This is a genomic window from Pseudomonas sp. AMR01 (assembly GCF_041946035.1).
In the GTDB taxonomy this organism is placed as follows: Bacteria; Pseudomonadota; Gammaproteobacteria; order Pseudomonadales; family Pseudomonadaceae; genus Aquipseudomonas; species Aquipseudomonas antarctica_B.
The window spans coordinates 1-57,671 of sequence record NZ_JAUTYR010000015.1 but is presented as its reverse complement, the minus strand read 5'-3'; the positions used below and the strand labels follow the sequence as shown (position 1 = coordinate 57,671).

37 protein-coding genes and 1 pseudogene (1 of these 38 running past the window's edge) are annotated in these 57,671 nt (G+C 61.6%); 19 read left to right on the top strand and 19 right to left on the bottom strand.

The genetic code is table 11. The features are described from left to right. Window positions 1-2,223, top strand: the 3' portion of a protein-coding gene (locus Q7C20_RS15430) for an amino acid adenylation domain-containing protein (RefSeq protein ID WP_375068447.1). It extends 942 nt beyond the left edge of the window; only the last 2,223 of its 3,165 coding nucleotides appear in the window; the start codon falls outside the window, past its left edge; the stop codon is at window positions 2,221-2,223. Window positions 2,224-2,297: 74 nt separating this feature from the next. Here Q7C20_RS15430 and Q7C20_RS15425 read toward each other — a convergent pair whose 3' ends face one another. The 4 genes from Q7C20_RS15425 to Q7C20_RS15410 all read right to left on the bottom strand — a co-directional run bounded on the left by Q7C20_RS15425 (window position 2,298) and on the right by Q7C20_RS15410 (window position 20,345). After that, window positions 2,298-3,251 carry an alpha/beta hydrolase gene (locus tag Q7C20_RS15425; protein ID WP_375068445.1) on the bottom strand — a complete coding sequence of 318 codons (954 nt, stop codon included), beginning with the start codon at window positions 3,249-3,251 and terminating at the stop codon, window positions 2,298-2,300. 61 nt (window positions 3,252-3,312) lie between these two features. Then, window positions 3,313-18,192, bottom strand: coding sequence for a non-ribosomal peptide synthase/polyketide synthase (locus Q7C20_RS15420; RefSeq protein ID WP_375068443.1), 14,880 nt, complete (start codon window positions 18,190-18,192; stop codon window positions 3,313-3,315). Window positions 18,193-18,324: 132 nt separating this feature from the next. Then, window positions 18,325-19,974 carry a cyclic peptide export ABC transporter gene (locus tag Q7C20_RS15415; protein WP_375068441.1) on the bottom strand — a complete coding sequence of 550 codons (1,650 nt, stop codon included), beginning with the start codon at window positions 19,972-19,974 and terminating at the stop codon, window positions 18,325-18,327. 188 nt (window positions 19,975-20,162) lie between these two features. Continuing rightward, the gene (locus Q7C20_RS15410) at window positions 20,163-20,345 is read right to left on the bottom strand and encodes a hypothetical protein (protein ID WP_348055225.1); all 183 of its coding nucleotides are present in this window, start codon (window positions 20,343-20,345) and stop codon (window positions 20,163-20,165) included. Window positions 20,346-20,433: 88 nt separating this feature from the next. Here Q7C20_RS15410 and Q7C20_RS15405 point away from each other — a divergent pair, with 88 nt between their 5' ends. Beyond that, a complete protein-coding gene (locus Q7C20_RS15405) occupies window positions 20,434-22,920 on the top strand; it encodes a TonB-dependent siderophore receptor (RefSeq protein WP_348055223.1) in 2,487 nt (828 codons plus the stop codon). 97 nt (window positions 22,921-23,017) lie between these two features. Here Q7C20_RS15405 and Q7C20_RS15400 read toward each other — a convergent pair whose 3' ends face one another. Genes Q7C20_RS15400 through pvdM form a run of 3 tightly spaced genes read right to left on the bottom strand, consistent with a single transcriptional unit; the run spans window position 23,018 to window position 26,562 of the window. Then, the gene (locus Q7C20_RS15400) at window positions 23,018-23,890 is read right to left on the bottom strand and encodes a formylglycine-generating enzyme family protein (protein ID WP_375068438.1); all 873 of its coding nucleotides are present in this window, start codon (window positions 23,888-23,890) and stop codon (window positions 23,018-23,020) included. 31 nt (window positions 23,891-23,921) lie between these two features. Then, entirely contained in the window at window positions 23,922-25,193 is a 1,272-nt protein-coding gene (locus tag Q7C20_RS15395; RefSeq protein WP_375068436.1) for an aminotransferase class V-fold PLP-dependent enzyme, read from the bottom strand. A gap of 19 nt (window positions 25,194-25,212) precedes the next feature. Continuing rightward, window positions 25,213-26,562, bottom strand: coding sequence for a pyoverdine-tailoring dipeptidase-like protein PvdM (pvdM, locus tag Q7C20_RS15390; protein ID WP_375068434.1), 1,350 nt, complete (start codon window positions 26,560-26,562; stop codon window positions 25,213-25,215). 142 nt (window positions 26,563-26,704) lie between these two features. Between pvdM and Q7C20_RS15385 the strand changes: the two genes are divergently transcribed. Together Q7C20_RS15385 and Q7C20_RS15380 are read left to right on the top strand one after the other, a co-directional pair. Further along, window positions 26,705-28,333 (top strand): PvdJ/PvdD/PvdP-like protein, encoded by a 1,629-nt coding sequence (locus tag Q7C20_RS15385; RefSeq protein WP_375068432.1) that lies wholly within the window; start codon window positions 26,705-26,707, stop codon window positions 28,331-28,333. Between the two features lie 217 nt (window positions 28,334-28,550). Next, window positions 28,551-28,868, top strand: a complete 318-nt coding sequence (locus Q7C20_RS15380) for a hypothetical protein (RefSeq protein WP_375068430.1) — start codon at window positions 28,551-28,553, stop codon at window positions 28,866-28,868. A gap of 123 nt (window positions 28,869-28,991) precedes the next feature. Here the strand turns inward: Q7C20_RS15380 and Q7C20_RS15375 are convergent, their stop codons facing one another. Next, complete coding sequence (locus Q7C20_RS15375; protein WP_348055211.1) at window positions 28,992-29,714, bottom strand: pirin family protein; 723 nt, start codon at window positions 29,712-29,714, stop codon at window positions 28,992-28,994. A 180-nt stretch (window positions 29,715-29,894) separates the two neighbouring features. Here Q7C20_RS15375 and Q7C20_RS15370 point away from each other — a divergent pair, with 180 nt between their 5' ends. Together Q7C20_RS15370 and Q7C20_RS15365 are read left to right on the top strand one after the other, a co-directional pair. Then, window positions 29,895-30,845 (top strand): GlxA family transcriptional regulator, encoded by a 951-nt coding sequence (locus Q7C20_RS15370; RefSeq protein WP_375068428.1) that lies wholly within the window; start codon window positions 29,895-29,897, stop codon window positions 30,843-30,845. Window positions 30,846-30,994: 149 nt separating this feature from the next. Beyond that, a complete protein-coding gene (locus Q7C20_RS15365) occupies window positions 30,995-32,440 on the top strand; it encodes a winged helix-turn-helix domain-containing protein (RefSeq protein WP_375068427.1) in 1,446 nt (481 codons plus the stop codon). On the opposite strand, the gene Q7C20_RS15360 is transcribed toward Q7C20_RS15365, so the two are convergent. Together Q7C20_RS15360 and Q7C20_RS15355 are read right to left on the bottom strand one after the other, a co-directional pair. Then, window positions 32,387-35,149, bottom strand: coding sequence for a winged helix-turn-helix domain-containing protein (locus Q7C20_RS15360; RefSeq protein ID WP_375068426.1), 2,763 nt, complete (start codon window positions 35,147-35,149; stop codon window positions 32,387-32,389). The two genes, Q7C20_RS15365 and Q7C20_RS15360, sit on opposite strands and share 54 nt — an antisense overlap. 58 nt (window positions 35,150-35,207) lie before the next feature. Next, window positions 35,208-35,603, bottom strand: a complete 396-nt coding sequence (locus Q7C20_RS15355) for an AraC family transcriptional regulator (protein WP_348055203.1) — start codon at window positions 35,601-35,603, stop codon at window positions 35,208-35,210. A gap of 205 nt (window positions 35,604-35,808) precedes the next feature. Between Q7C20_RS15355 and Q7C20_RS15350 the strand changes: the two genes are divergently transcribed. The 5 genes from Q7C20_RS15350 to Q7C20_RS15330 all read left to right on the top strand — a co-directional run bounded on the left by Q7C20_RS15350 (window position 35,809) and on the right by Q7C20_RS15330 (window position 41,284). Continuing rightward, window positions 35,809-36,708 (top strand): LysR substrate-binding domain-containing protein, encoded by a 900-nt coding sequence (locus Q7C20_RS15350; protein ID WP_348055201.1) that lies wholly within the window; start codon window positions 35,809-35,811, stop codon window positions 36,706-36,708. A 434-nt stretch (window positions 36,709-37,142) separates the two neighbouring features. Next, the gene (locus Q7C20_RS15345) at window positions 37,143-37,733 is read left to right on the top strand and encodes an antibiotic biosynthesis monooxygenase (protein WP_375068425.1); all 591 of its coding nucleotides are present in this window, start codon (window positions 37,143-37,145) and stop codon (window positions 37,731-37,733) included. Next, window positions 37,730-39,568, top strand: coding sequence for an amidohydrolase (locus tag Q7C20_RS15340; RefSeq protein WP_375068424.1), 1,839 nt, complete (start codon window positions 37,730-37,732; stop codon window positions 39,566-39,568). The genes Q7C20_RS15345 and Q7C20_RS15340 overlap by 4 nt, the downstream gene beginning before the upstream one ends. 27 nt (window positions 39,569-39,595) lie before the next feature. Next, window positions 39,596-40,213, top strand: a complete 618-nt coding sequence (ycaC, locus tag Q7C20_RS15335; protein WP_375068422.1) for an isochorismate family cysteine hydrolase YcaC — start codon at window positions 39,596-39,598, stop codon at window positions 40,211-40,213. A gap of 183 nt (window positions 40,214-40,396) precedes the next feature. Beyond that, window positions 40,397-41,284, top strand: coding sequence for a LysR family transcriptional regulator (locus Q7C20_RS15330; protein ID WP_375068420.1), 888 nt, complete (start codon window positions 40,397-40,399; stop codon window positions 41,282-41,284). Between the two features lie 35 nt (window positions 41,285-41,319). On the opposite strand, the gene Q7C20_RS15325 is transcribed toward Q7C20_RS15330, so the two are convergent. The 7 genes from Q7C20_RS15325 to gloB form a co-directional block, all read right to left on the bottom strand. Beyond that, window positions 41,320-42,933: an ABC transporter ATP-binding protein gene (locus Q7C20_RS15325; RefSeq protein WP_348055192.1), complete on the bottom strand. Its 1,614-nt coding sequence runs from the start codon at window positions 42,931-42,933 to the stop codon at window positions 41,320-41,322. A 1-nt stretch (window position 42,934) separates the two neighbouring features. After that, a complete protein-coding gene (locus Q7C20_RS15320; RefSeq protein ID WP_016972786.1) occupies window positions 42,935-43,954 on the bottom strand; it encodes an ABC transporter permease in 1,020 nt (339 codons plus the stop codon). 1 nt (window position 43,955) lies between these two features. After that, complete coding sequence (locus Q7C20_RS15315; protein WP_375068418.1) at window positions 43,956-45,029, bottom strand: microcin C ABC transporter permease YejB; 1,074 nt, start codon at window positions 45,027-45,029, stop codon at window positions 43,956-43,958. Further along, window positions 45,030-46,862 (bottom strand): extracellular solute-binding protein, encoded by a 1,833-nt coding sequence (locus Q7C20_RS15310; protein WP_348062344.1) that lies wholly within the window; start codon window positions 46,860-46,862, stop codon window positions 45,030-45,032. Then, a complete protein-coding gene (locus Q7C20_RS15305) occupies window positions 46,859-48,688 on the bottom strand; it encodes an extracellular solute-binding protein (protein ID WP_375068417.1) in 1,830 nt (609 codons plus the stop codon). Before Q7C20_RS15305 ends, Q7C20_RS15310 begins: the two co-directional genes overlap by 4 nt. 211 nt (window positions 48,689-48,899) lie before the next feature. After that, window positions 48,900-50,306: a transglycosylase SLT domain-containing protein gene (locus Q7C20_RS15300; RefSeq protein ID WP_348061824.1), complete on the bottom strand. Its 1,407-nt coding sequence runs from the start codon at window positions 50,304-50,306 to the stop codon at window positions 48,900-48,902. Between the two features lie 98 nt (window positions 50,307-50,404). Then, entirely contained in the window at window positions 50,405-51,172 is a 768-nt protein-coding gene (gene gloB, locus Q7C20_RS15295) for a hydroxyacylglutathione hydrolase (protein WP_375068415.1), read from the bottom strand. Between the two features lie 65 nt (window positions 51,173-51,237). Here gloB and Q7C20_RS15290 point away from each other — a divergent pair, with 65 nt between their 5' ends. The 5 genes and pseudogenes from Q7C20_RS15290 (at window position 51,238) to Q7C20_RS15270 (ending at window position 54,504) form a co-directional block, all read left to right on the top strand. Further along, window positions 51,238-51,996, top strand: coding sequence for a methyltransferase domain-containing protein (locus Q7C20_RS15290; RefSeq protein ID WP_348061826.1), 759 nt, complete (start codon window positions 51,238-51,240; stop codon window positions 51,994-51,996). Between the two features lie 83 nt (window positions 51,997-52,079). After that, complete coding sequence (gene rnhA, locus Q7C20_RS15285) at window positions 52,080-52,532, top strand: ribonuclease HI (RefSeq protein WP_016972779.1); 453 nt, start codon at window positions 52,080-52,082, stop codon at window positions 52,530-52,532. 72 nt (window positions 52,533-52,604) lie between these two features. Then, window positions 52,605-53,345, top strand: a complete 741-nt coding sequence (dnaQ, locus tag Q7C20_RS15280; protein WP_375068542.1) for a DNA polymerase III subunit epsilon — start codon at window positions 52,605-52,607, stop codon at window positions 53,343-53,345. 103 nt (window positions 53,346-53,448) lie between these two features. Next, window positions 53,449-53,914 (top strand): annotated as a pseudogene (locus Q7C20_RS15275) (hypothetical protein); the annotation flags it as partial. 20 nt (window positions 53,915-53,934) lie between these two features. After that, the gene (locus Q7C20_RS15270; protein ID WP_348061833.1) at window positions 53,935-54,504 is read left to right on the top strand and encodes a GNAT family N-acetyltransferase; all 570 of its coding nucleotides are present in this window, start codon (window positions 53,935-53,937) and stop codon (window positions 54,502-54,504) included. On the opposite strand, the gene Q7C20_RS15265 is transcribed toward Q7C20_RS15270, so the two are convergent. Further along, the gene (locus Q7C20_RS15265; RefSeq protein ID WP_375068413.1) at window positions 54,501-55,394 is read right to left on the bottom strand and encodes a LysR substrate-binding domain-containing protein; all 894 of its coding nucleotides are present in this window, start codon (window positions 55,392-55,394) and stop codon (window positions 54,501-54,503) included. The two genes, Q7C20_RS15270 and Q7C20_RS15265, sit on opposite strands and share 4 nt — an antisense overlap. Before the next feature lie 156 nt (window positions 55,395-55,550). On the opposite strand from Q7C20_RS15265, the gene gspG reads away from it, so the two are divergent. Next, window positions 55,551-56,000, top strand: coding sequence for a type II secretion system major pseudopilin GspG (gene gspG, locus Q7C20_RS15260; protein ID WP_375068411.1), 450 nt, complete (start codon window positions 55,551-55,553; stop codon window positions 55,998-56,000). Between the two features lie 103 nt (window positions 56,001-56,103). Next, on the top strand, window positions 56,104-56,448 hold the full coding sequence (locus Q7C20_RS15255) for a hypothetical protein (RefSeq protein WP_375068410.1): 345 nt from the start codon (window positions 56,104-56,106) through the stop codon (window positions 56,446-56,448). A gap of 60 nt (window positions 56,449-56,508) precedes the next feature. On the opposite strand, the gene Q7C20_RS15250 is transcribed toward Q7C20_RS15255, so the two are convergent. Beyond that, a complete protein-coding gene (locus Q7C20_RS15250) occupies window positions 56,509-56,745 on the bottom strand; it encodes a hypothetical protein (protein WP_375068409.1) in 237 nt (78 codons plus the stop codon). Between the two features lie 228 nt (window positions 56,746-56,973). Between Q7C20_RS15250 and Q7C20_RS15245 the strand changes: the two genes are divergently transcribed. Then, window positions 56,974-57,531 carry an NADPH-dependent FMN reductase gene (locus tag Q7C20_RS15245; RefSeq protein ID WP_375068407.1) on the top strand — a complete coding sequence of 186 codons (558 nt, stop codon included), beginning with the start codon at window positions 56,974-56,976 and terminating at the stop codon, window positions 57,529-57,531. Window positions 57,532-57,671: the final 140 nt, after the last annotated feature.

The following is a 57,671-nucleotide window of genomic DNA, read 5'->3' as shown; positions in this document are numbered from 1 at the left end:
CAGCACCGCACCTGGCAGGAATACTGGTCGCCGTTGGCATTCCCGCAACAGGCCGCGCCCGCAGTCGGCTTTAGTCGCCGACAGGTTTCAGCGCCGCATGCAGTGGCTGGCCTGGTCTGGGCGGGCAGCGACCTGCCGCCCAGTGCGCCGGCGTTCGAGTTGGCACTGCAACTGGACATGGCAGACACCGGCGAACCCCAAGCCGTGTTGCTGGACTTCAACCCCGCGTGCTACAGCGCGCACGCCGCCGAGACCTTGTTGGGCCAATACCGTCAGTTGCTGCGCAGCATTGCCGACACGCCCGACGAAAGCGTTGCACGTCTGAACCTGCTGGACGCCGACGAAAAAAGCCGGCTACTGGCACTGAACCCGCCGGCGCAGGCGATGGATGCGCTGTTATTGCCCCAACGTATCGCCGCGTGGGCGAGCCAGACGCCGGACGCCGTGGCACTAGTCGCGGCGGGCGAGACCCTGAGCTACGCCGCACTGGACGCGCGCACCGCACAATTGAGTGCCGAGTTGCTGCGCCAGGGCGTGAGCGCGGGGTCGATCGTTGGCCTGGCGTTGCCGCGCTCTGTGGAACTGGTTGTCGCCATTCTCGCTACTTGGCGTGCGGGTGCCGCTTACCTGCCGCTGGACCCGCAATGGCCAGCGGCGCGCCAGGCGGAAATAGCCGGGCATGCTGCTGCGCGCTTGATCCTGATGGCGCAAGCGCCGAGCCAGGGTGATCCGCTGGCTGCGTTCAAGGTGCTCAATGTCGCTGCGGCGAGCCTGGATGCTCGCGTGACACAGGCCGCCTCCGTGCAGTCGCGGGACGTCGCCTATGTGCTGTTCACGTCCGGTTCTACCGGGCAACCCAAAGGCGTGGTGATCGAACATGGCGCGTTGCTCAACTACACCGCGAGCAGCAGCCAGCAGTTGGGCCTCGCTGCGTGCCGTCATGTTGCGTTCAGCTCCACGGTGGCGGCGGACCTGGGCAACACCGCCTTGTTCGGCGCGCTGTACAACGGCGCGGCCCTGCATATTGCTGACGATGCCACGCTGCAAGATCCCGAGGGCTTCGCCGGGTTCCTGCGCGATAACCGAATCGATTGTTTGAAAATTGTGCCCTCGCACCTGTCGGCATTGCTTGAGGCTGACAGCGCCGTACTGCCTGACACGTTGGTGTTGGGCGGTGAAGCCATCGGCGCTGGCCTGGTGCAGCGCATTCGCCAGTTGCGGCCCGATTGCCGGGTGTTCAACCACTACGGCCCCACTGAAGCGACGGTGGGGGTGATGGTGCACCCGTTATTGCCCGGTGGCGACTTGAGCCACGGCGTTCCGCTGACCCACGTGCTGCCCGGCAACCAGGTATTTGTACTCGGCGCTGACGCTCAGTTGCTGGCAACCGGTGAACTGGGTGAGTTGTTTATCGGTGGCCAACAGCTGTGCCGTGGCTACTTGAATGGGCAAGCGGACGCGTTTATCCAGAGCCCGCTGGTGGGCGGCGAGCGGCTGTATCGCACGGGCGACCTGGCGCGTTATCGGGTTGAGGGCGGTGTGCAGCTGTATGGTCGCCACGATCATCAGGTCAAGGTGCGGGGTTTTCGCATTGAGTTGGCGGAGATAGAAGCGCAGCTGCTGCGCTTTCCCGAAGTCAGCGAGGCGGTGGTGGTGCTCGCCCACGAGGAGCCGCAAGCGTTCGTAGTACTGCGCGCAGCCGCGGATGAGGCGCTTTTGGCTCAACTGAAAACCCGGCTCGCTCAACACCTGCCGGCGGCCATGGTGCCACGTCAGGTCCTGAGCCTGGAGCGCATGCCGCGCCTGCCCAACGGCAAGGTTGACCGCAAGGCCTTGCAGCAGGCCCAACCGGTGGCCGCACGGGCAGTTTACGTAGCGCCACGTGATGCTCTGGAAGAACTGTTGTCCACGCGTATGGCCCAGTTGGTCGGGTTGGAGCGGCTAAGCATCGATGAGGACTTTTTCGCTGTTGGCGGGCATTCCTTGTTGGTGATCAAGCTGGTGGCGGGCATTCGCAAGCTGCTGCACTGCGAGATTCACCCCGGTGTGGTGTTTGACCACCCCAGTGTGGCGGAACTGGCAGGAGTACTGCGGGCGCGTGAAAGTGTCCCGGGGCAGTTGGAGAAGATTGCACAGGCGCGTTTGCGGCTGGATGCAATGAGCCCTGAGCAGAAGGCGGCGCTGATGGAAAAGGCCCGGCAGTTGCAGGCCAGTCAGCAATAAGTACGCTGTAGGAGAGGGGGCAAGCTCCCTCTCCCCAAATAGGGTTTTGTCTGTCGTTGATAGCGGCGAGGCGCTTAGCGCTGTTCGCCCAACCAACTCAACACGTCTTCATAAATACCGGCAATTGCGCCGGTAATCCCGTTCATGCGCAGAAAGTCATGGGTCAGCCCCGACTGTAGGTGCAGGCTGACGTCGGTGCCGCTGGCCGCCAGCATTTGGGCGTACGCCAGCCCCTCGTCATACAACGGGTCGTATTCGGCCAGGCTGATATACGCCGGTGCCAGCGCTGTCAGTCCTTCGGCCAGTAACGGCGAAACCCGCCAGTCGAGGCGCTGTTGGGGGACAGGGCAATAGTGTGTGTAGAACCATTCCAGCGTGGCGGTTTCAAGCAGGTAATCCTCAGCGTATTGGCGGTGGGAATCGCGCTGCCGTGAGGTATCAGTGACCGGGTAAAACAGCAGTTGGGCCCAGGGCTTGAACGCCAGTTGTTGCGGCGCTTTCACGGCGATGATCGCCACTACGGTCGCCAGCGTCGCTCCCACACTGTCGCCCGCCAGCGTGATGCGTTGGGCGTCCAGTTGCAGGTTGCCGGCCTGTTCGGCCAGCCAGTTGGCGGCGTCGAGGGTATCATTGACGGCGGTCGGAAAGGTCGCCTCGGGCGCCAGGCGATAAGCCGGAGCGAACACCGCGTACTGACCGCTGGCGGCCAGCCTGCAGCAGATGGAATCATGGGAGTCCAGGCTACCCACCACATAGCCGCCGCCGTGGAAATACACAATCACCGGCAGTTGCGCGGTGCCCGGTGCCCGGTAAAGGCGGGCGGGCAATGCATGGCCATCGCGTGCCGTGACCGTCAGTTGGCTGACCGCTACCGAGCCCGGCGGGCTGGGGTCGAGAATCGCCGAGGTTTGTTCGAATTCGCGGCGTGCCTGTTCAACACTCAGTGCGTGCATGGGCTGGCTTTTGCCGGTCAGGCGGCCCATTTGTGCCAATTCCAGAAAGCCTTCGAGATCAGGGTCCAGGGGCATGACAGGTTCCTTGTGAAATAGGGCTAAGCGCCGCCCCTGACCATCAGGGGCGGCACCGTTTTCAGCTGGCGACGGGTTGCAGCGCCAAGTGCTGCAACAGCCCGTGAAGCAGCGCCGGGTGGTTGAGGATGTCGTAGTGGCCGGCCGCGATCTGTTCATTGCTTCGCGCGCAAGCCAGGTTCGACGCTGACTGGCCGGCATTCGCCTTGGCCCACCAGCAATCGGCCTGCGCCCGGGTGGGCGGTAAACCATCGAGTCGCGTGGACAGTTCCTTGAGTTTCATCGCCACCTGGAAGGTATGGGCCAGTTCCTCGGCGCTGATCTGGGCGTACACCGATTCAGCGGCAGCCCCCGTCTGGACGTGTTCAATCAGTTGCTCGAGCCGCGCGCCAGCGGTGGTGGCGTTGACTTCAAAAGTCGGCAACTCATCGGCCGGCAGGCCAAACAGCACCGCCAGGAACCCACGCAGGTCCTCGCTCCAGTCCTGGTTCACGAGGTCCTCGCCGGTGGGGATAAAACTGTCCACCAGCCCCAGGAATTCGACGCGCTGACCCTGGCTTTCCAGCTCCTGGGCCACCAGCACCGCGAGGGTGCCGCCCAGCGACCAGCCCATCAGGTGATACGGGCCGCTGGCCTGTTGCTGGCGGATGTACTGGGCGTAATCGATGGCCATGGCCTCCAGGGACTCATCGTTCCACTGACGGTCGAGCAGCATCCGGCATTGCAAGCCGTAGACACTGCGCTGGCCCTCCAGTCGACGGGCCAGTGGCTCGTAGTCGAACACCGTGCCAAACCCGGCATGCAGGCAGAACAGCGGCGGGTTGTGCGCTGTTTCGCTGTTGAGCAACAACAGCGGGTTAAGGCTCGCGTCATCTTCGGCAAACCCGGACAACTCAGCGATGGTCGGCTTGCCGATCATGTCGCGCAGTTTCAGTTCGATGCCAATATCCGGCTGGCTGCGAACTTTCGACAACACCTTGAGAATACGCAGCGAGTCGCCGCCCAATTCAAAGAAGTTGTCGGTGACGCCCACGGTGTCGAGTTCCAGTACCTCCTGCCAGATCGCCACCAGTTGTGCTTCCAGCGGGTTGCGCGGGGCAACGAAGGCACGGCCCTTAAAGTCCGGGTCGGGCAGGGCCAGGCGGTCGAGCTTGCCGTTGGGGTTGAGCGGGAAGGCCTGCAACACCAGGATTTGCGCCGGGACCATGTAATCAGGCAGTTCCTCCTGCAAGGTTGCCCGCAAGCGCTCGCCGAGGCCGGCTGAGGCCTCAGCCACCACGTAGCCGATCAGTTGCTTGCCGCCGGCGGTGTCGCGGGCGACGACCACGGCGTCTTGCACCTCGGGAACCTCGCGCAAGCGTGATTCAATTTCCCCCAGCTCGATACGGAAGCCACGGATCTTCACTTGGTTGTCCAGCCGACCGAGGTAGTCGATAACGCCGTCGGGGCGTTGGCGCACCAGGTCGCCCGTGCGATACAGGCGCGTGCCGTCCGCCGCGAACGGGTCGACCACAAAACGCTCGGCGCTAAGGCCCGGACGCCGGTGATAACCACGGGCAACGCCTTCGCCGCCGATGTACAACTCGCCGGCCACGCCATCGGGTACCGGGTTGAGGTGTTCGTCCAGCACATACAAGGTGCGTTCGCCGATGCGTGTGCCGATGGGGGCGTACACCGCCGCGCAGCGTTCCTCGACACTGACTTTCCACAGCAACGGCGTGACCACGGTTTCGGTGGGGCCATAGCCGTTGGTCAGGAACTGCGGCTTGAGCACGCGTTTGACCAATTCAAAGTTGGCCTCGGCCACCGCATCACCACCGAAGCAGTAGATGCGCACGGGCGGCGGGGCGTCGTTTTGGCTGTCGCCGTACTCGGCCAACTGTTGCAGATACGCCGGAGGGAAGCAGGCGATGCTGATGCGGTGGGCATGCAGCGCTTGCCAGGTTTCTTCCGGGGTCCACAGTTGATTGCCACGCACCACCAGGCACCCGCCGCTTTGCAGGGTCGACAGCCAACGCTCTTGCGCGCCGTCGAAGGCGAATGACATGAACAGCAATTCACGGGTGGCGCTGTCCATCTCGTAACGCTCGGCAATCGCCTGGCAATGCATACGGATTTGCCCATGCGCCACCGCCACGCCTTTGGGTTTGCCGGTGGAACCGGAGGTGTAAATCAAGTAGGCGAGGTTGTCGTCGTGCACCTCGCAGCTCGGGCATGTCTGTGGCCAGTCCGACAGCGGCAGGCGATCCAGTTCGATCAGTGTTGCGCCGCCGAGCCCCTCAAAGCGCGACCGCAATGAATGCTGGCTGATCAGTGCGCTCATGGCTGAGTCTTCGACGATCCACTGCACGCGATCTTGTGGGTAATCAATGTCCAGCGGCACATAAGCCGCGCCGGTTTTCATGACCGCGTAAAACGCGACGATCACGTCCACCGACCGCTCAAGGGCGACCCCGACAAACTGCTCCGGTCCAATGCCTTGCGCCATGAGGCAGTGGGCCAGACGATTGGCCCGGGCATCCAGTTCGCCGTAGCTCAGTTCGGTACCGTCACACACCACCGCCATCGCGTCTGGACGCTCCAGCGCGTGTTGACGGATCACCTGCGCCAAGTGAGCGCGCGCAGTCGTGACTGGTTTAAGCAGGTTACGTCGCAGCAACACCTGCTGTTCGGTGTGTGCCAGCATCGTGAGGTTGCCGACATTGCTCTCGGCGTCATTCAGCAGCGCCAGCAGCAGGGTTTCAAAGCTGCGGCGGATTTGTGCAGTGGCTGTTTCAGTGAAGCGATTGCGCAGGTACAGGAACTCGATTTTCAGGGTGTCGCCAAGGTCGATCGCCAAGTCCATGGCAAAGTTGGTGACATCGCGGCTGCTGACGTCGCCAAAGCTAAGGCGGTCCCTTCCGGCTTCCTGCAGGCGTTCGTCCACCGGGTAGTTTTCAAACACCAGAATGCTGTCGAACAGCGGCTGGCCGCCCTGGCCCGACCAGCGTTGTACGTCGGCCAGGGAAGCATGTTCGTGGTCGCGCACTTCCAGGTTGTAGGCTTGCAGCGCTTGCAGCCACTGGGTGACGGGCGTGTGCGGTTGCGGGGTCTGGATGATGGGCAAGGTGTTGATAAACAGCCCGAGCATGTCCTCGGAACCCGGCAGGCTGGCCGGTCGGCCGGCGACGGTGGCGCCAAAGCATACGGTGTCCTGGCCGGTGTAACGCTGCAACAGCAGTAACCACGCGGCCTGAATCAGCGTGTTAGGGGTGACCCGCAGGCGTTGAGCACGCTCACGCAAATGCCCCGTTTGCGCCTCATCCCACTGCAGATACAGCGCCGCGTGGCCCTCCAGCTCCATCGACGGTTTGGGCGAGATACTGTTGGCCAGCGACGAGGTGCCGCTCAAGTCCTGCAGCTTGGTCTTCCAGAACTGCTCGAGCACCTCCTGGGACTGCTCTTGCAGCCAGCGGATGTAGTCGCGGTAGTGCCCGCGCTTGGCCGGTGCGGGCTGGCCGTTGTAGAGGGCGAAGACTTCACCCAACAGGCGCGAGTTGGACCAGCCGTCCATCAGGATGTGGTGGCTGGTCCAGATCAGGTAGTGCGTTTGCGGGTCAAGCTGCACCAGCGTCAGGCGTGTGAGGGGCGCGCGCAGGAGTTCGAAACCCCGCGCGCAATCCTGGCTCGCAAGGGCCTGCAGGTCTTGTGCGGTGACTTCGCGCTGCTGCCAGTCGAGCACGTCGACGGGCAGGGTTGCGCTGCGATAAACCACCTGCAGCGGTTCGGCCAATTGGCTGTCGGCCCAGAACCCGGTGCGCAGGATTTCATGGCGCTCGATCACGGCGTTCCAGGCCACGGTGAAGCGTGCAACGTCGAGGCCACTGACCGAGACGGCCATTTGGTTCACGTACAGGGCGCTCTCCGGTGCTTCCAGGGTGTGGAACAGCATGCCTTGTTGCATTGCCGACAACGGGTAAAGGTCTTCGACCTGGGCCAAGGGCACCGGCAAGCGGTCCAGTTGCGCCTGACTGATGCGCGCCAGCGGGAAGTCGCTGGGCGTTGCACCCGTGTTGGCGCTGTCGCAGCAATGCTCGATCAGCGCCAGCAGTTCGTTCTTGAGGTCATCGGCCAGGTGGGCAATGGTCGCCTCGTCGAACATCTCGCGACTGAACTGCCAGCCCAGGGTCAGCTCATCGCCATACACTTGGCCATTGAGGCTCAACCAGTTGCCCAATGGCGCATCAGGCGCTTGTTCATGCCCACTGCCTTCGGCGGCAGGTGACAGCAACGAACCCTGTCTGGCGTCGAAGCTGGCGTCGAACTGGCCCAGATAGTTGAACGTGATGCGTGGGGCGGCGAGGGCGGCGAGGCTGGCCCGTGCGTGCGGCGTGCCCAAGTAGCGCAGAGCGCCATAGCCCAGGCCTTTGTCGGGAATTGCACGCAGCTGTTCCTTGATCTGTTTGATCGAGTCGCCAAGCTCGGTGGCCGTCACCAGCTTGACCGGGAACAGGCTGGTGAACCAACCCACGGTGCGGGTCAGGTCGATGTCATCAAACAGGTCTTCGCGACCGTGGCCTTCCAGCTCGATCAGGCAGTGCTGGGCGCCGGTCCAGCGGCTGATGACCCGCGCCAGGGCGGTCAGCAGCAGGTCGTTGATCTGCGTGCGATAAGCCTTCGGCGCTTGCTGCAGCAAGCGCTGTGTCTGCGTAGCGTCGAGGTGGGTGTGCAACGTGTGGCTGTGGCGATTATCGAGGCTGCCATGGGGGCGTTCGCACGGCAGGTCGGCAGCGTTGCTGTCGAGTTGCGCCAACCAGTAGCTCAGTTCGTCCTCAGCCGACTGGTTTTGCGCGCGTTGTTGCAAGCGCTCGGCCCAGGCCTTCACCGAACTGGTGCGCGCCGGCAGTCGCAACGGCTGCCCGCTTATCAGCTGTTGATAGGCGTTTTGCAGGTCTTCAAACAGTATCCGCCACGACACGCCATCCACGGCCATGTGGTGGATCACCAGCAGCACGCGCTGGCTGCCGTCGGCCAAGTGGATCAACACGGCGCGCATCAGCGGGCCGTGTTGCAAGTCGAGGCTGGCCTGGGCCTGGTCGCACACGCCTGACAGTAACTCGGCGCGGGTGTGGACCTGCTGCAATTGCCAGTCGGCCATTGGCCGGTAGTGTGCGCTCCAGCCGCCGGCCTGCTGCTCGAAGCTCACGCGCAGGGCGTCGTGGTGCTCAATTACCGCGTGCAGTGCAAGTTGCAGGGCCTCGGCGGTCAGCGGTTGCGCAGGCTTGAGCAGTACCGACTGGTTCCAGTGATGCCGCTCGGGCATCGGCGTTTCGAAAAACGCTTGATGAATCGGCAGCAACGGCAATGCACCGGTGGCGGGGCCTGTGTCGATCACTTGGGCAGTCGCTCCACTGCGGGCGACACCCGCCAAGCCTTGCACGGTCTGGTGCTGGAACAGTTCCTTGGGGGTAAAAGCGATTCCCTGTTGGCGGGCGCGGCTGACCACCTGGATGGAGATGATGGAGTCACCGCCCAGTTCAAAGAAGTTGTCGGTCAGGCCGACCTTTTCCCGTTTCAGCACGTCTTGCCAGATAGCAGCGATCTGCTGCTCCAGCGGGCTTTGCGGCGCCACGTAGGCTTTTTGCAGCAGGCTGGCATCCGGTTTTGGCAAGGCCTTGCGGTCAAGCTTGCCGTTGGGGCTCAGGGGCAGTTGATCGAGGAAAATCAACTGCGTCGGCACCATGTAATCCGGCAAATGCTCGCCCAGGCGCGTCTTGATTTCGCTGCGCAGTTCACCGGCTTCGCGGGTTTGGGTGGGCACGGCATAGGCGACCAATTGCCCATCGGCGGCGATCACCACGGCTTCGCGCACGCAGTCCAGTTCCATCAGGCGGGTTTCGATTTCCCCCAGCTCAATGCGCAGGCCACGGAGTTTGACCTGGTGGTCGATACGGCCACGGTATTCAATCACGCCATCGGTGCGGTAACTCGCCAGGTCGCCGGTGCGATAGAGGCGTTGGCCGTCACCAAACGGGCTGGTCATGAAGCGTTCGGCGGTCAGGGCAGGGCGGCGGTGGTAACCACGGGCCAGTCCTTCGCCGCCCAGGTACAACTCGCCGATGACACCGGCCGGGACCGGTTGCAATTCTGCGTCGAGGATGTAGGTGCTGAGGTTGGCGATCGGCTGACCAATGGGCACGCCTGCCTTGCCTTCTTCGCGGCAGGTCCAGTGGGTGACGTCGATGGCGGCTTCGGTGGGGCCATAGAGGTTGAACAACCCAACGTTCGGCAGTTTGGCGAATACCTGCTGTTGCGCGTCCACGGGCAGGGCTTCGCCGCTGCACACGATGCGGCTAAGGCTAGTGCAGCGCGCGACGTTTTCGTCGAGCAAAAACACCTGCAGCATCGACGGCACGAAGTGCAGGGTGGTGACTTCATAACGTTGAATCAGGCTCACCAGCGTGGCCGGGTCACGATGGTCGCCGGGGCCGGCAACCACCAGGCGCGCGCCGGTCATCAGCGGCCAGAAGAACTCCCACACCGACACGTCAAAACTGAACGGGGTCTTTTGCAGCACGGTGTCGCTGGCGGTCAGCGCGTAAGCCTGCTGCATCCAGCACAGGCGGTTGGTCAGGGCCGAATGGCGGTTGCCGGCGCCTTTGGGCTTACCGGTGGAGCCGGAGGTATAGATGACGTAGGCGAGGTTTTCGCCGTCAACGGCGACGTCAGGGTTAGTGTCGGCATAGGCGCTGACATCCAGTTGGTCGAGTGCCAACACTGGCAGCGAAGCAGAGACCGGCAATGACGTGAGCAAATGCTGCTGGGTCAGCAGCAGGCCAATGCCGCTGTCTTCAATCATGTAGCTGAGGCGATCCTGCGGGTAGTCCGGGTCCAGCGGCACATAGGCGCCACCGGCCTTGAGCACGGCGAGCAGGCCGATAACCATTTCCACGCTGCGTTCAGTGGCGATGCCCACCAGTACGTCCGGGCCAACGCCCATTTCAATCAGTTTGTGCGCGAGCTGGTTGGCGCGGCGGTTGAGCTGGCTATAACTCAATTGCTGCTCGCCAAAAATCAGTGCTGGAGCCTCAGGCGTGGCCGCTACCTGGGCCTCGATCAGTTGTTGAACGCTGCGGTCCAGCGGGTAAGGCGTCGCGGTATCGTTCCACGCTCTGACAATCTGCTGTTGCTCGGCGTGATCCAGCATCGGCAGGTCGGCAACCCGCGCCTGTGGGTCTGCCATGAGGCTGTGCAACAGCTGTTGCCAATGCCGCCCAAGGCGCTCGATGGTGTCGGCGTTGAACAGGTCGGTGGCGTAGGTCAGGGTTGCGCTCAAGCCTTCTGCAGATTCGCTGGTGCTGAGGGTCAGGTCAAATTGCGCGGTGCTGCCTTCCCAATCCAGGCCCTCGACCTGCAACGCCGACGGCAGTGATTGACGTTCGGGGTCGGCGCTCTGGTGGTTGAACATCACCTGGAACAGCGGGTTGTGGCTAAGGCTGCGCTCGGGTTGCAAGGCCTCCACCAGTTGTTCGAAGGGCAGGTCTTGATGGGCCTGGGCGTCGAGTGCATGTCGCTTGACCTGTTGCAGCAGTTCTTCGACCCGCAGCTGCGCGTTGAACTCGGCTTTGATCACCTGAGTATTGACGAAGAAACCGATCAGCCCCTCGGTCTCGACTCGGTTGCGGTTGGCAATCGGCACGCCGACGCGGATGTCGTGTTGGCCGCTGTAGCGGTGCAGCAGGGTCTGGAATGACGCCAGTAACAGCATGAACGGCGTCACACCGAGGCGATGGGCGAGTTGCTGCACCGCGTCGCCCAGGCCGGGCGCCAGGGCCAGTGACAGGTGGGCGCCACGGTAACTTTGTTCAGCCGGGCGCGGGCGATCCGTCGGCAATTCCAGCACGCTATGTTCACCCGCCAATTGGACGGTCCAGTACGCCAGTTGACGCTCACGCTCGCCGGCTTGCATCCATTGGCGTTGCCAGGCGGCATAGTCGGCGTACTGAATCGGCAGCGGTGCCAGCGAGTGAGGCTGTCCAGCCTGGGCGGCGCGGTACAAGTTGATCAGCTCTTCAACCATCAATTGCACCGACCAGCCATCGGACACGATGTGGTGCTGGGTCAGTACCAACACATGCTCATCGTCCGCCAGACGCAGCAGCCGGACTCGCAGCAGTGGGCCCCGTTGAAGGTCGAACAGCTGGCGGGTTTCATGTTCGACGAAGGCCTTGATCGTGGCCTCGTCCGGCGGGCTCTCCAGCGCCTCGACCACGAGGGTCAGCGGCGCCTGATCGGCGATGACTTGCCGCGGTCTTTCGTTGTCTGCCACGAAGGTGGTGCGCAGTGATTCGTGACGGGAGATCAAATGGTTAAAGGCTTGCTCCAGCGCTGCAATGTCCAGCGTGCCGGTGAGGCGCAAGGCAGCTGGAAGGTGATAGGCGGCGCTGTGGGGATCCAATTGCCAGAGGAACCATTGGCGCTCCTGGGCGTAGGACAGCGGCAGCGGTTGATTGCGATCGACAGGCGCCAACGGCAGTTCGTGCTGCCGGGCGCGGCCATCCAGGCCTGAGACGAAATCCCCGAGCACACTGCGTTCGAACAGGCTGCGCAAGGCGACGTCAAGGTTCAGGGTTTTGCGCACCCTGGAAATGATCTGGGTCGCCAGCAACGAGTGGCCACCGAGGGCGAAAAAGTCGTCTGTGAGGCCTACCTGTTCAAGATTGAGCACGCTTTGCCAGATGTCGGCGACCTGGATTTCCAGGGCCGTGCGCGGCGCCACATAGCGGTTTTGCTGGGTGCTCGCATCCGGTTTTGGCAGGGCTTTGCGGTCCAGCTTGCCGTTGGGGCTCAGGGGCAATACATCAAGGAACATCACAAAGGCCGGCACCATGTAATCCGGCAGCACGGCCGACAAGGCGGATTTGATCGACTGACGCAACTCATCGTGCGGCAACGCCGGGGTGTGGGGCACTACATAACCCACCAGTTGCAAGCCACTGGCGGCCGGTTGCGCGAGGACGATGGCGTCGCGCACCACGTCTTGCTCCAGCAGGCGGGCCTCGATTTCGCCCAGCTCGATACGGAAACCGCGAATTTTCACCTGATGGTCGATCCGGCCGACGTACTCGATCACGCCGTCAGCGTTGTAGCGGGCCAAGTCGCCGGTGCGGTACAGACGCCCGCCATGCCGGCTGAACGGATCGGGCATAAAGCGCTCGGCCGTCAGGTCCGGCCGGTTGAAATATCCCCGGGCGAGCAATTCGCCGCCGATGACCAATTCACCCACCACGCCAATCGGCGCCGGGGCGCCGCTGTTGTCCAGCAGGTAAATGCTGCGCCCGGCCAAGACCTTGCCGATGGGCATGGTCAAGGGCGTTGGACGTGCGCCGGTCACGTAGTCGGTGCAGTCAAGGGCCGTGACCGTCACCGTCGCTTCAGTGGGGCCGTAGGTGTTGAGCAGCGTGACGTGGCCGAGACCGGCCTGGGCCCACGCGGCGAGGCCTTCCGGCGGCATGGCTTCACCGCCGGCGTGCACTTGCTTGAGTCGCCCGTAATCGCGCGGGCCAGCAGCAGCGAAATCCTTGGCCAGCAGGTTCCAGTAGGCGGTGGTCAGGTCGACCACGCTGATCTGGTGTTCGATGAGTTCGCGGTAGAAGGTCTCGGTGTCCCAGATCTCGGTGCCGCGCAGTACCACCGACGCGCCGCAGATCAGCGCCGGGTACAACTGCTCGACAAAACCGTCGAAGTTGAACGTGGAAAACTGCAGGATGCGGTCGCTGCCATTGAGGTTGAAAAACTCCAGCGACACGTAGGCATGGCGCGTCAGCGAAGACTGGTTGATGCCCACGCCTTTTGGCCGGCCGGTGGAGCCCGAGGTGAACATCACATACGCAAGGTTCTCGGCATGGGCGCGGTTGACCAGGTTTGTGTCGTCCAGCTCAACCCAGGCCTGGTGCTGGTCCAGGCTCAGGGGCTGCACATCGTCTGGAATTGCCAGCCGTTGCAGCAAGTGGCTTTGGGTCAGCATCAGCCGGGTGCCGCTGTCTTCGATCATGCACAGCAAGCGATCCTGCGGGTATTGCGGGTCGAGCGGTACGTAGGCGCCACCGGCCTTGAGCACCGCCAGCAAGCCGATGATCATGTCAGGGCCGCGCTCCACGGCGATCCCCACAGGCACGTCGGGACCGACGCCCAAGCTCACCAGATGCCGGGCCAGGCGGTTGGCGCGGGCATTGAGTTCGGCGTAGCTCAGCGCGCGGCCTTCGAAGAGCAAAGCGGGGGCTGACGGTTGCTTCGCCACTTGAGCTTCAAACAGCTGATGGACGCGATTTTCACTCGGGTAATCGAGGCTGGCGCTGCTCCAGTCATGCAGCATCAAGTGCCGCTCTTCACGGCCGAGCATCTGCAGTTCACCCAGGCGTTGTTGTGGGTCGCGCACGATGGCCTGCAGCAGGTTCTGCCAATGCCCGGCCAGACGCTGGACGGTCGAAGCTTCAAACAGATCGACGGCATAGGTAAGGGTCGCCGCCAGGCCGTCGGCGGACTCTGTTGTGTCCAGTGAAAGGTCGAACTGGGTGCTGGGCAGCGTGCCTTCGAGTACTTCAAGGCTCAAGCCGGAAAGGCTGACGCGGGTTTGCGGCTGTACGCTGGCGTGGTTGTACATCACCTGGAACAGTGGGCTGTGGCTGAGGCTGCGCTCCGGTTGCAGGGCCTCCACCAGTTGCTCGAAGGGCAAGTCCTGGTGAGCCTGGGCTTGCAAGGCATGCTGCTTGACTTGTTGCATCACGTCGACAAAGCGCGCCTGGCCGTTGAGCTCTGCGCGCAGCACCTGGGTGTTGACGAAAAAGCCGATCAGCCCCTCGGTTTCCATGCGGTTGCGGTTGGCAATCGGCACGCCGACGCAGATATCGGTTTGCCCGCTGTAGCGATGCAACAGGGTCTGGAACGAGGCCAGCAATAGCATGAACAAGGTCACGCCTTGCCGCTGGGCAAGCTGCTTGAGGGCCTGGTTCAGTTCGTTGTCCAGCACCAGGTCCAGCTGCGCCCCGCGATAGCTTTGCTCGGACGGGCGGGCGTGGTCGGCGGGAAGTTCCAGTACGGCCTGCTCACCGCCCAATTGCGCGGTCCAGTAGGCCAACTGGCGTTCGCGTTCCCCGGCGTCCATCCACTGGCGTTGCCACACGCCATAGTCGGCGTACTGGATGGGCAGGTCTGGCAGGCTGACGTCTTGTTGCTGGCTGAGACCCGCGTACAGGGTGATCAACTCCTGAATCATCACGTTGATCGACCAGCCATCGGAGACGATATGGTGTTGGGTGATGATCAGCACATGATCGTCATCCGCCAGCTTCAGCAATTTCACCCGTAACAGCGGGCCATGCTGCAAATCGAACAGCTGTTGGATTTCCTCCGCCACACACGCCTGGATCGTCTGATCGTCGGCGCCCGGGCGCGGCTCGACGGTGATTGTCAGCTGGGTGTGGGTGGCAATGCGTTGCACAGTGCGCTCGCCGTCCTGGGTGAACGAGGTGCGCAGGCTTTCATGGCGGGCGATCAGGCGGTCAAAGCTGCTTTGCAGCGCCTGGGTATCCAGATGGCCGCGCAGACGCAGTGCCGCCGGGATGTGGTAGGCGGTACTCTGGGGATCCAGTTGCCAGAGGAACCACTGGCGTTCCTGGGCATAGGACAGACGCAGCGGCTGATCACGCTCGACCCGCGTCAGCGCCGGTGCGTGGCGCGGCGGCTCCTGCGCGAGGGTCGCGACGAACGCTTGCAAGGTGCTGCACTCGAACAGGTTGCGCAGCGGCACCTCGCTGTTCAGGGCATGACGCACCCGGGAGATGACCTGGGTGGCCAGCAGTGAATGACCCCCCAGCTCAAAGAAGTCATCGTGCAGGCCGACGGTTTCGCGGCTGAGCACGTCTTGCCAGATGGCAGCGATTTGCTGTTCCAGCGCGCTTTGCGGCGCCACATAGGCTTTTTGCAGCAGGCTGGCGTCGGGCTTGGGCAAGGCTTTACGGTCGAGTTTGCCGTTGGGACTCAGGGGCAGTTGATCGAGGAAGATCAGTTGCGCGGGCACCATGTAATCCGGCAAATGCTCGCCGAGGCGCTTCTTGATGTCGCTGCGCAGTTCAGCGGCTTCACGGGCTTCGGTGGGCACGGCATAGGCGACCAATTGCCCGTCGGCGGCGATCACCACGGCTTCGCGCACGCAGTCCAGTTCCATCAGGCGAGTTTCGATTTCCCCCAGCTCGATGCGCAGGCCACGGAGTTTGACCTGATGGTCGATACGGCCACGGTATTCGATCACGCCATCGGTGCGGTAACTTGCCAGGTCGCCGGTGCGGTACAGGCGTTGGCCGTCACCAAACGGGCTGGTCATGAAGCGTTCGGCGGTCAGGGCAGGGCGGCGGTGGTAACCACGGGCCAGGCCTTCGCCGCCCAGGTACAGCTCGCCAATCACACCCGCCGGGACCGGTTGCAGTTCTGCGTCGAGGATATAGGTGCTGAGGTTGGCGATCGGCTGACCAATGGGCACGCCTGCCTTGCCTTCTTCGCGGCAGGTCCAGTGGGTGACGTCGATGGCGGCTTCGGTGGGGCCATAGAGGTTGAACAACCCAACGTTCGGCAACTTGGCGAATACCTGCTGTTGCGCGTCCACGGGCAGGGCTTCGCCGCTGCATACGATGCGGCTAAGGCGAGTGCAGCGCGCGACGTTTTCGTCGAGCAAAAACACCTGCAGCATCGACGGCACGAAGTGCAGGGTGGTGACGTCGTAGCGCTGAATCAGGCTCACCAGAGTGGCCGGGTCGCGATGGTCGCCGGGGCCGGCAACCACCAGGCGCGCGCCGGTCATCAGTGGCCAGAAGAACTCCCACACCGACACGTCAAAACTGAACGGGGTCTTTTGCAGCACGGTGTCGCTGGCGGTCAACGCGTAAGCCTGTTGCATCCAGCACAGCCGGTTGGTCAGGGCTGAATGGCGGTTGCCGGCGCCTTTGGGCTTGCCGGTGGAGCCGGAGGTGTAGATGACGTAGGCGAGGTTTTCACCGTCAACGGCGACCTCAGGGTTGGTGTCGGCATAGGCGCTGACATCCAGTTGGTCGAGTGCCAACACTGGCAGCGAAGCAGAGACCGGCAATGACGTGAGCAAGTGCTGCTGGGTCAGCAGCAGGCCGATGCCGCTGTCTTCAATCATGTAGCTGAGGCGGTCCTGCGGGTAGTCCGGGTCCAGCGGCACATAGGCGCCACCGGCCTTGAGCACGGCGAGCAGGCCGATGACCATTTCCACGCTGCGTTCAGTGGCGATGCCCACCAGCGCATCCGGGCCGACGCCCAGCTCGATCAGTTTGTGCGCGAGCTGATTGGCGCGGCGGTTGAGTTGGCAATAACTCAATTGCAGCTCGCCAAACATCAATGCCGGAGCCGATGGGGTGGCGGCGACCTGGGCTTCGATCAGTTGCTGAACGCTGCGATCCAGCGGGTAAGGAGTCGCGGTGTCGTTCCACACGCTGACAATCTGCTGTTGTTCGGCGAAATCAAGCATGGCCAGTTCGGCCAGCCGCTGTTGTGGACCATTAATCAGGCTTTGCAGCAAGCGCAGCCAATGCTGCCCCAGGCGTTCAATCGTCGCCTGGGTGAACAGTGCCGTGCTGTACTCGATGTTCGCCGTAGCGCGCTGCGGCGAGTAGTCGACGTCCATCGACAGGTCGAACTTGGCTTCATGTTGCGCCACCGGCAGAAACGCCAGGGTCGACTCCCCCAGCGTCAGCGCGCTCGGTTGATCCTGGCTTACGCGCCAGTTGAACAACGTCTGGAACAGTGGGTTGGCCTGGGTGCTGCGTTGCAGCTGCAAGCGTTCGATGATCAGTTCGATCGGGTAGTCGACATGCTCCATGGCCGCCCGCGATTGCTGGCGCAGCGCCTGGAGAAACGCAGCGGTGGTCAGGTCATTGGTGAGGTGCGTGCGGTAGATCTGGCTGCTGACAAAGAAGCCCACCAGCTCCTGGCTCTCGCTCTGATTGCGCCCGGCATTCGGCACGCCGACGGTGAAGTCCTGCTGGCCGCTGTAACGGCTGAGCAGCAATTGCCAGGCGCCGAGCAGCACAATAAAGGGCGTCAGATCGTGATGCCGGCAGAAGCTCTGCAGCTGCTGGTTCAGTGCGTGGGGCACCGGCAGGTGATGCGTGCCCGCGCGGTGCTGTTGTTCGGGAATGCGCGGGAAATCGGTGGGCAAGTCCAGCGTGGGAATCTCGCGTCCCAGGTAATCCGCCCAATAGTCGGCGGCTCGCAGCTGTTCAGGCGTGCTGGGGTATTCCTCGCGCTGCCAGCGAGCGTAGTCGGCGTACTGGATGGCGGGCCGCGCCAGCGGCGTGGTATCGCCCTGGCACGCACGGCTGTAAGCCTGGGTCAGGTCGTGCATCAGGATCGGGTTGGACCAGGCGTCCGAGACGATGTGGTGCATGTTCAGCAGCAGCACATGGTCGTCGTGGTCGAGTGTGATCAGGCTGGCGCGAATCAGCGGGGCGCGGCTCAGGTCGAACGGTGCGCCGGCTTCGGCGGCAAGGCGCTCGGTAAGGGCGGCGGCACGGGCCTCGGGCGCCAGGCCCGACAGGTCCTCCTCCCGCAAGTGAATCCGGGCGTTCGGGTCAAGCACTTGCCGGGGTTCATCATCAAGCGTCTGGAAAGCGGTTTTCAGCACATCGTGCCGGTCGATGATCTGCTGCAAGGCCTCGCCGAGCGCCGCTGTATTCAACGGGCCACACAGGTGCAGCGCGTTGGGCAGGTTGTAGGCGCTGCTGGCGGGCGAGAGCTGTTGCAGGAACCACAGGCGTTGCTGGGCGAAAGACAAGGGCGCAGGGCCGTGATGGGTGTGAGCCTTGATGGAGTGCGCTGAACCGGCGTCGTCGGCCATCAACAGGGCCAGCAGGTCGTCGTCGGGGAGTTGATTCAGTGGGTTCATGTTCGGTCTCGTCGCCATCGGCTTCGTAAATATGCGTTGTCAGAAAGACGAAGCGTGGCCGACGAGATTTAGGTGTGAGGTGGGGCGTGTGGGGCAGGCGGCGAGCGGCGGGGCGCTCGCCGGAGGGTGGAATCAGGCGAAGGCTTTTTCGCTGATGACGCGCCCGGCTTCCATGCGCACCAATTGGTCGGCGACATCGAAGTAACGGTCATCGTGAGAAATCACGATGATGGTCTTGCCCAGGCGCTTCAGATCGGGCAACAGCTCGGTGTAGAACACGCGGCGGAAAGTCGGGTCCTGGTCGGCGGCCCACTCGTCGAATACCAGCACTGGCCGTTCATCGAGCCAGGCGTTGATCAATGCCAGGCGTTTGCGCTGGCCGGTGGACAGGTCGGTGGTGGTGAATGCACCGTCACGAATGCTGACCTTGTGGGCGATCTCCATGCGTTCCAGGTAGCTGTTGGCATCGTCCGGCAGGGCTTTGTCACTTTGCACCAGTTCGTCGAACAGGTAGTAGTCGGCAAAAATGGTGGTGAACATCTGCCGGTAATCGTCAAGGCCGCGGGCATCGACCGCTGCACCGTTGAGGCGAATTTCACCTTTTTGCGGTGTGTACAGGCCCAGCAGCAATTTGATCAGGGTGGTCTTGCCGCATCCGTTTTCGCCGACGATAAACAGGATTTCGCCAGGCTCGATGGTCAGGTTTACCGGGCCCAATTTGAACGGTTCGCTGCCCTCCACGGGCGGGAAGGCGTATTGCACGTCGCGCAATTCCAGATGCTTCATGGGCGGCGTGCGGCTCTCGTCAGCGTCGAGCAGCAGGTGCGGTTCCGGCGATGAAAAGCGTTCGGACAAGTCGGCAATGCGGCGGAAGGCGATCTGCGCGCGACTGATGATCGGCAGGTTGGCGATCAGGTTTTCCATGGGGCCTTTCATATAGAGCAGCACCAATACAAAGCCGCTCATCATGGCCGGGTCGCTGCTGGGCCAGAACGATTGCAGGGTCAGCGCCAGGCCGATGACCACAAAAAACAGCATCGAGCCCAGGCTCTTGGCGATCACGAAAATGTTGATCGAGCGCACATGGGTGTCGCAGATGTGGTCGGCGGTGGCCTGGATGTTGCGCGTCAGCATGGCGTGACGGCGCTTGCGATGGATGCGCAGTTCCTTGGCGCCTTCGGCGATGGCCGAATAATGTTTTTGCAGGTTGTCTTCAGACTCCCGCGCAGCGTAGAAGCCCGCGATGCCTTTGCCTTGTGCGATGAACTGAATGGCCGAGCCGATACCGATGGCCAGCAGGGTCATCAGGAAAATCGGCAGCGAGAGGCTCGCCAGATAGCCCAGGCAGCCGAGGATAACCGTGATGGAAATCGCCAGCGGGGCGAAGGCAAAGGCGAAATCACTGATGGTGTCGACGTCGTGGGTCAGCACCGGAATAAGGCGGTGGCTGCGGTAGCGTTCGATCTGTTCGATCGGTGCCGACAGCACCTTGGCGCCGAGGTCCTTGCGCAGCCTGGCAATGACTTTTTGCCCGACGAAGTTGCTGCCGATATCGGCGGCAATGCTGCTCAGCAGGGCGAGCACGCACAGCCCGGCAAAGGCCAGCACCACGGCAGTGGAGAGACCGGAATCGCTATGCAGGCCCCTGTTCACGGTGGCGAGCAGCGCGGTGACGCTCAAGCCGCCGAGAATGCCGAACAGAATCGACAGGATGACGGTGTAGCGATAAGGCTTGAGCAGGCTCAAGAGTTCGCGAAGGGCGCTACGCGGTTTTGCAGTCATGAAACTACCTCGGTCGCAACGTGGCTACGTGCTAAGGGCGAGTGGGGGCCCCGGCGATTCATTGGATCGCTGGCGGGCTTTTGTAGAAGACGTTCCGAGCGCGGCGCGATTTAGCGGGATTGCGCCGGGCTCGGCGGCTGCGATCTGCCCTTGTGTTCGCAGTGGCGCCTGACCCCGTGACCACCGGCCTAAATTTTTTCGATCATCAAACGTTCTTGTTTTGATGCGGGCTGCTTTCTTGCTGGAAGCGCTAGCGCAATGACGGCGTGCTCTGCCAGCCGTTTTTCTCTCTGCGAATCCGGTGCAGCTGCAGTTCCCAGGCTGGATGGGCGGCGCGTTAAAAAATTGAAGTAAATGAGTCTGGTTTTCATTAGCTGAGCCGTCTTATCAACCAGAGGCGCTCAAAGACGCCACTATTTTCTGCCAATCACACGCCTCATTGTTCAAGGATTGCTGTCGATGCCTTATCCCCTTTGGTTGTCCACGCCCAAGCATTACGCGTTGAAGAAGTTGCCGCAGACCGTGCGTCTGATGATGTTAAGTGCTGCGCTGGCTGTGCCGGCGGCTGCGACATTGCTGCCCAGTGCTGCGTTCGCCCAGAGCGAAGCGGGCAAGGTTGCCTTCGCAATCCCGGCCGGTAAATTGTCGGACGCGCTGATGAAGTTCGGCTCGGCGGCCGGCGTGTCAATTTCCTACGACCCGGCCCTGGCCAGCCAGCAAACGACCCAAGGGCTGCGGGGGCAGTTCAGCGTGGATGAAGGTCTGTCCCGGCTGTTATCGGGCAGTGGTTTGCAGGCCAGCCGCGAGGCCAGCGGCAGCTATGTAATCATGCCGCCGGCGAGTGGTTCGGCGGTGACCCTGGGGGCGACCAATATCAGTGCCGAGGGACTTGGGGCGACGACTGAAAACAGCGGTTCCTACACCACGGGCGCCACCAGCACCGCTACCAAGCTCCCGCTGACATTGCGTGAGACGCCGCAGTCGGTGAGTGTGGTGACCCGGCAGTTGATGGATGATCAACACCTTTCAACACTCAATGAAGTCATGGCTTTTACTCCGGGTATCAGCATTAACCATCGTGACAGCGAACGGTTTGATTTCTATTCCCGGGGTTTCACCATCCAGAACTTTCAATACGACGGTATTCCGTCGCAAGTGGCCAACGAGTCCCAGCAATACGTTGGCGCAATCTCTGATATGGCGATCTACGACCGCGTCGAAGTGGTGCGCGGCGCAACCGGTCTGATGAGTGGTGCGGGGACCCCGTCCGCTACCATCAACCTGGTGCGCAAGCGACCGACCAAAGACTTCCAGGCATATGTGTCCGGTGAGGCGGGCGCGTGGGACCGTTACCGCTCTGAAGTCGATGTCTCCGGGCCGCTGACTGAAACCGGCAATGTGCGGGGACGTTTCGTTGCCGCCTACCAGAAGCAAAACTCGTTCATCGACTGGTACAGCCAGGAAAAGCGCGTGATGTACGGCGCGCTGGATATCGATCTGAATGACAACACGACCTTGCGCACCAGCCTCGACTACCAGAACAACGATGCCAACGGCACCAGTTATGGGCACATCCCATTGTTTTTCAGCAATGGCAAGCAAACCAATATGTCCCGCTCATTCAACCCGGCCACGCGCTCGAGTTACATGGACAACACCAGCTACAACTTCACCACCATGCTTGACCATAAGCTGGACAATGACTGGAGCCTGAAGACTGCTTACAGCCATCAATACTCCTACCGTAAAGGCCAGGGCGCGTCGGCAAGTGGCGGCTACCCTGACCCGGTGACCGGGGCGGGCACAGGCGTGTTTATCTACCGCCTGGACAGCTACCAGACCCAGGACACGCTGGATACCTATGCTTCCGGCCCATTCAACCTGGGCGGTCGCGAACATGAGCTGGTGGTCGGCGCCAGCACCTCGCGCACTCACCTCAACTTCCCCAACTACGCCAGCCACAACGAAGACGGCGACTACGGTTCGGCGAATATTTTCAACTGGGACGGCAATAAGTACGGGCGTCGCTCGTACTTCAAGGATGGTGGCACCGTTACCAGCTTGCAGCAGAGTGGTGTGTATGGCGCCCTGCGCCTGAAACCATTTGATCCGCTGACCATCATTCTGGGGACTCGGCTCAGCTGGTGGAATCAGGAGGACGAGGTCAGCAATTATCTCAATGGCACCAAGGCCACTGACAAGACCAAGAAAACCGGGGTGGTCACACCTTATGCCGGCATCGTCTACGAGCTGAACGACACCTATTCGGCGTACGCCAGCTACACCAGCATCTTCTTGCCGCAGACGTTCTACAAAACAGCGGCGGGCGGCTCGCTGGCGCCCCTCGAAGGCGACAACTACGAGATCGGTCTCAAGGGTGAGTTCTTCAACGGTGCGCTGAACGCAAGCATCGCGGTCTTCGACATCGAGCAGAAGAACACGCCGCAGGAGTCCGGCCAGGATTCTTCGGGCCGCACGGTGTACAAGGCCATCAGCGGTACCAATACCCGTGGCGTAGAGACCGAGATCTCGGGTGAAGTGGCGACCGGCTGGAACGTGTTTGGTGGCTATACCTATCGCGAGTCCCATGACAAGGACGGCGGTCGTGTCCAGACCAACCAGCCGATCAACCTCTTCAAGTTAGGCACCACCTATCGCTTGCCGGGTCAGTGGAACAAGCTGACCGTCGGCGGCAACGTGACCTGGCAAAGCGAGATGTACGCTTCCTCGCAAATCAACTACGAGGGCCCTTACTACAAGGCTACGCAGGATCCCTTCGCCGTGGTTGGCTTGTTGGCCAAATACAAGGTCGACGAGCACCTGACTGTAGGGTTGAACGTCAACAACCTGTTTGACCAGAAGTACTACGACGGCATGGGCACGTTCAACTCGGGCTCCTACGGTGAGCCTCGCAATGCAATGGTAAACGCCAAGTGGACGTTCTAAACCATTGACGGATGGGAGCCGGCGCTTGCGCCGGCTTTCTCCAGGCATAAAAAAACCGCCGGGCTCATGCCAGGCGGTTTTTTTATGGGGCCAGGGTTTAGAGGTCGCGAACAACCCTGAAGCCGATCCAGTCTCCACGGGTTTGCGGGTAGATCGTGTTGCGATTGCCTGAGCGCGAAAACACCGGTGCTTCGCCCCAGTCATTGCCGCGAATCTGATACGACTCGCAGTTGGGCTCCACCCAGGCGCTGCCATCGGTCGGTGCGCCGACGTAGTTGGTGTGCTCGCAGTCGGCCACTCGCTCGTAGACATTGCCGTGCATGTCGTACATGCCGAATGCGTTCGGCGGGTAGCTGCCCACTGGCGACGAATAGCTGTAGCCGTCCGCCGGCCCGTAGGTATTGGCGTGTTCGGCGATGCTGTAGTCCTTGTCTTCATCAAACGGGAAGGGGAAAGGTCCGGTGGAGCCGGCGCGTGCGGCGTATTCGCGCTGGGCCTCGCTGACCATGTGGTAATGCTGGCCGGTCTTTTTCGACAGCCATGCCACATAGTTCTTTATGTCGTCCATGTCCATGCACACGGCGGGCTGGCGCGGGCCTTGCGGATAGCGAGGCTTGCTGGCAATGCACTCGCGGCCGGGGCGATCGTCGCCATTGGCGATCTTTACTCCGGTCTGGCGCACATAGCTGTCCCACTCGCCAGCGGTAACGTGAAAGCGGCTCATGGCGAACGGCTTGGCGAAGGTCACGTCATGCATCGGGCCTTCATCCGGCTCGCGGCCGACTTCGTCTTCCGGGGTGCCCATGGTGAACGTGCCTGCAGGCAGCACGACCATTTCCGGGCAGTCCTTGCAGTCCTTGAATACTTTCCCGGGCTGCGGCGCTGCGGCGTGGGCGAGGGTTGGCAGCATTGCGCCGCACAAGGCGGTCAGCGTCAGGGCTGCCAGGGGCTTGAGTCGGGATGGATTCATGTGGGCATCTCGTTCAAAGAAAAAAGGGGCGTCACAGGCGCGGGCTGAGCAAGGCCATGAAGCGCTGGATTTCGTCGGAGCTGTTAAGCAGGCCAGGAGAGGTACGAATCACTGGCCCGACGTCGCGGTCCACTGCGTCGATCACCACGCGGTTTTTCATCATGTAGGCGGCCACTTCGTCGCTGTCCTGGCCCTTGACCCGGAAGAACGTGAAGCCGGCAGACAGCTCGGGGCTGCGCGGCGTGACCAGCTCGATCTGCGGATGGGCCAGCAGCTGGTTTTTCAACTCGGTATTAAGCGCGTGAATCTGCGCCTGCACCTGCGCCTTGCCCAACTGCAGGTGCAATTTGAAGGCTTCGTCGGCCGCCCAGCGATGCTCGAAAGCGTGGTAGCCGCCGGGCGTCATGGTGGTGGCGAAATCGGTGTCTTCAGAGAAGGTCGGCACCATCGGCGTGACGTATTTATTCTCGGCGTCACGGGCGCACACCAGCCCCGTGCCGCGTGGGCCGAACATCCATTTATGGGTGCCGGCGATGAAGAAGTCGCAGTTCATTGCCGGGAAATCCAGGTTTTCCACGCCGAAACCGTGCACGCCGTCGACCACATACAAGATGCGGTCCTTCTCGTCGCGGTTGCGGTTGTGTTCATTTACCAGCTGGCCGATTTCGCCGATGGGCAGCTTCACACCGCTGCCGGACTGCACCCAAGTCATGCCCAGCACGCGGGTGTTCGGGCGGATATTGCGTTTGATGTTGCCGAGCACCTCGTCGACGGAAACCTGGGCTGCCTGCTCGAACAGGCTGATCCGGCGCACCTGGGTGCCTTCCTTGAGTACACGAAAATCCAGGCTGTTCTGCGTCGCATAGTGCTCGTGAACCGTGGTCAGGATTTCCTGATCGGGCCGCACCTTGATGCCGCCGTAGATCATCGCCAGGCCTTCGGAGGTGCTGCCGGTGAGGGCGATCTGCGCAGGTTTGGCGTCCAGGTAGCGACCGGCCCATTCGCGTACCTGGCCTTCACGCTTCCAGGTTTCCTGCAGGTCCCAGTCCATTGCCAGCCCGGGGTTGCGGTCTATCTGCACACGGTAGCGCTCAATGGCGTCGCGCACTGGCTTGGGGTGCGAGGCCACGAGGAAGTTGGAGAAGTGCAGGTAATTCGGGTCCTGATTAAACAGCTGCTTGAACCCCGTCCATGGGTTGGCTGCCGGGGTGGCGGCGCTGGCGTGTGGCAGCATCGTGGCGCCCAGTGGCAGGCTGGCGGCAAACACACCAGCCTGTTTTAGAAACGTACGGCGGTCGGTCATGGACTTATTTCACGGCTGATTAGCGATTGGCCAAGGGTTTGGCGGCTTTTTGTACCTGGTCCCACACCCGCAGGAAGTTGCCGCCCCACAGCTTGGCGATGTCGGCTTCGGAGTAGCCGCGCTGGATCAGCTCGGCGGTGACATTGCGCACTTCGCTCACGTCGTTCCAGCCCTGGATGCCGCCGCCGTCGTTGAAGTCCGAGGCGATGCCCACGTGATCGATGCCGATCTTGCGCACGGTGTAGTCGATCGCATCACCGAAGTCTTTGAGGGTCGCCTTGGGCTCTTCTTCAAGAATGGCGTAGAGCGCGCTGGCGTACTGGCCGAACTTCTGCTCGGACCAGGCGGCGATGATCGGGTCGCCGGGCATCAAGGCCATGGCCAGGTTCGGCAGTGGCGGCAGATCAAACCGTGCGCGCAGGCTGTTGAGCTTGTTCTGGGTCGGCTGGCTCAGCGGGCGCAGATAGGCCGGGAAGCCCACCACCTGAACCACGCCGCCGCTGTGCTTGATCAGTTGCAGTTCCTTGTCGCTGAGGTTGCGCGGGATGTCCACCGACGCGCGTGGCGCCGAGTGGGAGGCGACCATCGGCGTACGACTCAGCTGTGCGACTTGCTCCAGCGCCTTGGTCGACATCTGCGACACATCGATGATCACCCCCAGGTCATTCAGGCGATGCACCGCCTGCTGGCCTATCGGCGACAGCCCTTCAAGGGCGTCTGTGGTGTCATTGAAAAACGGCAGCGGGCGCGATGAGTCCGACCAGGCATTGTTGCCGATATAGCTGAAACCAAACATGCGCATGCCGCGCGCGGTCCACAGGTCCAGCTGGTTCAGGTCATCACCCAGCGGGTAGGCGTTGAGCATGCTGATAAAGATCGCAAACTTGCCTTCGCCATGCAGGCGCCGGAAATCATCCGGGGTGTAGGCGATGCCCACCTGATTGGGAAAGTCGCGCACCATGCCGGAGATGATTTTGTAACGCACCTCCTGTTCGTGGCGCGCCTCTTCGACAAAACCGTCGGTAGGCTTGTGCGGGGCGTTGGCACCGTTCCAGATTTCCGGCCAGCCGAAAATCGTCAACGCAGCGCCGGACAAGCGCCCGCGACTGGCCTTGGCCAAATCGAACTGGCCGCTGCCATCCTTGTCGGCCTCATTGCCGGCGGTGCCGAAATCCAGCGGCACGGTGATATGGCTATCAAAGGACAGCAAGCGGTCCTGCATCTCATTGGCCTGCTTGATCACCTCCAGCGGGTAGCCGGCATTGCCCTTGAACCAGTGATCCCAGACCAGGAAACCGGCGCCGGCACAGACGGCCAGTGCCAGCGGCAGGCCCAGAAACAGCGCCTTTTTCGAACGTGGTTTTGTCATTGCCATCTCAGTCAGTTGAGGCCTTTGCTATCAGGGAGGAACGAGCGATGGCGGGGGAAATTTAGGCGGGGAGGGCAAGGCGGTAAATTTTGCGCGGCTGCAAACGTTCTAGCTCTGATCACGCAGCTTCCTAAGGTAGACAATGACCCTCTCTCGACGTGGCTTCATCGCAGGCCTGGCACTGACCGGCGCTGCCGTGCCGGCGGCCTTTTATGCCCATCGCGAGCTGACGCGTGAAGAATTCCCGATCACTCCCGGCGAAGCCACGGTAGACCTCGCCGACACCAATGGTCAGCACTTGGCGAACAGCTTGCGCGGCGTGTGGAGCGTGCGTCTGGAAGGGGCAGATGCCGGCCTGAAAGGCTTGCCGCAGCACGGCCTTGAGCTGCTGCTTGATGTCGCCCCCCGTGGCCGAGGCCTGCGCGGTTACCTCGATACCGCCAGCAACCTGCGCGCCGATGCTGAACCGCGTTACCGCCTATTGGGAGACCTGGTCACGGGCGACAGCAAGGTGTTGTACTGGCGCCTGATTGATCGCGATTCGGCCGCAGGCGTACCCGCCTATGAATTCAAAATGAGCCTTGATGAAGTCTGGGCCGACTTCGGCAATGCGGGCAGCGGCACCCTCAGCGGCACCATCCTCGATCTGGACCGTCCCCTTGCATTGAACGAGCGCGACAACCGTTTTATCGCGCACAAACAGCTGTTTCCCGAAGCCCGCCAGCGCATTGGCCTCAACCCGACCTTGCTGGCATGGCTGATCGCTCCCGAACACCGCCTGTTCCACCAACTGTGGCACGCCACCCGCGACCAGTGGCACAAGCTTTCCGAGGAAAAGCGCGAGGCGTTGCGCGGCATCGGCTGGCAACCCGGGCCACGTGGCAAGGAGCGCGACGCGCGGGGCAAGCACAAGGACCGCAACGGCTCGGGTATCGACTTCTTTTTCATGCACCGGCACATGCTCGGCACTGCCCGTTCAATGCAAGACCTGCCTTCATGGCCGGCTTTCCCGGAACCCCAGCCGGCCCTGGAGCGTGATCGCCTGGGGTTTTTGCGCTACTTCGACAACCGCGACGGTTTTGCGCTGCCGCCCACTTGGTCGGCCCCCGACGACAGCGATTACACCCAATGGGTCAGCGATATCAAGGCGGCAGATACCTACCACAGCAACTTTCAAGTGTGGGAATCCCAGTACCGCGACCCGCGTTACCTGGCCAAACTGAGCCTGGGGCAACTCGGCTCGGAGATGGAACTGGGCCTGCATGACTGGCTGCACATGCGCTGGGCCTCGGTACCCCGCGACCCGTCCAACGGCGCCCCGGTGCCATTCGCCCGCGATCCGTCGGACTTCGCCGCGCGTTGGTACGCACCGGAAAACGACTTTCTCGGCGACCCGTTCTCCTCCCACGTCAACCCGGTGTTCTGGCACTTCCACGGCTGGATCGACGACCGTGTCGAGGACTGGTTTCGCGCCCACGAGCGGTTCAATCCGGGTGAAGTCAGGCGGCTGGAGGTCAACGGCGTGCCGTGGTTCGCGCCGGGGCGCTGGGTTGAAGTCAGCGACCCCTGGCTCGGCCCGGACACCCACGGTTGCAGCACCACGCCGGGCTTGCAGGTGGGGCGTTCCATGGAAATGGACCCGGAAATTATGAAGCTGGCGCTGCGCATCACCTTTGGTTCTGACGAAGACATGCTCAAGGGCCTGTTCAAGCGAGTGCCGCAGCGGCCCTGGTACGCGCGGCACTTGAAGGTCAAGGCGCGGGAGGCTTAAGCGTTTGGGACTGAACAAAGAGGCCGCGTGGGCAGCGATCAAAATGGCCCGAGCGCTCGGAAGCGACACCCTCGAACTGTGTAGCGAGTGCGGCAGCAGATTAGCAAGGCGGTGATATGGATCGACCGCGACCTGCATTAATCGAAGACGAAAAAAAACCGGCTGATCAGGCCGGTTTGGGGTGCCTCGCCAACAGCGAGGGTTATGCGTTGTTGCTATGCAGACGATCCGCGCCACCTTCGGCCAGACCACGTTCCTGCAGACGATCCGCACCGCCTTCAGCCAGACCACGTTCCTGCAGACGATCCGCACCACCTTCAGCCAGACCACGTTCCTGCAGACGATCCGCACCACCTTCAGCCAGACCACGTTCCTGCAAGCGATCAGCACCACCTTCAGCAACACGGCTTTCCATCAGGCGATCCGCGCCGCCTTCAGCGACAACAGGGTGAGCGAAAGCATTTGCAGCGAGTACCGAGAAAGCGAGGCTAAGCAAGATTTGGCGTTTCATGAGTGTGTGCTCCGAGTGTTTTAGTTGGGTGTCGCTCTGTATGGGTTTGATGTTACGCGTTGCTTTTTTTAAGAGAACTTCATTGAGTTGATGGTGACTATCGACGCCAGCGATGACCCGTTTTGGGGCGGGCCATCGTGCTCAGCATCAAGGCCGCTGCGGCAGTTCCTGAGGGCGCAGGTCGAACACCAGCACTTCGGCGTCTTCGCCGTGGCTCAAGCGGATCTGGCGTTCATCCCGCACGCGGGCGCCGTCACCTTCCTGCAGGCGCTGACCGTTGACCTCGACGCTGCCACGGGCCACGTGGATGTACACGTGGCGCGCTGGCGGCAAGTCCAGGCTCGCGGCCTCGTCGCCGTTGAACAGCCCGGCATACACCCGTGCATCCTGGCGAACATTGAGCGAGCCGTCGGCGCCATCCGGCGAGATGATCAACTGCAAGCGCCCGCGTTTCTGCGCATCGCTGAAATGCTCTTGCTGATAGCGCGGCTCGGCACCCGCTTCATTCGGCACGATCCAGATTTGCAGGAAGTGCACGCCACGGTTCTGGCTGTGGTTGAACTCGCTGTGCGCCACGCCGCTGCCGGCGCTCATCAATTGCACATCGCCAGGGCGAATCACCGAACCGGTGCCGAGGGTGTCCTTGTGTTCCAGGGCGCCTTCAAGCACATAGGAGAAAATCTCCATGTCGCGGTGCGGGTGCTGGCCGAAGCCTTTGCCGGCGGCAACGCGGTCATCGTTGATCACCAACAGGTCGGAGAAACCTTGCTCGTCGGCGTTCCAGTAGTTGGCGAACGAGAAGGTGTGAAACGACTTCAACCAACCGTGATTGGCGGCGCCGCGTTCGGAAGCTTTGCGAAGGGTCAGCATGGTCTTGTCCTCAAGTGAGCGTGGGCTGCGAGATGCAGTTCGCTTGCGTTGAGAAGAAGGTTACTGGTTACTGAAAAATTCATTAAGGAGCTGAAATTTGAATAACTGTCTCTATAAGGTTGACAGTTAAAGGCGTGTCATAATGCCCGCCGCCCTTTCTTATTGATGGACGTTCTCTTTATGCAAACCGTGGCCATGGCGCTATTTCCGGACTTCCTTCTGCTCGACATGGCCGGGCCGCTTGAAGTGTTTTCCATCGCGAACCGCTACCTGCCGGCTGCGGCTCACTATGAAATCCTCACCGTCGGTACCGAACCCGGCCCGTTGCGCGCCTCCAATGGCGTCAGCGTGCAACCGGACGTGGTGTTGGGCCAGGCCAATGACGCCTATGACCTGTTACTGGTGCCCGGCGGGCCCGGCGCCTATAACGAATGCCATCCCGACCTGTTGCCCTGGCTCATGACCGCAGCGTCGAGGGCCAGGCGCTTCGGTTCAATCTGCACCGGTGCCTTTGTGCTCGGGCATGCCGGGTTGCTGGACGGCCGCCGCGTGACCACCCACTGGCACTACACCGAACGCCTGATCAAGGCGTTTCCGGAGGCCATCGTCGAGACCGATCGCATCTACTTGCAGGACGGGCGCTTGATCACCTCGGGCGGCGTCACCGCCGGCATCGACCTGGCGCTGTCCATCGTCGCCCAGGACCACGGCAAGCAAGTGGCGGTCGACGTCGCCAAAGTGCTGTTGGTGGTGATGAAGCGACAGGGCGGCCAGGCCCAGTTCAGCCCGATGACCGCCGCCGTAGCGCCCCATGAAACGGCGATTACCCGGGTGCAAAACCACGTGCTGGCGCAGTTGAATCAACCATTCACCATCGACTCCATGGCCGCGCTGGCAGGCATGAGTGCCCGCCACTTTGCGCGGCTGTTCGCCAAAGAAGTGCAGATGACGCCCATGGCCTTCCTGCAGGGCGCGCGCATCGATCGCGCCCGGCACTTGCTGGAAACCACCGACCTGCCGCTCAAGACAGTCGCGTTCCACGCAGGCTTTGGCAGCGTGCGGCACATGCGCTTTTTGTTCAGTGAAAAGCTCGGCCTTAACCCTACCCAATACCGACAGCAGTTCAGTTAACGACAGAATGGCCGTCTCGCGCACCCAAAAGTCCGTATCGCTCCCCGTGCCAGCCTTGTCCTGTCACGGGTAGCTGGCAAGATAGCCAAAGGCCCCTGGAAGAGGATGCGCAGACGCCCTAGGCCGGGTGTTCCAGCGCATGTGCACAAATGAATCACCCTCATGCAATGAGCTTTGGTCCGTTCACCTTTCACCGGCAACAGCGCCTGGTCAGCAAGATCGGCCTGCCGGTGCCATTGGGTGGGCGTGCACTGGATATCCTCACGGTGCTGTTGGAAACCCCGGGGCAATTTGTCAGCAAAGCGGCCTTGATCGCCCGAGTCTGGCCGTGCAGCGTGGTGGAAGAAAACAACCTGCGCGTGCACATTGCCGCGTTGCGTCGAGCCCTGGACGGGGCGCGCTACATCCTCAATGAACCGCAGCGCGGCTACTGTTTCGCTGCGCCATTGGCTGTTGCGGCGACGGTGCCCCGGCACAACCTGGCTGCGCGTCTGAGCCCGGTGATCGGCCGTGATGCCTTACTCGGCACGCTGGCGCGGCGCCTGGCCGCGCAACCGTTGCTGACCCTCACCGGTTGCGCCGGCATCGGTAAAAGCACCGTGGCGCTGGCGTTGGCCGAACGTGTGCTGCCGCGTTATCGCGACGGCGTATGGTGGGTTGACCTGGCAACCGTGGAATCCCCCATGACCCTGCTGCGCCACTTGGCCCGGGCGATGAACCTTGCGCCTTGTGGCAGTGCCGCTGAGCTGTGCGATCAGTTGGCCGGGCGGCGCCTGTTAATGGTGCTTGATGGCGCCGATTTGCTGCTCGGCGCTTGCCGTCACCTGATACGTACCCTGCGCGAGCGCGCGCCGCAGGTCACGGTGCTCCTGAGCAGTCGCCAAACTCTGCAGTTGCCGGGCGAATGGGTGCAGCGCGTGCCAGGGCTGGCGCTGCCAATACCGTCCGCGTGGGCCAGTGTGGAACAGGCGATGGCGTACCCGGCGGTGCAGCTATTTGTCGCGAGGGTGCGTGCCGGGCAACAGGGTTTTGCCCTGCGGCCTCAGGACCTGGCGCCGCTGCGCGATATCTGCCGACGCGTCGACGGTATTCCTCTGGCGCTGGAACTGGCGGCCGCGCAGGTCGATACCCTTGGCGTACATGGCTTGCAGGCGCAATTGCGCAGAGGTTTGCAGGTGCTTGTCCGTGGCCGGCGCACGGCAGTGGAACGGCATCAATCCCTGGCGGCTGCGCTGGATTGGACCTATGGGCGCTTGAGCCTGCCGGAGCGCTGGCTGTACTTGCAACTGGCGTTGTTCAAAATGGCGGTGACCTTACCGGCCCTGACCGCGTTAGTCGTCGGTACCGAACTGGAACATGCCGACCTGGGCTATTTGCTCACGCGCCTGGCCGGCATGTCGTTGCTGGAGGTAGAGCCCGGCCCCGGCCCGTTGCGGTATCGGCTGCTCAACAGTGCTCGCAGCCATGCTCTGGCGCAACTGCGCGACCCGGCGCAGGTGGCGCACTTGCAGCAGGGCTATGGGCATTACCTGGGGCCGTTTTCAGGCCGGCCGTTTGTCTTGCAACTCGTCGAGCAGGCCGCGTGCGCAGGTTAGGTCTGCGGTGGCAAAGCCTTCGGTAAATTGTTCGTAGATTGAGTTCAACAGGTCACGGGCCGCTGTCAGCCGACCCTGGCTTTGCCACAATCGCGCCAGGGATGTCGCACTGCGCAACTGCCAGGCCAGTGCACCTTGCTGATGGGCCAGGCCGAGGGCCTCCAGCAGCAGGGTTTCGGCGGCGCGGGCATCCGGCGTAGCCTCGGCGCGGACCCGCAGAATCTCCGCTGAGCACCAACCGGCGGCGCCGCTTCTGGCACGCTCAAACACCGCGTCATCCGCCGGGGCCGCATTGAAGGTCACGAGGGTATCGCGCACCAGGCCCAGCCCCTGCAACTGCTCAGGCAGCGCCGTGCCTTCATAGTGTTGAGCCCAGGTATAAAACAATGGCACCGCGTGTTTCTGCGCCTGTTGCAGCAACAGTTGCAGCAAAGCGTTCGCCGAAGCGCTGTCGCCGTTGTAGCGGGCGATCACCACACCGGCCAGGGCCAGGGTGTAGCAAATCGACGTACCGTGGTTGATCTGCAGTGCCAGCTCCAGGGCCTGGTTGGCGGTACGCCACGCCCGCTGCGCAAAACCACGCAACCACAGCACACGCGCGAGAATCGTCAGCGAGGCCACGCTCTGGTCGTACTGCACGCCAAAACCATGGGTAAACCGGTTGAGATGGCCGCTCTGGGCCATGCGCTGGATAACCTGTTCGGCGTCGTGCAGCGCCAGCGTCTGATGGCCGGCAAAGTGTTGCGCCAACACCCGCAGGCGTTGGGCGCTGAGGTCCAGTAGAGGCTCGGTTTGCGGGCCCAGTCGATCAAAATGCAGGCTCTGCGCCAATGCCTCACGGTAGTTGCCGCTGCACAGGTTGACCGCCATTTGCCCAGACACTGCGCGCAGTTGGCCAGCCAGGTCTTTGCCGGCTTCCGCCAGGCGCTGCGCGCAGGCAAACGCCTCGACAGTGTGCGGCGTGCCGCCCTGAGCGTGATAGGAAAAACTGCCCAGCGCCAATTGCAGCGCCATGTGCAAACGCGGATTCGGCGTATTCGACTGCGCCAGTCGGGCCAGGGCTTTGCCCACATACAGCCCGTGTTCGCGCAGCAACGACAACTCCTGCCACAACGGCATTGCGCTGACCGTAAGACGAATGCCCAGCAGATGTGCGCCGGGGTCGCCCAGGCACCAATCGAGCGCCGCGCGAATGTCTTCGCGCAGCGGTGCATAGCGGTCGATCCAGGGCTGAGTGGCGATCAGTTCCCAGTCGTCCTGCGCCTGGTCCATCAACGCCAGGAGGCGCGCCGCGTGACGTTCGCGGGTGGCGTCGAGTTCATCGGCGACACTGAGTTTTTCCAGCGCATAGGTGCGCGTAATATCCAGCAGGCGGTACACCATGGTGTCATCGCCGGCTTCTACATTGAGCAACGACTTGGCCACCAATTGGCTGATCGAGCCCAGCACCTCGTCCGGCGCGATGCGTTCCTCGGCGATCACCGCCGCTGCGCTGGCGAGGCTGAAGCCGCCGCGAAACACTGCCAGGCGGCGCAGGCAAATCTGCTCGCAGGGCGTGAGCAAATCGAAGCTCCAGTCCAGCGTGGCGCGCAGGGTTTGCTGACGGGGCAGGGCGCTGCGGCGGCCTCGGGTGAGCAGGCGAAAATTGTCCTCCATCTGCACCAGCAACCCCGACAGGCCGAAGCGTTCGATCTGCGCCGCCACCAGTTCGATCGCCAGCGGAATACCGTCCAGGCGCTGGCAGATGTCGATGGCCAGCGGCAACTCGGCCTCGCTCAGTTCAAAGCTGTCCTGATGGGACATCGCACGCTCGACCAGCAGTTGCAGCGCCGGGTAACCCAGGGCCTGAGCGCGGTTGCCGGTGGCGGGCGGGCACGCCAGGGGTTCCAGGCGTTGCACGTATTCGCCCTCGGCGCGCAAGGCTTCGCGGCTGGTGGCCAGAATATGAAGGTTGGGTGCGTGACGCAGCAGGGTTTCGCTGATCAGTGCAATGTCGTCCAGCAGGTGTTCGCAGTTATCGATCACCAGCAGCAACTGGCGCGCGTGCAGGCTGCGGGCGAAGGTCACCAGGGGTTCATGCTCGGTGGGCGTGAGGTCGAGCAAGGCGGCGAGGTTGGGCAGGATCATCGACGGCGTGCTGAGTGGTGCCAGGTCGAGCAGGTGAATGCCGTCGCGATAGTGCCCGATCAGCAACTCCGCCACCCGCAGTGCCACGGTGGTTTTGCCGATGCCACCAGCGCCGGTCAGGGTGATAAAGCGCTGCTGGGGTAACTGGCGCACCAGCGCATCGATCAGCGCCTGACGGCCGATCATCCGCGTGTGGCGCAGCGGCAGGTTATGGCCCTGGCTGTGGGGCATGCCGTCGGCGGGAATCGTCATCGGTTCAATGCTCAGTGGCGCCACAAAACTGTAGCCGCGCTGGGCCACCGTCACGATATAACGCTGCCCGGCCTGGCCGTCGCCCAGCGCCTTGCGCAACGCCGCCATGTGCACGCGCAGGTTGCCGTCTTCGACCACGCTTTTGGGCCAGACCCGCGCGATCAGTTCCTGCTTGCTTACCACGTTGCCGGCCTGCTCCAGCAGGATCAGCAGAATGTCCACCGCGCGCCGTCCCAGACGCAACGGGCGCCCGGCCTCCAGCACCAGACGCTGGTGCGGGTGGACGCGGTAGGGGCCGAAATGCACGGCCTGGTCGCTGAGGTCACTCATGGCGGCCAATGCTCATCGAAAAGGGTCTGCGCAGCATATTCCAGGCGGGTAAAGACCACTAGGCCGCAATCACCTGCGGCTTGCTGGAGTGGTGATTTCGCCAGGTCATCGGGTTGACGCCTTCGCTGCGGGTGAACATATGGCAGAAGTGCGCCTGGTCGCAAAACCCGCATTCCAGGCTGATTTGGGTCAGGCTCATGGCCGACCCGGTGATCAATTCCTTGGCCCTTTGGATGCGCTGCTGGCGAATCCACTCCTGCGGCGACAGCCCGGTGCTGCACTTGAACGCGCGGGAAAAATGGCTGCGGGACAGGGCGCAGGCCTGGGCCAGGTCGGCAATCGCCAGGCTTTCACCGAGGTTGGCGAGAATCAGTTGCTTGGCAATTCGCTCGCGCCGAGGGCACAGGCCGCCGGTAGCGGATAAACGGGGAGCACAGTGCTCAAGTCTGGCCATGACAAATATCCGCAGTCGATGGGAGCGTTCCCGGTGAATGGATGCAGTGTAGACGGCCTCATTCTTGGCGCCGGACCATCCGGCTGACGAGTTAATCGTTGTTAATTTCGTCAGGTGCGTGCCTGGAAAAGACAGCACAGGCGTGCAATCACGGAGCGGTTTTGCGTGCTTATCTGGCGACCTGAAACCGTCTTTGGATAGCGCCATGAACCGCAACGACCTGCGCCGCGTCGACATGAACCTGTTGGTGATTTTCGAAGCCTTGATGTTCGAAAAGAACCTGACCCGGGTTGCCGAAAAGCTGTTTATGGGCCAACCGGCGGTGAGTGCTGCGCTGGGGCGGCTGCGGGATTTGTTCGACGACCCACTGCTGTTGCGCAACGGGCGGGGCATGGAGCCCACGCCACGCGCGGTAGCTATCCTCAAGGAGTTGCAGCCGGCCATGGACACTATTTCAGGCGCGGTCAGTCGCGCGAAGGCGTTTGACCCGTCCACCAGTTGCGCGGTGTTTCGCATCGGGCTGTCGGATGATGCGGAGTTCGGGCTGTTTCCGCCGTTGCTCAGTCAACTGCGTGAGGAGGCACCGGGGATTGTTGTGGTGGTGCGGCGGGCCAATTATTTGTTGATGCCGGCGTTGTTGGCCAGTGGTGAGATTTCGGTAGGGGTGAGCTACACCACGGAGTTGCCGGCGAATGCCAAGCGCAAGAAACTGCGCGATATTCCGTGCAAGGTGCTGCGTGGAGATGACGCCTCGGCGCCGCTGACGCTGGATGACTACTGCGCGCGGCCACATGCGATGGTGTCGTTTTCCGGGGACTTGAGCGGGAACATCGATCTGGACCTGGCGCGCATCGGCCGAGCGCGGCGGGTGGTATTGGCGGTGCCGCAGTTCAGTGGGTTGAGGGCGCTGTTGGCGGGCACGCAGATTATCGCGACAGTGCCGGATTATGCGGCGTGTGCGTTGACTGAAGGCACGACATTGCGGGCTGAGGACCCGCCGTTTGAGATCGAGGCGGCGGAGTTGTCGATGGTGTGGAGTGGGGTACATGACAATGACCCGGCGGAGCGTTGGTTACGGGCGCGGATCGCTGAGCATATGGCTTAACCGAGTAAGACTCCATACCGGCACACACCGGCCCGCCTTTGTGGGAGCTGGCTTGCCTGCGATGCAGACACCTCGGTCCGGCAGGTACACCCAGTCGATGCCATCGCAGGCAAGCCAGCTCCCACACTGGGCCGTGCTTGTACTTTTTGATCCTCCTTCCAAAGACCTCAGAAGTGCGGGCTACTGTATGGAGATCCAACTGTGGGAGCGGGCTTGCTCGCGAATGCGGTGGGTCAGGCAATTCATCCATCCGCTGACACACCGCCTTCGCGAGCAAGCCCGCTCCCACAGTTTTGACCGAGTAAGACTCCATACCGGCATGCACAGGTCAGCTTCCACACACCCGCCAAACAGCACATACATCCAATTCCCCAGCCCGGAACCCAACCAAACTCTCCCCATCGCTCAACGCTCCCAGGGGGAAACACGCAGCCATGGACCCAACACCCAAAACAGGCCCCGACGAAGTCGTCACCCTGGTCGTCAAACATCTCATCAAAGCCGGCCGCGAAGCTGATTACGAAGCCTGGCTACGCCGCATCGTCCGCATCGCCGGCGAACGCCCCGGCCACCTCGGCGTCGACGTCGTACGCAGCAAGCAAAACACCCTCGCGCTGTTTACCTGCGTATTGCGCTATAGCTCCACCGACGCACTCGAACGCTGGCTTGACTCCCCCGAACGACAGGCCCTCATTGCCGAAGCCGCGCCTATGTTGGCCGATGGCGATAAAACCGAAATCGGCGCCGTCAACGAATTCTGGTTCGCTCCCCTGGCCGACAACGCCGCCAAACCGCCGCGCTGGAAACAGGCGGTCGTCACCCTGTGCGTGATCCTGCCGCTGACCCTGCTGATCCCGATCATCTGGGGCCCGGTCCTGCGTCTGCACCCGTTTCTGTCCAATTACGTGGTCGCCACCTTTCTGATCACCCTGACCATCGTGCTGCTGGTGGTCTATGTGCTGATGCCCGCCGCCACTCGCCTGTTTGCTCCCTGGCTCGAAGCCTCTGTAAAGGAAACCCTATGAACGCCGATCTGATTCTGTTCAATGGCCAGTTCCACACCGTGGACCGGGAAAACCCGCGCGCAACCGCCGTCGCCATCAGCGAGGGCCGTTTCGTTGCCGTCGGCACCGACGGCGAAGCCATGGCCCTGCGCGGCAGTGGTACGCAGGTCATCGACCTCAAGGGCCGTACCGTCATCCCAGGCCTTAACGACTCACACCTGCACCTGATCCGTGGCGGGCTGAACTACAACCTCGAGCTGCGCTGGGAAGGCGTGCCGTCGCTGGCCGATGCGCTGCGCATGCTCAAGGACCAGGCCGACCGCACGCCAACCCCGCAATGGGTGCGCGTGGTCGGCGGCTGGAACGAATTCCAGTTCGCCGAAAAGCGCATGCCGACTCTGGACGAACTCAACCAGGCCGCACCGGACACCCCGGTGTTCGTCTTGCACCTGTACGACCGCGCCTTGCTCAACCGCGCCGCTCTGCGTGTGGCCGGTTACACCAAGGACACGCCAAACCCGCCGGGCGGCGAGATCGTGCGTGACAGCCATGGCAATCCCACCGGCATGCTGGTGGCGCGGCCGAACGCGATGATCCTGTATTCAACCCTCGCCAAAGGCCCGAAACTGCCGCTGGAATACCAGGTCAACTCGACCCGCCAGTTCATGCGTGAACTCAACCGCCTGGGCCTTACCAGCGCCATCGATGCCGGCGGCGGTTTCCAGAATTACCCCGACGACTACGCGGTGATCGAACAGTTGGCCAAGGATGAGCAACTGACGGTGCGCATCGCCTACAACCTGTTCACCCAAAAGCCCAAGGAAGAACTCAGCGACTTCAAACATTGGACGGGCAGCGTGACCCTGCATCAGGGCGACGACTACCTGCGCCACAACGGTGCCGGTGAAATGCTGGTGTTCTCGGCGGCAGACTTCGAAGACTTCCTCGAGCCGCGCCCCGACCTGCCGCTGACCATGGAACAGGAATTGGAGCCGGTGGTGCGACACTTGGTGGAGCAGCGTTGGCCGTTCCGTCTGCACGCCACGTATGACGAATCCATCTCGCGCATGCTCGACGTGTTCGAGAAGGTCAACCGCGACATTCCGTTCAATGGCCTGCCGTGGTTTTTCGACCACGCTGAAACCATCACGCCGAAAAACATCGAGCGCGTGCGTGCCCTCGGCGGCGGTATTGCGATCCAGGACCGCATGGCGTTTCAGGGCGAATACTTTGTTGAGCGCTACGGCGCCAAGGCCGCCGAAGCCACGCCGCCGATCAAGCGCATGCTCGCCGAAGGCGTGCCGGTAGGGGCAGGCACCGACGCCACGCGGGTGTCGAGCTACAACCCGTGGACCTCGTTGTACTGGATGGTCAGCGGCCGCACCGTCGGTGGTCTGGAGCTGCACGCCGAAGGCCTGCCGCGCCTTACCGCCCTGGAGTTGTTCACTCACGGCAGCGCCTGGTTCTCGTCCGAGCAGGGCAAAAAAGGCCAGATCAAGGTCGGCCAGTTGGCAGACGTCGCGGCGTTGTCAGCGGACTTTTTCAGTGTCGATGAAGAAGCCATCAAATGGATCGAGTCAGTACTGACCGTGGTCGGCGGCAAGGTGGTCTACGGCGCCGGCGACTTCGAAGATTTCGCACCGCCGCGTGTGCCGGTGCTGCCGGACTGGTCTCCGGTGGTCAAGGTGCCGGGCCATTGGCGCCCGAGTTCGCCTTTGCAGGCTCAAGTGCATCAATGCAGCGGCCCGTGCGGCGTGCATAGCCACAGCCATGAAAAAGCACGGCTTTCCAATGCGCCGGTCAGCGACTTCCAGGGTTTCTGGGGTGCGTTCGGTTGCTCGTGCTTTGCCTTCTGATTTAAAAAACCCAAGGAGTTAACTCGCATGATTTACACACGCTTGAACAAAGATGACGCCGTCGTATTGCTGGTCGATCACCAGACCGGCCTGATCTCCCTGGTGCAGGATTTCTCGCCCAACGAATTCAAGAACAACGTGTTGGCCCTGGCCGATGTGGCCAAGTTCTTCAAATTGCCGACCATCCTCACCACCAGCTTCGAAACCGGCCCCAACGGCCCGCTGGTGCCCGAGCTGAAAGAGCTGTTCCCGGACGCGCCATACATTCCGCGCCCAGGCCAGATCAACGCCTGGGACAACGAAGATTTCGTCAAGGCAGTGAGGGCGACAGGCCGCAAGCAGCTGATCATCGCCGGCGTGGTGACGGACGTCTGCGTGACGTTCCCAACCCTGTCCGCGTTGGCCGAAGGCTTCGAAGTGTTTGTGGTGACAGATGCGTCGGGCACTTTCAACGAAGCGGTACAGCGCGCGTCCTGGGCGCGCATGAGCGCTGCCGGTGCGCACTTGGTGAACTGGTTCTCGGTGGCCTGTGAGCTGCAGATTGACTGGCGCAACGATATGGAAGGCCTGGCTAACCTGCTGTCGCCTCGCATTCCCAACTACCGCAACCTGATGAACAGCTACTCGGCGTTTACTGCCAAGTAATCCGCTCTCAAGCACGCTGCAAACCCCCTGTGGGAGCGGGCTTGCTCGCGAATACGGAGTGTCAGTCGACAGATTAATTGACTGATCCACCGCATTCGCGAGCAAGCCCGCTCCCACATTTTGTTTTGTGGTATTGCGACTAACCAGTTATACAATCCGCTAAATGTCCACCGAGACGCGACAATGAACCCCTTCGAAGACATGCGCCTGTTCTGTCAGGTCATGGAGTCCGGCAGCTTCACCGCCGCCGCCGAGCAACTGGGCCTGTCCAAGCAATTTGTCAGCCGCCGCCTGATTCAGCTCGAAGACCGCCTTGGCGTGCGCCTGCTCAACCGCTCCACCCGCCGGCTGGACGTTACGCCACTGGGCCAGAGTTACTACGAATCCGCCTTGCGCCTGCTCAGTGAAGTCGAGCAAGTGGAGCAGGGCATCGCCGGCCAGAACAGCGAGCCGCGCGGCACGATTCGCCTCAGCGCGCCGTTGTCGTTTGCCATGGCGCACCTGGGCTGCCTGTTGCCGGCATTCCTGCAACGTCACCCGCACGTTTCGGTGGAAGTCGACCTGAGTGACCGCCCCGTGGACCTGATCGGCGAAGGCTACGACCTGGTGCTGCGCATCGGTACTCTTGAAGACTCCACGCTGATTGCCCGGCGTATCGCCAGTGTCCAGCGCGTGTACTGCGCCAGCCCCGATTACCTGGCCGCGCGTGGCACGCCCCGCCAACCCGAAGACCTGGCCGACCACGACTGCCTGCCTTACGGCCATGGCCGTCAGGTGCAATGGCGGTTTCTCACCAAGGGCAAACAACAGTCCGTGAACGTGAGCGGGCGCATGCGCGTGAATAACGGCGAGCTGCTGCGGGATACCGCGATCGCCGGGCTGGGCGTGACGTACCTGCCGACCTTTATCGTCGCCGAAGCCTTGAAAGACGGGCGTCTGGTGACCGTACTCGAAGACTTCGCCCCCGAAGCCCTGACCCTGTCGGCGGTGTATCCCCAGCACCGGCAGAGTTCAAGGCCCGTGCAGGCGCTGGTGGAGTTTTTGCGCGAACGCCTGGCCAGCGGCTGCTGAACAACTGACACATTACATGCCCCTGTGGGAGCTGGTCAGCAGTGTCTACCCGCGGGCACCAAAAACGCCGCCTCCAACAGCTGCCGAGTATAAGCATGCTGCGGATCAGCAAAGATCGCCGGCGCGTCCCCTTGTTCCACCACCTGCCCATGCTTCACCACCATCAGCTGGTGACTCAACGCCTTCACCACCGCCAAGTCATGGCTGATGAACAGGTAAGTCAGGTTGTACTTGGCTTGCAACCCGCGCAGCAACTCCACCACTTGACGCTGCACCGTGCGGTCCAGCGCTGAGGTCGGTTCGTCGAGCAGAATCAGGCGTGGCTTGAGCACCAGCGCGCGAGCGATGGCGATGCGCTGACGCTGGCCGCCGGAAAACTCGTGGGGGTAGCGATGCCGTGAATCGGGGTCTAGCCCGACTTCCCTGAGCGCCGCAATAATCGCCGCTTCCTGCTCGGCAGGCGTGCCCATCTTGTGAATGCGCAAGCCTTCTCCGACGATTTCACTGACGCACATACGCGGGCTCAACGAGCCAAACGGGTCCTGGAACACCACTTGCATTTCCCGGCGCAGCGGGCGCACCTGTTGCTGGGTAAGTTTGTCCAGTTGCTGGCCTTCGAAGCGGATGCCGCCCTTGCTGCCGATCAAGCGCAAAATCGCGAGGCCCAGGGTCGATTTGCCCGAACCACTTTCGCCGACAATTCCCAGGGTTTGACCTTGGGGCAGGCTGAAATTAATGCCGTCCACTGCCTTGACGTAATCGACCGTGGTGCGCAAAAAGCCCTTCTTGATCGGGAACCAGACCTTGAGGTCATCAACTTCCAGCAACGGCGGCCCGACTTCATTGGTGGCTGGCCCACCGCTGGGTTCCGCCGCCAGTAGTTCCTGGGTGTAAGGATGCTGCGGCGACTGGAACAGCGTCTCGCAATCTGCCTGCTCAACGATGCGACCCTGCTGCATCACGCACACACGGTGGGCGATGCGCCGAACCAGGTTCAAGTCATGGCTGATCAGCAGCAACGCCATGCCCAGGCGTGCCTGCAATTCCTTGAGCAGTTCGAGAATCTTCAACTGCACGGTCACGTCCAGAGCGGTGGTCGGCTCATCGGCGATCAACAGCTCCGGCTCGTTGGCCAGGGCCATGGCGATCATCACCCGTTGGCGCTGGCCGCCGGACAGCTCGTGGGGCAAAGCCTTGAGCCGCTTGTGCGGTTCGGGGATGCCCACCAGTTCGAGCAATTCCAACGTGCGCCGGGTGGCGACTTTGCCGGTGAGGCCTTTGTGCAAGCCCAACACTTCGTTGATCTGCTTCTCGATGGAATGCAGGGGGTTCAGCGAGGTCATCGGCTCCTGGAAAATCATCGCAATGCGGTTGCCGCGAATATGCCGCAGGGTTTTTTCTTTGAGGGTCAGCAGGTCGTGGCCCGAATAGTTGATGGTGCCGGATGGATGGCGAGCCAACGGGTAGGGCAGCAGGCGCAGGATCGAGTGGGCGGTCACCGATTTGCCCGAACCGCTTTCGCCGACCAGGGCCAGGGTTTCGCCGCGCTTGATATCGAAGCTGACGTTGTTCACCACGCGGTGGTGGTTCTCGCCGGTGACGAACTCGACGGAGAGGTCGCGGACTTCGATCAGATTGTCCTGATTCATCTCATTTCCTCGGGTCGAAGGCATCGCGAGCGGACTCGCCGATAAACACCAGCAAACTCAACATGATCGCCAGCACGGCAAAGGCACTCATGCCCAGCCATGGCGCTTGCAGGTTGGATTTGCCCTGGGCCACCAGTTCACCCAGCGACGGCGAACCGGCGGGCAGGCCGAAGCCGAGGAAGTCCAGGGCAGTCAGGGTGCCGATGGCGCCGGTCAGAATGAATGGCATAAAGGTCATGGTTGAGACCATGGCGTTGGGCAGGATATGCCGGAACATGATTGCGCCGTTCTGCATGCCCAAGGCTCGGGCCGCGCGCACGTATTCGAGGTTGCGCCCGCGCAGGAACTCGGCGCGCACCACGTCCACCAGGCTCATCCAGGAAAACAGCAGCATGATCCCCAGCAGCCACCAGAAGTTGGGCTGCACAAAACTGGCGAGGATGATCAACAGGTACAGCACGGGCAAGCCGGACCAGATTTCCAGAAAGCGCTGCCCGGCCAAGTCGACCCAGCCGCCATAGAAACCCTGCAAGGCCCCGGCGATTACGCCGATGATCGAACTGAGCACGGTGAGCGTCAGGGCAAACAGTACCGACACGCGAAAGCCGTAGATCACCCGCGCGAGCACGTCGCGGCCCTGGTCGTCGGTGCCCAGCAGGTTGACGCTTGAGGGCGGCGCGGGCGCCGGCACTTTCAGGTCGTAGTTAATGCTCTGGTAGCTGAACGGGATCGGCGCCCACAACGTCCAGGCGTCCTTGGCCTTGAGCAGTTCCTGGATGTAGGGGCTTTTGTAGTTGGCTTCCAGCGGGAATTCGCCGCCGAAGGTGGTCTCCGGGTAGCGCTTGAGGGCGGGGAAGTACCAGCCGCCATCGAAGTGCACCGCCAGCGGTTTGTCGTTGGCGATCAGCTCGGCGCCGAGGCTCAGCACGAACAGAATCAGGAACAGCCACAGCGACCACCAGCCGCGCTTGTTGGCTTTGAACCGCTCGAACCGGCGGCGATTGAGGGGGGACAAATTCATCTCAATGCTCCCGGCTGGCAAAGTCGATACGCGGATCGACCAGGGTGTAGGTGAGGTCGCCGATCAGCTTCACCACCAGCCCCAGCAGGGTGAAGATGAAGAGGGTGCCGAACACCACCGGGTAGTCGCGGTTAATTGCCGCTTCAAAGCTCATCAGGCCCAGGCCGTCGAGGGAGAAGATCACTTCCACCAGCAAGGAACCGGTGAAGAAGATGCCGATGAAGGCCGACGGGAAACCGGCGATCACCAGCAGCATCGCGTTACGGAACACATGACCGTACAGCACGCGGTGGTTGGTCAGGCCCTTGGCCTTGGCGGTGACCACGTATTGTTTGTTGATCTCGTCGAGAAAGCTGTTTTTGGTCAGCAGGGTCATGGTCGCGAAGTTGCCGATCACCAGCGCGGTCACGGGCAATGCCAGGTGCCAGAAGTAGTCGAGGATCTTGCCGCCCCAGCTCAGCGTTTCAAAATTGTTGGAGGTCAGCCCGCGTAAGGGAAACCAGTCGAAATAACTGCCGCCGGCAAACACCACGATCAACAGGATCGCAAACAGGAACGCCGGGATCGCATAGCCGACGATGATTGCCGAGCTGGTCCACACATCGAAGTGGCTGCCGTGTCGCGTGGCCTTGGCGATGCCCAACGGGATCGACACCAGGTACATGATCAGCGTGCTCCATAACCCGAGGGAGATGGACACCGGCATCTTTTCCTTGATCAGGTCGATGACCTTCGCGTCACGGAAGAAGCTGTCGCCAAAATCCAGCGTGGCGTAGTTCTTGATCATGATCCACAGGCGTTCCGGCGCCGACTTGTCGAAGCCGTACATCTTCTCGATTTCCTTGACCAGCGCCGGGTCCAGGCCCTGGGCACCGCGGTAGCTGGAACCGGCCACCGCGACTTCGGCGCCGCCACCGGCGATGCGGCTGGTGGCGCCTTCAAAGCCTTCAAGCTTGGCGATCATCTGTTCCACCGGGCCGCCGGGGGCGGCCTGGATGATGATGAAGTTGATCAGCAAAATCCCAAACAGCGTGGGGATTATCAGCAACAGGCGGCGGAAGATATAAGCCAGCATTTAATCGCCTCCGCTCGCCGGTTCGGCGCTTGTTTCAGGGGTAACGGCAGGTTTTGCGTCGGGTTTGCTCCACCAGGTGGCGGTACCGACGTCATAGCGCGGCGAGACTTTGGGGTGGCCCAAGTGGTCCCAGTACGCCACGCGGTAGGTCTTGATGTGCCAGTTTGGGATCACGTAGTAGCCGAACTGCAGCACGCGGTCCAGGGCCTTGGCGTGGGCCACCAGGCTTTTGCGCGAATTGGCGTCGATGAGTTCTTCCACCAGTTGGTCGATGGCCGGATCCTTGAGGCCCATGTAATTGCGGCTGCCGGGCTTGTCAGCGCTGGAGGATTTCCAGAACTCGCGTTGTTCGTTACCCGGTGAGGTGGATTGCGGGAAGCTGCCCACCAGCATGTCGAAATCCCGCGAGCGAATGCGGTTGATGAACTGCGAGACGTCAACGCGGCGGATCACCAGGTCGATGCCCAGGTCGGCCAGGTTGCGCTTGAAAGGCAGCAGCACGCGTTCGAACTCGGTCTGGGCCAGCAGGAACTCGATGGTCACCGGTTTGCCGGTGGTGTCGACCATCTTGTCGTCGACAATCCGCCAGCCGGCTTCCTGCAACAGTTGGTAGGCTTCACGCTGCTGGGCGCGGATCATGCCGCTGCCGTCGGTTTTTGAAGGCTCAAAGGATTGGGTGAAAACCTCTGCCGGGATCTTGTCGCGCAACGGCTCAAGGATCGCCAACTCATCCGGGCCGGGCAGGCCGGTGGCGGCCATTTCCGAGTTTTCAAAATAACTGCGAGTACGCGTGTAGGCGCCGTTGAACAGTTGCTTGTTGCTCCATTCGAAATCCAGCAACAGGCTGATGGCCTTGCGCACGCGCACATCCTGGAACATCGGCTTGCGCATGTTGAACACGAAACCCTGCATCCCCGTAGGGTTGCCGTTGGGGATTTCTTCCTTGATCAACCGGCCCTCGGTCACCGCCGGAATGTTGTAGGCATTGGCCCAGTTCTTGGCGCTGAACTCCAGCCAATAGTCGAATTGCCCGGCTTTCAAGGCTTCCAGGGCCACCGTGTTGTCGCGGTAATAATCGGTGACGCGGTTATCGAAGTTGTAGAAACCCGTGTTGACGGGCAGGTCTTTGGCCCAATAGTCCTTGACCCGCTCATAGCGCATCATGCGCCCGGCCTTGACCTCGGCGATCTTGTAGGGCCCGCTGCCCAGCGGGATTTCCAGGTTGCCCTTGGAAAAGTCGCGGGTCGCCCACCAGTGTTTGGGCAATACCGGCAATTGGCCGAGGATCAACGGCAATTCGCGGTTGTTGGTGCGCTTGAACTTGAACAGCACGCGCAACGGGTCTTCGGCGACCACCTCGTCGACATCGGCGTAGTAAGTGCGGTAGATCGGCGAGCCGTCTTTCATCAGGGTGTTGAAGGTGAACACCACGTCTTCGGCGCGGATCGGATGGCCGTCGTGGAAGTGTGCTTCGGGGCGCAGGTAGAAACGCACCCAGCTGTTGTCCGGGGCTTTTTCGATCTTGGCGGCGACCAGGCCGTATTCGGTAACGGGCTCGTCAAGGCTCTGCATGGCCAGGGTGTCGTAGATCAGCGGGAGATTGTCCGCCGGCACGCCCTTGGCGATGTAGGGGTTGAGGCTGTCAAAACCGCCCATGCTCGACTCACGAAAAGTGCCGCCCTTGGGCGCGTCGGGGTTCACGTAGTCGAAGTGCTTGAAGTCGGCGGGGTACTTGGGGGGCTCGTTATAGAGCGTCAGCGCATGTTGCGGCGCGGCATTCGCCGCCGTGCACAGCAACAGGCTGCTCAACAAGGCAGTGCGCAAAGACATCATTGGGCTTTCTCCGAAGCTTTCAGCCACCATGCGCTCAGGCCCAGGCTGTAGGGCGGCGTGGTGACAAAGGCGAACCGGTTGCGGTACGCCAAGCGATGATAGTTGAGGTACCAGTTGGGAATGCTGTAGTGCTGCCACAGCAGCACGCGGTCCAGCGCACGGCCGGCGGCCAGTTGTTCTTCGCGGGTCTGCGCGGCGAGTAGCTGTTCCAGCAGGTGATCGACCACCGGGTTGGCGATGCCTGCGTAGTTTTTGCTGCCCTTGATCGCGGCCTGGCTTGAGTGGAAGTACTGCCACTGTTCAAGGCCGGGGCTGAGGGTTTGATTGAGGGTGATCAGGATCATGTCGTAGTCGAACTGATCCAGGCGCTGCTTGTATTGCGCGCGGTCAACGGTACGCAGGCGCGCGTCGATGCCGATGCTGATCAGGTTCTCGACATAGGGCTGCAGGATGCGCTCAAGGTTCGGGTTGACCAGTAATATCTCGAAGCGCAGGGGCTGGCCGTCCTTGTTGACCAGGCGTTGACCCGACAGCTTCCAGCCGGCGTCGCCGAGCAGGGCCAGCGCGCGGCGCATGGTGTCGCGCGGGATGCCGCGGCCGTCGGTCTGCGGCAGGCTGAAGGGCTGTGTCAACAGGTTGGCCGGCAGTTGATCACGATACGGCGAGAGCATCAGCCACTCACGGCCCACCGGCACGCCGGTCGCCGAGAATTCGCTGTTGGGGTAGTAACTTAAGGTGCGTTTATAGGCGCCGCTGAACAGGGTGCGGTTGGTCCACTCGAAGTCGAACATCAGCCCCAGCGCCTCGCGCACGTTGGTCTGGCTGAAGGTGGGCCGCCGCGTGTTCATGAACAGGCCCTGGCTTTGGGTCGGGATCTGGTGCGCGATCTGCGCCTTGATCACGTCGCCACGGTTGACCGCCGGGAAGTTGTAGCCGGTGGCCCAGTTTTTCGCCTGGTGCTCGATGTAGATATCGAATTCGCCGGCCTTGAACGCTTCGAAGGCCACGTCGCTGTCGCGGTAGAACTCGACGTCGACCTTGTCGTAGTTGTACAAGCCCTGGTTGACCGGCAGGTCTTTGCCCCAGTAATCCTTGACCCGCTCAAACATCAATTGCCGGCCGGGGCTGACTTTGGTGATGCGGTAAGGCCCGCTGCCCAGCGGCGGCTCGAAGGTGGTGGCTTTGAAGTCGCGGTTTTTCCAGTAGTGCTGGGGCAATACGGGTAACTCGCCCAGGCGCAGGATTAACAAAGGGTTGCCGGCGCGTTTGAACACGAAGCGAATACGGTGACGGTTGAGGATGTCGACCCGCGCCACTTCCTGCAGATTGGTGCGGTACTGCGGGTGGCCTTCGGTCAGCAGGGTGCGGTAGGAAAACGCGACGTCATAGGCGGTGATGGGCTTGCCGTCATGGAAGCGAGCTTGCGGGCGCAGGTTGAACACCACCCAGCTGCGGTCCTCGCTGTATTCCACTGACTGGGCGATCAGCCCGTAGCTGGACGCGGGTTCGTCACCGGACGGAGCGTACTGGCCGGTGCCGACCATCAAGGGCTCGTTCAGCTCGTTGACGCCGTACTGCAGGAAATTGGGCGTGGAAACCGGGCTTGAGCCTTTGAAAGTGTAGGGGTTGAGGGTGTCGAACGTGCCAAATGCCATGACCCGCAGCGTACCGCCTTTCGGCGCTGCAGGGTTTACCCAATCGAAGTGGGTGAATTTGGCCGGGTACTTGAGCGTGCCGAACTGCGTATAACCGTGGCTCTCGGTAATCGTCGCGTTCGCAGCAAAGCTCAAGGCCAGACTTATTAGTAGAAGGAGGGGACGCTTCAAGTCAGAGATCCGATCCAGGCGGCTTGGGCTTTATGATCGGTACAGTAACAGCTTGTTCCGGTTGGAAAAAGGCTGGTGAAGACACAGGATATCCAGTGTGGGAGGGGGCTTGCTCCCGATAGCATTGCGTCAGTCAGCACATGGGCTGAATGACACACTGCTATCGGGAGCAAGCCCCCTCCCACATTCGCTCCCCGGTGTTCCTGAGGGACTAGCGCGGCCCGGAAACCACCAGCATCTGCCCCGGCTTCAATGCCTGGCCAGTACGCGGGTTCCAGCGCTTGAGATGTTGCATCTCAACGTTGAAGCGCTTGGCAACGATGTACAGCGAATCACCTTTCTTGACCTTGTACTGCACCGGCTTCTTGCTGCTGGCCACGATCTTGCGTGTGTCCTGCATCACCAGGCTTTGACCGACCTTGAGTGCCTGACCGTTGAGCTTGTTCCAGCGCTGCAGGTCATGCACATCGACCTTGTTCGCCTTGGCGATCAGCGTCAGGTTATCGCCGGTCTTGACCTTGTAACTGCGAGTACGCCCAGCCACTCGCGTGGTCTCAACTTCGTCGAACACCTGCTTTTTCGGACGCATCGCCAGGAATTCTTCAGGCTTCATCATCGAAAGGGTGCTGGTGAGCAATTGCGCCTTGGAACTCGGCACCAGCAAATGCTGAGGGCCGTCGAGGGTCGTGCGTTGTTTCAGGGCCGGGTTGAGCTGAAACAGTTCGTCTTCGTCGATTTCCGCCAGCGCAGCCACCCGTGACAGGTCCATGCTTTGCTTGACTTCAACCACTTCGAAATACGGCGTGTTGGCGATTGGGCTCAGGTTGACGCCATAAGCCTCGGGAGCCAGCACCACTTGGGACAGCGCCAGGAATTTGGGCACGTAGTCCTTGGTTTCCTGGGGCAGGGGCAGGTTCCAGTAGTCGGTGGGCAGGCCGAGCTTTTCGTTGCGCTCGATGGCCCGGCTTACCGTGCCTTCGCCAGCGTTATAGGCCGCCAGGGCCAGTAGCCAGTCGCCGTTGAACATATCATGCAGACGTGTCAGATAGTCCAGGGCGGCGGTGGTGGAGGCGGTGATGTCGCGGCGGCCGTCGTAGGCGCGGGTCTGGCGCAGGTTGAAGTAGCGCCCGGTGGAGGGAATGAATTGCCACAAACCGACCGCATCGCTGCGCGAATAGGCCATTGGATTGTAGGCACTTTCAATCACTGGCAGCAGCGCCAGCTCCAGGGGCATGTTGCGTTCTTCAAGGCGTTCGACGATGTAATGGATGTAGAGACTGCCGCGTTCACTGGCGTTCTCCAGGAAAGAAGGGTTACTGGCGAACCACAAGCGCTGTTGCTCGATGCGCGGGTTTACGCCCAGCCCGTCCTGCAATTGAAAGCCCCGTCGCATGCGTTCCCAGACATCCTGGGGTACTTCGGGGCTAGGCTTCTCTGAGAGCCAAATAGGTTTTTGCTTGATCTTGGCAGCAAGATTCGGTTTGGGTTGCACGGTGGTTTGTGCAGCGAAATTTGTCGATTGGCAGCCCGCCAGAGTTGCGGAAACAGCCACCGCCACAGCTTGAGCCAGGCGGGTCAATGCGTCTGAAGAGATGGATTTACGAATAGATGACGACATTGGCTGGAAGTAAGTTCCGGGCAAAAATGTCGGGCGATTCTAGAAAGCGCTTTGGTTCCGGTCAACCGTTCAGAAATTCCGTATCAGATTGCATCCGCTTAGAACTTATCTTTCCAAGCCCTCAAGCTAGCAAAAACCTCGGTCCCAGAGCGGTTATCACGGCCATTCCGTTCGTCCGCTTTTTGTTTAACGGATGTTTCAGCGGTACGCAAAAAGGGGTTGGTGCGTTTTTCCAGCGCCAGGTTGGACGGCAGCGTCATCTCGCCCCGAGCGCGCAATTGGCGGACGTGCTCCACCCGTTCGGCGATATCGGCGTTGTGCGGTTCCACCGCTTGGGCAAACTTGAGGTTGCTTTGTGTGTACTCGTGGGTGCAGTACACCAGCGTATCTGCGGGCAGGGCGGCCAGGCGCGTCAGCGAGGTGTGCATCTGCTCCGGCGTGCCTTCGAACAGGCGGCCGCAGCCGGCGGCAAACAGGGTGTCGCCACAGAACAGCACGCCCGCGTGGTAATAAGCGATGTGGCCCAGGGTGTGGCCGGGCACGCTATACACCTCGAAGTCCCAGCCCAGCGCGTTGACGCGGTCGTTATCCTGCAACGCAACGTCCCGCGCCGGGATTTTCTCGTTTGCCGGGCCGTAGACCCTGGCGCCGGTTACATTTTTGAGTTGCTCCACTCCGCCGACATGATCATGGTGATGGTGTGTGATCAGGATATCGCTCAAGGCCCAGTCAGGGTTCTGCTCCAGCCAGGCCAGCACGGGGGCGGCGTCACCGGGGTCGACCACGGCGCAGCGCCGGGTTTGAGGGTCTTGTAACAACCAGATGTAGTTGTCGGTGAAGGCAGGCAGTGCACTGATCTGTATCATTCTTCGATTCGCCAAGCTGAACACATTGGTGCATCTTAGAACGTCTAGGCGAGTTGGAGAATGCAATGACTGATAAAGCGTTCGCCAGGGCCGATCCTGAGTGGCTGGCCCTGATCAGCGCGGCCCGCGAATGGCTGTCCGGGCCGATCGGGCAATTTCTGCTGGATGAAGAGCGGCGCATGCTCGAAGACGAGCTGGGCCGGTTCTTTGGTGGCTACCTGGTGCATTACGGGCCGTCGGCCCAGACTCCGCCGCCTGCGCCGCAGGTGCAACGCAATGTGCGCCTGGGGGCGCCGTTGCCGGGTGTGGAAATTGTGTGCGAAGAACAGGCCTGGCCCCTGAGCGAGCACGCCGCCGATGTGGTGGTGCTGCAACATGGCCTGGATTTCTGCCTGTCGCCCCACGGTTTGCTGCGCGAAGCGGCGAGCAGTGTGCGCCCCGGTGGGCATTTGCTGATCATCGGTATCAACCCCTGGAGCAGTTGGGGTTTGCGCCATGTGTTCGCCCATGACGGGCTGCGCCAGGCGCGCTGCATCTCGCCTTCACGGGTGGGCGACTGGCTCAACCTGCTGGGCTTCGCGCTGGAGAAACGCCGCTTCGGGTGCTATCGTCCGCCGCTTGCCTCGGCCAAGTGGCAAGGCCGTCTGGCCGGCTGGGAACGCCGTGCAGGTGCCTGGCAATTGTCGGGTGGCGGCTTTTATTTGTTGGTCGCGCGCAAGATCGTGGTCGGGTTGCGGCCAGTGCGTCAGGTACAACGCCAACCCATAGGCAAACTGATACCGATGCCGATGGCCAAGGTCAACCGCAAGCAAAGCGAACCGTAACCCCTTTTTGAGTTCAGGCCGAGTTTTCGGCCTCGGGATTCTGTCGGTCGATTACCGGCAACCCGTTTTGATGGATGCAACCGATGACCGATACCGTAGAACTGTTCACCGATGGCGCCTGCAAGGGCAACCCCGGCCCCGGCGGCTGGGGCGCGTTGCTGGTGTGCAAGGGCGTGGAGAAGGAGCTGTGGGGCGGCGAACCCAACACCACCAACAACCGCATGGAACTTATGGGCGCCATTCGCGGCCTGGAAGAACTCAAGCGCCGCTGTGACGTACTGCTGGTGACTGACTCGCAATACGTGATGAAGGGCATCAACGAGTGGATGGTCAACTGGAAAAAGCGCGGCTGGAAAACCGCTGCAAAAGAACCGGTCAAAAACGCCGACCTCTGGCAGTTGCTCGATGAGCAGTGCAACCGCCACAACATCACCTGGAAATGGGTGCGCGGGCACATTGGCCACCCTGGCAACGAACGCGCCGACCAGCTCGCCAACCGGGGCGTGGACGACGTGCGGGGCTACAAGCAAAGCTGACGTGGTAACATCGCGCCCTTTGATTCACACCACACTGCACACCACACCGTTGAGAGCTGAACCCTGATGGCCATCCGATCTGTTGTACTCGATACCGAAACCACCGGCATGCCGGTGACAGACGGCCACCGGATCATTGAAATCGGCTGTGTCGAACTGATGGGTCGTCGCCTTACCGGGCGTCACTTTCACGTCTACCTGCAACCGGATCGCGACAGTGACGAGGGCGCGATCGGCGTCCACGGCATCACCGACGAGTTCCTCAAGGGCAAGCCGCGCTTTGCCGAAGTCGCCGATGAATTCTTTGAGTTCATCAAAGGCGCCCAGTTGATCATCCATAACGCGGCGTTCGACGTCGGTTTCATCAATAACGAGTTTGCCCTGATGGGGCAGATGGACCGTGCGAATATTTCCCAGCACTGTTCGATTCTCGACACCTTGATGATGGCCCGTGAACGTCACCCGGGCCAACGCAACAGCCTGGATGCCTTGTGCAAACGCTATGGCGTCGACAACTCCGGCCGCGAACTCCACGGCGCGTTGCTCGACTCCGAGATTCTGGCCGACGTTTACCTGACCATGACCGGCGGGCAAACCAGCCTGTCCCTGGCCGGTAACGCCTCCGATGGCAGCGGTTCGGCTGAAGGCTCGGGCAACCGCGCTTCGGAAATCCGCCGCCTGCCGGCAGATCGCAAACCCAGCGCCATCATCCGTGCCAGCGAGCAGGATTTGGCTGAGCATGCGGCGCGGCTGGAAGCGATTGCCAAGTCGGCGGGTGCACCGGCGTTGTGGTCTACATTGACCCAGCATTGATCTAACTTGATTGGGTTGAAAACCGTGGGAACTGGTTTGCCTGCGATAGCGGTAGGTCAGTTGGTTTATAGGTGGCTGGTACACCGCTATCGCAGGCAAGCCAGCTCCCACAATTGATCTCATCGCCTCACTCGACGTGGCTTCGGCAATGATGGAAGGCCCGGCCGGACGCTCGCTGTTGCAGGAGATGTTCGACGAGGCCTTGAGTTTTCGCCGCGCCCTGGCCAACCTGCGTCAGCACATCGCCTTGTATGAGTGGCGGTTTTCTATATCAAGGTTTGGGCTTGCGCGACCTGTGCGATCAATTGCACAGTTGCTACTGCAGCAATGCCACGGCCAAACACCTCAAGCGTATCGCAGCCGTGATGCTGGTGCCGTATCCGCCGGGCATTCCGTTGATCATGCCGGGCGAGCGCTTTACCGCGTCGACGCGGTCGATCATCGATTACCTGGCCTTTGCCCGGACGTTCGATAGCAGTTTTCCCGGTTTTGGTGCTGATGTTCATGGGTTGCAACACGAAGACGACGGCAACGGTCGTTGTTACACCGTCGATTGCATCAAGGGTTAAGGATGTTTATGCAAGCTGTGATGAACCCGAAGTATCCGGGCCTCAGTGTGAGGGTCGCCGACGAAGGCTTTGATGCCTACGTGTGGGGCAATGACTTCAGCTTTGAGGTCAGCGCCTATGGCGTGCCAGAGATGGGCAAGCGTGTCGATCAGTGGGCGGTGGAGCGTATCGTGCCGTACCGCAAATGCTATGGCATCGACCCGGAAGAGTTCGCGAGTTTCCGCGATGCGCCAGACAGTGCGATCTTCATGGCCTTCCTCGACGATCAGCCGGTGGGGCATATTGTTGTGAGCACCAATTGGAACGGTTTCGCCCACGTCGATGAACTGGCGGTGGCCTTGCCCGCGCGGCGTCATGGGGTGGCCAAGTCGCTACTGGACGTGGCGCAGTTCTGGAGTCGCAAGAAAAACCTGCCGGGCATGATGCTCGAAACCCAAAACAACAACCTCGGCGCCTGCCGCTTGTATGAGCGCTGCGGGTATGTGATGGGCGGGATTGACCAGCTGCGTTATCGCGGGATTGACCCGCAAACTCGTGAAGTTGCGATTTTCTGGTACCGCTTGTTCAAGACCGAAGTCGAACAGGCCTAACCCGCCAACAGGCTTTCAGCTTTCTGCGTGACTATCTCCAGCAGCGCATTCAGCGCGGGAGTACTCACGCCCTCCTTGAGGGTCAACGCATACAGGTTGACCGGTATCGGCGGCGACAGCGGGCATGCGTCCAGCCCGGCTTCCCGCGCACCAGAGGCGGTGAACGGGTCGACAATCGCCAGGCCTTCGCCGGCTTCGACCATGCTGCGCATCATCTGGTAGGTCTGCACCCGGGTTTGCACCACCGGCAGCGGGCGCAGGGCTTGCAGCTTGGCGTCGAGCAGACGGCTCAGCGGGTCCTGGCCTTCCAGGCCGATCATCGACTGCCCGGCCAGGTCTTGAAGCGCAATGTACTTCTGCTTGGGTTTGAGCCAGCCATGAGGCGCGAGCAGTTGCAGCTTGCCGTGGGCAAGTACGGTGCTCTGGATCTGCGGGTGTTCCGGGTCATGCAGGCTCAGGCCCACATCGGCTTCGTGCAGCAGCAAACTCCGGACGATCTCCCGAGTCGGCTGGCTCGAGAGGTTACACGGCGTATCCTGAAAGCGTCGGCGCAGCACCGCGATGCTGTGCGGCAACAATTGGTTGGCCAGCGGCGGCGTGCACAGCGCGCGCAGGGTCGGTGCGTGATGATGTTTAAGCCGGCTGGCCAAGCGCTGGACCGGCTCCAGTGCTTCATACACATGGGCAATTTCAGCCTGCAGCTCAAGAGTCTCGCGTGTCGCTTGCAAACGCCCGCGCACACTGGCAAATAGCATAAAGCCCAATTGCTGCTCGGCTTCCTTGAGCGCGGCGTCCACATCGCCCACGGGGAGTTGCAACCATTCGGCGGCCAAGCCTTGGTGTCCGGTCTGCAAAATGGCCTGAATCACTTCGATATGACGTAAACGCATGGCCGGAGTCTAGGGGGCGTGCGACGGGGATTCAATGGTTGCGCAAAAAACAGCGCGGGCCCGTGCGTTACGCGTCTACCGTTAAGCCTGTTCGCTGTTGCAACACGCGAGTCATACAAAGCATGTATCACCGACACACTCAGAGGGGGCTTTACGATGTCCGGCAACATTGCACTCAGTGACAGCTTGCATGCCCAGCGCGGTTTTACGCGATGGGCCGTGCTGGTGGCGTTGGTCATCATCGGTTTATTGGCATTGGCCATTGGGCCGCGCTTGTTTGGCGAAGTGACGCTGGCGGAAATCGCCATTGCCAAGCGCCAGCTCGCCGAGCTGGGTGAGGCCGTCGAACAGTTTCGTCAAGATACCGGCCGTTACCCCAGGGATGACGAAGGTCTCGATGCGTTGACCGCGAAACCGCAAGGCGAAACCCGGTGGAACGGGCCTTACGCCAAAGACGAGTTACTGACCGACCCGTGGGGCGTTGCCTATCAATATCACTATCCACCCAGCCAGTCGCAAACACCGTTTGATCTGTTTTCGTTCGGTAAAGACCGCACGCTGGGCGGCGTTGGGGTCAACAAGGATATTACCTACGGCGACCACTGATACCTCTGGCATTACCCATCGACCTGATTAAAATGGCTGCTCTGATCATCAACGACCCAAGCCGTTTACCCGGTAATTACAACAAAAACAGGTCTGGTCTCACATGCCTCTACCCTCGAACTTCTTCGGGGTAACGGCCAAGCAACTTATGGTCTTGGTGACCGTGGGGTGTGCGGCTGCTTATCTCTTCAGTAACATCGACGAACACTCCCCTGAAAACCTCGCACTCGAGGCGTTTATCCGTTCTGAGGAACAGGTCGCCGAGCAGGTGGGGACGGTGTTGGCTATTACGCTGGTGCGCCAGGTGGTGGCGTATCCCGGGCACGGCACGCTGGGCTATAAGCGTTCGATATATGACGTCGAGGGCGAGAAGGGGCGTCTGGTGGTGACGCTCAAGCAATTGGATGGCGAAACGGGTGCTGAAGTTACCGAGGTCCGCAAACCTTGATCGCCCGGCCCAGTCGGCGCCGTCAATGGCAGAGACTGAGCTGGTAGATAAGGCGGGATCTTACGGTGCGGGGGTCGTCTGCGATTCACGCACAATGATCGTGCCTAACTGAATCAGTTTGAACTCATCACCTTCCAATTTTTCTACACGGTCGCCAATGGCCAGCTTGTAGGTAGTGGTAGGCGCCGAGCCAGGTAGGTCGCCCTGCGCGGGTTGGGATTCCTTGAACTCATGCACCAAATACACGCGTCCTTCCGCGTCTCTGGCATGGAACTGTCCAACAAGTACTGCAGCCATCTGTTTAGAACCTCTGGAGATAAACACTCGATTTACGAGTCTGTAGACCGTCATCGAGCGGGGTAGTTTACCTATGGAAAAAAAATACTATTCGTTGAAGCATTCAGACGCTTGCTGCGCGAACCGCTGCGTGAAAAGCCACCTTGGGATCTGCAAAACCTGCTGGTGAACACGCCTTTAAGACTCTATAACTACAGGCTCCTTTAGTCAGACGTCGGGAAAACCTCAATGAGCAAGGTCTACACGATTGCCGTCCTGGTGGGCAGCTTGAGAAAAGAGTCGATCAACCGCAAGGTCGCCCTGGCCTTGGCCGAACTGGCCCCCGCCAACCTCACGTTGAACATTGTGGAAATCGGCGATTTGCCGCTCTACAACGAGGACATCGATCAGGGGGCGCCGCCGGAAGCCTACAGCACTTTCCGTCAACACGTGAGTTCATCCGACGCGGTGTTGTTTGTGACCCCGGAATACAACCGCTCCGTGCCGGCCCCGTTGAAGAACGCCATTGACGTGGGGTCCCGTCCCTACGGGCAAAGTGCCTGGAGTGGCAAGCCGGGGGCGATTATCAGTGTGTCGCCGGGTGCCATCGGTGGGTTTGGCGCGAACCATCATTTGCGCCAGTCTTTGGTGTTTCTTGATGTGGCTTGCATGCAACAGCCGGAGGCCTATCTGGGTGGGGCGGGTAGCGTGTTTGACGAGGCGGGTAAGGTGTCCGAGAAGACCAAGCCGTTTTTGCAGGGGTTTATTGATGCTTATGGGAAGTGGGTCGAGAAACTGATCGGCTGACATTTTGGGGGGGGTGGTGGTTTGTTGGGGGGCATATCCGTTATTTGGGTGATGGCCGCTTATGGTTCCGCTCTTACAGCGGGTCACTTTTTGAAGAGCGCAAAAAGTAACCAAAAACGCTCCGCCCCACCACTCGGCAC

What these genes read in the sequence shown, in the direction of transcription:
- Q7C20_RS15425 (WP_375068445.1), bottom strand. Translation starts at nt 3,251, where the DNA reads ATGCCCCTGGACCCTGATCTCGAAGGCTTTCTGGAATTGGCACAAATG.
- Q7C20_RS15420 (WP_375068443.1), bottom strand. Translation starts at nt 18,192, where the DNA reads ATGAACCCACTGAATCAACTCCCCGACGACGACCTGCTGGCCCTGTTG.
- Q7C20_RS15415 (WP_375068441.1), bottom strand. Translation starts at nt 19,974, where the DNA reads ATGACTGCAAAACCGCGTAGCGCCCTTCGCGAACTCTTGAGCCTGCTC.
- Q7C20_RS15410 (WP_348055225.1), bottom strand. Translation starts at nt 20,345, where the DNA reads ATGAAAACCAGACTCATTTACTTCAATTTTTTAACGCGCCGCCCATCC.
- Q7C20_RS15405 (WP_348055223.1), top strand. Translation starts at nt 20,434, where the DNA reads ATGCCTTATCCCCTTTGGTTGTCCACGCCCAAGCATTACGCGTTGAAG.
- Q7C20_RS15400 (WP_375068438.1), bottom strand. Translation starts at nt 23,890, where the DNA reads ATGAATCCATCCCGACTCAAGCCCCTGGCAGCCCTGACGCTGACCGCC.
- Q7C20_RS15395 (WP_375068436.1), bottom strand. Translation starts at nt 25,193, where the DNA reads ATGACCGACCGCCGTACGTTTCTAAAACAGGCTGGTGTGTTTGCCGCC.
- pvdM (WP_375068434.1), bottom strand. Translation starts at nt 26,562, where the DNA reads ATGACAAAACCACGTTCGAAAAAGGCGCTGTTTCTGGGCCTGCCGCTG.
- Q7C20_RS15385 (WP_375068432.1), top strand. Translation starts at nt 26,705, where the DNA reads ATGACCCTCTCTCGACGTGGCTTCATCGCAGGCCTGGCACTGACCGGC.
- Q7C20_RS15380 (WP_375068430.1), top strand. Translation starts at nt 28,551, where the DNA reads ATGCAGACGATCCGCGCCACCTTCGGCCAGACCACGTTCCTGCAGACG.
- Q7C20_RS15375 (WP_348055211.1), bottom strand. Translation starts at nt 29,714, where the DNA reads ATGCTGACCCTTCGCAAAGCTTCCGAACGCGGCGCCGCCAATCACGGT.
- Q7C20_RS15370 (WP_375068428.1), top strand. Translation starts at nt 29,895, where the DNA reads ATGCAAACCGTGGCCATGGCGCTATTTCCGGACTTCCTTCTGCTCGAC.
- Q7C20_RS15365 (WP_375068427.1), top strand. Translation starts at nt 30,995, where the DNA reads ATGAATCACCCTCATGCAATGAGCTTTGGTCCGTTCACCTTTCACCGG.
- Q7C20_RS15360 (WP_375068426.1), bottom strand. Translation starts at nt 35,149, where the DNA reads ATGAGTGACCTCAGCGACCAGGCCGTGCATTTCGGCCCCTACCGCGTC.
- Q7C20_RS15355 (WP_348055203.1), bottom strand. Translation starts at nt 35,603, where the DNA reads ATGGCCAGACTTGAGCACTGTGCTCCCCGTTTATCCGCTACCGGCGGC.
- Q7C20_RS15350 (WP_348055201.1), top strand. Translation starts at nt 35,809, where the DNA reads ATGAACCGCAACGACCTGCGCCGCGTCGACATGAACCTGTTGGTGATT.
- Q7C20_RS15345 (WP_375068425.1), top strand. Translation starts at nt 37,143, where the DNA reads ATGGACCCAACACCCAAAACAGGCCCCGACGAAGTCGTCACCCTGGTC.
- Q7C20_RS15340 (WP_375068424.1), top strand. Translation starts at nt 37,730, where the DNA reads ATGAACGCCGATCTGATTCTGTTCAATGGCCAGTTCCACACCGTGGAC.
- ycaC (WP_375068422.1), top strand. Translation starts at nt 39,596, where the DNA reads ATGATTTACACACGCTTGAACAAAGATGACGCCGTCGTATTGCTGGTC.
- Q7C20_RS15330 (WP_375068420.1), top strand. Translation starts at nt 40,397, where the DNA reads ATGAACCCCTTCGAAGACATGCGCCTGTTCTGTCAGGTCATGGAGTCC.
- Q7C20_RS15325 (WP_348055192.1), bottom strand. Translation starts at nt 42,933, where the DNA reads ATGAATCAGGACAATCTGATCGAAGTCCGCGACCTCTCCGTCGAGTTC.
- Q7C20_RS15320 (WP_016972786.1), bottom strand. Translation starts at nt 43,954, where the DNA reads ATGAATTTGTCCCCCCTCAATCGCCGCCGGTTCGAGCGGTTCAAAGCC.
- Q7C20_RS15315 (WP_375068418.1), bottom strand. Translation starts at nt 45,029, where the DNA reads ATGCTGGCTTATATCTTCCGCCGCCTGTTGCTGATAATCCCCACGCTG.
- Q7C20_RS15310 (WP_348062344.1), bottom strand. Translation starts at nt 46,862, where the DNA reads ATGATGTCTTTGCGCACTGCCTTGTTGAGCAGCCTGTTGCTGTGCACG.
- Q7C20_RS15300 (WP_348061824.1), bottom strand. Translation starts at nt 50,306, where the DNA reads ATGTCGTCATCTATTCGTAAATCCATCTCTTCAGACGCATTGACCCGC.
- gloB (WP_375068415.1), bottom strand. Translation starts at nt 51,172, where the DNA reads ATGATACAGATCAGTGCACTGCCTGCCTTCACCGACAACTACATCTGG.
- Q7C20_RS15290 (WP_348061826.1), top strand. Translation starts at nt 51,238, where the DNA reads ATGACTGATAAAGCGTTCGCCAGGGCCGATCCTGAGTGGCTGGCCCTG.
- rnhA (WP_016972779.1), top strand. Translation starts at nt 52,080, where the DNA reads ATGACCGATACCGTAGAACTGTTCACCGATGGCGCCTGCAAGGGCAAC.
- Q7C20_RS15270 (WP_348061833.1), top strand. Translation starts at nt 53,935, where the DNA reads ATGAACCCGAAGTATCCGGGCCTCAGTGTGAGGGTCGCCGACGAAGGC.
- Q7C20_RS15265 (WP_375068413.1), bottom strand. Translation starts at nt 55,394, where the DNA reads ATGCGTTTACGTCATATCGAAGTGATTCAGGCCATTTTGCAGACCGGA.
- gspG (WP_375068411.1), top strand. Translation starts at nt 55,551, where the DNA reads ATGTCCGGCAACATTGCACTCAGTGACAGCTTGCATGCCCAGCGCGGT.
- Q7C20_RS15255 (WP_375068410.1), top strand. Translation starts at nt 56,104, where the DNA reads ATGCCTCTACCCTCGAACTTCTTCGGGGTAACGGCCAAGCAACTTATG.
- Q7C20_RS15250 (WP_375068409.1), bottom strand. Translation starts at nt 56,745, where the DNA reads ATGGCTGCAGTACTTGTTGGACAGTTCCATGCCAGAGACGCGGAAGGA.
- Q7C20_RS15245 (WP_375068407.1), top strand. Translation starts at nt 56,974, where the DNA reads ATGAGCAAGGTCTACACGATTGCCGTCCTGGTGGGCAGCTTGAGAAAA.